This window comes from Lacrimispora sp. 210928-DFI.3.58 (genome assembly GCF_020554865.1).
GTDB lineage: Bacteria > Bacillota > Clostridia > Lachnospirales > Lachnospiraceae > Enterocloster.
Window position 1 is genome coordinate 115,343 of sequence record NZ_JAJCIC010000002.1, and the last position, 57,671, is coordinate 173,013.

Here is a 57,671-nt window from a genome sequence, read left to right on the forward strand (position 1 = left end):
TTCCTTCGTGCATACTGAGGGAGAGCATCATTTTAAATTCCTGATAACCCTTACAGTTCATCGTCTTGCAGAAACGGAAAACGCTGGTATCTCCCACGCCGCAGATCTCGGCAAGCTCTGTGATGGACTTGAACAGTACCTCTTTTGGACTCGCCAAAATGTAATCTGCTACCTTCTTTTCCGCCTTTGTAAATTGGTTATATTCCCCACGGATCTTTACTAAAAAATCCTCTGCCATTCGGTCCTTCCTCCTGTCATAGGATGAATTTCTCGCATCATCCCCACCTAATTATAGAGAAAAAAAATGCATTCCGCAAGTCTTCTTCTACCGGTACACCTTCTTCAATGTGAATCCTCTTCCTCTCACCTCATTGATCTGATTGATCACCATAAAGGCCTCCGGGTCCTCATCCAGCACCAGGCCGTTAAGCCTTGGCAGGTCTCTTTTGGATATGACTGCCAGGATCATCTCCTGCTCCCTGTGAAGATAACCAGTCTCCATATGGAGAAGAGAGGTCCCGCAGTCCAGCCTTTCCCCGATAAGCCTGTTGATCTCCTCATACCTTGTGGTAACGATCTTGACCTGTATCTTGGCATTTCCCGCCACAAGCACCTTATCCAGTACCATTGTATATACAATGATCAGGAGAATGCCGTACAGAATCGCATGGGAATCAGCCGCCAGCAGCTGAAGGGCCAGCACAATGCAGTCCATCAGGTAGATCGTCATGGAGACATTGATATTCCACTTCTTTTTCAGGATCAATGCCGGGATATCCATCCCGCCGGTGGAGGCCCCTGCCCTCATCACCACGCCAATGCCCGTTCCGATCAAAAGGCCGGCATACAGCACAGCCACCAGCCGTTCCTCCATTACAAAGCCCGCCGTGCCTGTTCCCTCCAAAAGCCCCAGCATAAGGGGATATATGACCGTACTTAGCACAGTGGTCACTGCAAACTGTTTTCCCAATATCCAGGCTCCCAGCAGGAACATCGTGATGTTAAACGCACTTACAAACACACTGATAGGGAGGCCTGTCATACGATTGATAAAAAGAGCAAGTCCTGTGGTGCCTCCTGTGATCAGTCCGTTAGGTACAATAAAAAGCACCACCGCTGCCGCATACATCAGATTTCCCACTATGATCTCCGTGAGCTGCACTGCCATCTTTCCCGCTGCTTTCTTATCCATCATTGCTTTTTCTTCCTTTCTTGCTTTATCAGAATAAAACGGGCAACAAAAAAACGGCAGAATCATCTGCCGTTCTGTTCTCTGTGATATTGTCTGCCGCCATGCTGCCGGTGAACCTTCTTTTCCCCCGGCTCAAACAGCCAATGGCTCCCGCTTCCAAAGCTTCTGCTTCCAATCATAGTAAATGCCTGCTATTCTGTAAACTGCTATTCGTTTACATGGTAGCACGTTTTGGGGGAGCTGTCAACCGGACAGGTTTTCCATATTTAGCGCTCTCCGTACACAATATCAGAAAAGCCCGGAAAACACTGGGCCTTCCGGGCAATCTTATGCTTGAACAAAATATCCGTTCAGATATTTAATTACTCAATGATAGATACAACTCTACCAGATCCTACTGTACGTCCGCCCTCACGGATAGCGAAACGAAGACCCTGCTCCATAGCTACTGGATGAATCAGCTCTACGGTCATCTCTACGTTATCGCCAGGCATACACATCTCGGTACCAGCTGGCAGCTCGCAAACGCCGGTAACGTCAGTTGTTCTGAAGTAGAACTGTGGACGATAGTTGTTGAAGAAAGGTGTATGACGGCCGCCCTCGTCCTTTGTCAGAACGTAAACCTGAGCGGTGAACTTGTGATGGCACTTAACAGAACCTGGCTTGCACAGGCACTGTCCACGCTCGATCTCTGTTCTCTGAACGCCACGCAGCAGAGCGCCGATGTTATCACCAGCCTGAGCCTCGTCAAGCAGCTTACGGAACATCTCGATACCAGTAACAACAGTCTTACGAACGTCCTCATGGATACCGATGATCTCAACTTCGTCATTCAGATGCAGAGTACCACGCTCTACTCTACCGGTAGCAACAGTACCACGACCAGTGATGGTGAATACATCCTCTACAGGCATAAGGAATGGCTTATCTGTCTCACGAACAGGATCCGGAACCCAGCTGTCAACAGCGTCCATAAGCTCAAGGATCTTATCGCCCCACTCGCTGGAAGGATCCTCCAGAGCCTTCAGAGCAGAACCCTGGATGATTGGTGTGTCATCGCCTGGGAACTCGTACTCGTTCAGCAGCTCACGGATCTCCATGTCAACCAGCTCAAGCAGCTCAGGATCGTCAACCATATCGCACTTGTTCATGAATACTACGATATAAGGAACGCCTACCTGACGGGACAGAAGGATGTGCTCTCTTGTCTGAGCCATAACACCATCGGTTGCAGCTACAACCAGGATAGCGCCGTCCATCTGAGCAGCACCAGTGATCATGTTCTTAACGTAGTCAGCATGTCCTGGGCAGTCAACGTGTGCATAGTGTCTGTTATCTGTCTCGTACTCTACGTGTGCGGTAGAAATAGTGATTCCACGCTCTCTCTCCTCTGGAGCCTTATCGATGTTCTCGAATGCTACAGCCTCGCCAGTACCCTTTCTCTCATGAAGAGTCTTGGTGATAGCAGCTGTCAGAGTTGTTTTACCATGGTCAACGTGTCCGATGGTACCAATGTTACAATGTGGTTTAGTTCTTTCAAACTTAGCTTTAGCCATTTTATAACGTCCTCCTTAATTTGCGCCCTGTATAATGGGCTATTATAGTTAATGTCAGGCTATCAATCATTATATTCTATTTTTCCTTGATTTACAAGCCTTTTGTGCATAAAAACATTGCCTATCTCTTATCTCTTATGCTCAGACAGAACCTTTTCCTGAACGTTCTTCGGTACCTGCTCATATCTCTCAAAGAACATGGAGTAGTTACCGCGTCCCTGTGTTCTGGAACGAAGGTCTGTAGAGTATCCGAACATCTCAGACAGCGGAACATAGGCCTTAACCATCTTACCGCCGCCAATGTCCTCCATACCCTCGATACGTCCACGGCGTGAGTTGATATCACCGATAACATCACCCATGTACTCCTCAGGCATGGTAACCTCTACCTTCATGATCGGCTCAAGCAGAACTGGATTGCCCTTGTGCATAGCATCCTTGAATGCCATGGATCCGGCAATGTGGAATGCCATCTCAGAAGAGTCAACCTCGTGGTAGGAACCGTCATATACGTCAGCCCATACACCCAGTACCGGGAAGCCGCCCAGAACACCAGTCTTTGCAGCTTCTTCAATACCCTCTCCAACTGCCGGGATGTACTCCTTCGGAATAGCACCGCCCACAACGGAAGAAGTGAACTTGAAGGTCTCTTCTGCATTTGCTTCCATAGGTGTGAAGTGAACCTTACAATGACCGTACTGTCCACGTCCGCCAGACTGTTTTGCGTACTTGCTGTCAACATCAACAGCCTTTGTAAATGTCTCTTTATAAGCAACCTGCGGAGCACCAACGTTAGCCTCTACGTTAAACTCACGCAGCAGACGGTCTACGATGATGTCCAGATGAAGCTCGCCCATACCGGAGATGATGGTCTGGCCTGTCTCCTCGTCTGTACGAACGCGGAAGGTCGGATCCTCCTCTGCCAGTTTTACAAGAGCATCGCCCATCTTGTCCTGGCTGGCCTTTGTCTTTGGCTCGATCGCGATATCGATAACCGGCTCCGGGAACTCCATGGACTCAAGGATAACTGGATTCTGCTCATCACAGATCGTATCACCGGTAGTTGTGTTCTTGAAACCAACTGCTGCAGCAATATCACCAGAGTAAACCTTGCTCAACTCCTGTCTCTTATTTGCGTGCATCTGAAGGATACGTCCTACACGCTCCTTCTTGCCCTTTGTTGCATTCAGTACGTAAGAACCGGAGTTCAACGTACCGGAATACACACGGAAATATGCCAGCTTACCAACGAATGGGTCAGTCATGATCTTGAATGCAAGAGCAGAGAATGGCTCTTCGTCAGAAGAATGACGCTCAACTTCGTTGCCCTCCATGTCAACACCCTTGATAGATGGGATGTCTGTAGGAGCAGGCATATACTCAAGGACTGCATCCAGAAGCTTCTGAACGCCCTTGTTGCGGTAAGCGGAACCGCAGCATACCGGAATAGCGGTACACTCACAGGTAGCCTTTCTCAAAGCTGCCTTTAATTGCTCAACAGAAGGCTCTTCACCTTCCAGATACATCATCATCAGATCATCATCCAGCTCGCAGATCTTCTCTACCAGCTCAGTGTGATACAGCTCTGCGTCATCCTTCATATCCTCCGGGATCTCGCAGATAGTGATGTCTTCGCCCTTATCATCGTTGTAGATGTAGGCTTCCATCTCGAACAGGTCGATGATTCCTTTGAATTCATCTTCCTTGCCGATGGGCAGCTGCAGGCAGATCGGGTTCTTGCCCAGTCTGGTCTTGATCTGCTCTACTGCGCCGTAGAAGTTCGCACCCAGGATGTCCATCTTGTTGATGAAGGCCATACGGGGAACGTTGTAGGTATCTGCCTGACGCCATACATTCTCTGACTGAGGCTCAACGCCGCCCTTTGCACAGAAAACGCCTACAGCGCCGTCAAGTACACGCAGGGAGCGCTCTACCTCTACTGTGAAGTCAACGTGTCCTGGAGTATCAATGATATTGATACGGTGCTCCAGAGCGCCATCCTTCTTCTTCGCATGATCCTGCAGAGTCCAGTGACAGGTTGTTGCAGCTGAAGTAATCGTGATACCTCTCTCCTGCTCCTGAGCCATCCAGTCCATGGTAGCAGTACCTTCGTGGGTATCACCAATCTTATAGTTAATACCAGTATAATACAGAATACGCTCTGTCAATGTGGTCTTACCAGCATCGATATGAGCCATGATTCCGATATTCCTGGTTCTCTCCAATGGATATTCTCTTCCAGCCAAGGGATTTTCCTCCTTAATCAATCGCAACTATCCAGGACTTACGTCCTTAACAATTGCAAACAAGCTATGCCGCTGTGTAATTAGAAGCGATAATGAGCAAATGCCTTGTTTGCCTCTGCCATCTTGTGCATATCTTCTTTCTTCTTTACAGATGCGCCGGTGTTGTTTGCAGCATCCATAATCTCGTTTGCCAGTCTCTCCTCCTGGGTCTTCTCGCCTCTCTTACGGGAGTAGAGGGTGATCCAGCGCAGAGCCAGGGCCTGTCTTCTCTCCGGCTTAACCTCGATGGGTACCTGATAGGTAGCGCCGCCGATACGTTTTGCCTTAACCTCCAGAACAGGCATGATGTTGTTCATTGCCTCTTCAAATACTTCGATAGCGTCTTTTCCGGTTGACTCAGCAACACGGTTGAAAGCGCCGTATACAATCTTCTGTGCAACACCCTTCTTGCCGTCTAACATAATGTTGTTGATCAGCTTTGTAACAACCTTGTTGTTGTAGATCGGGTCTGCCAGAACGTCTCTCTTCTGAGTATGTCCTTTACGTGGCACGTTACTTCCCTCCTTAATACTGCTTCAGACCATCTGCCGGCGCATCCGGCCTTCCGCTTTTCATTAATTCACCGGTACTCACATGTTTCCATAAAATGTGTTTCGTGCGCGGTATCTATATTTCCTGCAACCTACAGGTCAATATCACAATCCGGCACTAACATCGCGGGAACTGCAGCCTCTCAGCCTCTGCCCCGCAGTCACTTTACTGCTGTTAGTGGTACTATCATTTTTTGCGAAGTCTCGCTTCGCAGCTGCTTATTTCTTGTCTTTCGGTCTCTTAGCGCCGTACTTGGAACGAGCCTGCTTTCTGTTAGCAACACCTGCTGTATCCAGTGTACCTCTAACGATGTGGTATCTTGTACCTGGCAGGTCCTTCACTCTTCCTCCACGGATCAGAACAACGCTATGCTCCTGAAGGTTGTGACCCTCTCCTGGGATGTAGCTTGTTACTTCGATACCATTGGAAAGACGAACTCTGGCGATCTTTCTCAGTGCTGAGTTAGGCTTCTTAGGGGTAGCAGTCTTAACAGCTGTGCATACACCGCGCTTCTGTGGTGCAGATGCGTCTGTTGCCTTCTTCTGTAAAGAGTTGTAACCCTTCTGCAGAGCCGGAGCAGTAGACTTCTTCACGCTGGTCTGTCTTCCCTTTCTTACTAACTGGTTAAATGTTGGCATCCTTTTCACCTCCTGTGATATTGTCTGTGGTTGCTGTGATATTTCAGCTTTTGTGCACCAAAACATAAGTGTTTACGCACACCCACTTATTATATACATGGAAAAATGTTCTGTCAAGGTATTTTATCTGCATTTTCAAAAAGTCTTGAAACATATCAATTTTCTATATAAATCGAGTAGGAGGCGGTGATTAGCCGCCGTCCTCTCACACCACCGTGCGTACCGTTCGGTACACGGCGGTTTCAATAGTTGACGTGCATAGACTGATATGCTGTGGCTAAATCATAGAAGCCCCAGTGTATCAGTCTTTCTTTTGTTAACGCTCTTTGAACCACACCATTTCCTGCCATTCGCCAATAAGCCTTGCGGCTGTAGGCTGCTTCGCGGGCTGCCCATTCGGGCAGCCCCAGACCCAGCAGTTTCCGTCTGCGTGTCTTTGGCAGTTTCCACTGCTTCCAGATACACATACGAATCCGGCGGTACAGCCATCCATTCAGTGATTCGATGTTGTTCTTCATGTCTGCCATGCTAAAGTAGTTCAGCCATCCCCGCATATATACTTTTATGCGTTCCATGGTTTTCACTATACTTCCACACTTGCTCCGGGAAGTGAGCATCCGAAGTTTATCCTTGGCTTTCTTCCATGACTTGGCATGTACACGGATGCAGATGCCTTTGCCATTCTTCCCGAGGCAGAAACCAAGATACTTAAAATTTCGGATTGCAAACACACTGACCGTACGGCTTTTCTCCCGGTTCACCTTCAGTTTCAGTGTACCTTCGAGATATTTCGTGCTGGTCTCCAACAGTCTTTTCGAGGCTCGCTCACTCTTCGCAAGCAGTACGATGTCATCCGCATATCGGATGCACGGCACGCCCCTTCTCCTGAATTCCTGGTCAAACTCATTCAGATAGACATTGGCAAGCAGGGGAGAAAGATTTCCTCCCTGCGGTGAGCCTTTTTCTGTCTCAATGACAACACCGTTTTCCATCACTCCACTCTTCAGATACCGCTTTATCATCTGTATCACTCTTTCATCCTTTACATTCCTGCGCAGGATGTTGATGAGCAGCTCATGGTTCAGCGTGTCGAAGTACTTTGACAGGTCAAGAACAACTGCCCTTGTATATCCCTGTTCTGCATACTCTTTGATCTTCTGAATAGCATCCTTTGCGCTCCGTCCCGGTCGATAACCATAGCTTCCGTCCGAAAACAAAGGCTCATAGATGGGCATCAGCTGTTGTGCCATTGCCTGTTGGATGATGCGGTCTATAACGGTAGGAATACCCAGCTTGCGTACTCCGCCGTCTGGCTTCGGGATTTCCTTTCTTCGTACAGGTGACGGCGTGTAATGACCGCTTCTTATCTTCTGTACGAGTTCGTGGTTATGTTCCTTCAGCCACGGAAGTGCGTCCTCAACAGTCATTCCATCGGTTCCCGGCGCTCCTTTGTTTGCCTTTACTCTTTTGTAAGCACGGTTCAGGTTATCCTTTTCCAGTACCTTACCTAAGATGTCCGGCTCTGCACTGTCTCTTTCCTTCCATATCCGGTTGAACGAGCGGTTCGCTCTTACATACCCTTTACGTTCCGCGCTATCTCTTTGCAAGCAGCTTTCTGTGTTTTCTGCACCCATGTGCCCATTCCTCCTTTCCGGGTCGTACTAAAGACTCCTATTGATTTGGTCCTTCGTCTGTTACACCAACTGGCGTTCCAGCTTACTATGACCTCTGCTGACTCCTGCGCGTTCAACGCATCTTCACAGATGCGGTTACCTCTTTCAAAGCATTTCACACAGGTCTCCCCGGGTACCACACGTTTCTTTCTCTCCATCCATCTGTCACATTTATCCCCCGTGATTCCGTGCAGTTATTGGGCTTCGGCTTGCTTTGCAGTCTTACCCTCACGAAAGACCTTATATGTGATTTCTGTACGTCAGACCAGAGATTTGCCCGTGGTTAGTCTGTTCCCACATCCAGCTTCCTTCAGATTCCACCTCACGATGGACACCCTTGCTTTCGGCTATATCCTTCCCACTGCCGGGCGGACTCGGGACTTTCACCCGTTAGAAACGTGCGCCGCCGGGCGCACAAAAGAAACCGGATACCACATATCAATAAACGATACATGGTATCCGCCTTTCATTTTCTATATTCTATAACCATCAAAAACCGTCTATTTCAACTCCCCCGACTGCTCCTGTGCCCAGTGATCCACGATCACGCTGGGCGCATAGACGAACATCATATGCATGTCGCTGTCACCGGTATTATGCAGGGAATGCTTTTTCCAGGAGGGGACGAACACATAATCTCCTTCCTTTACCTCCTGCTTCTCCCCGTCGACCTCCATCACACCCTGTCCCTTTAAAATGGTATAGGACTCGACCGTCTCATGGTCGTGTTCCGGGATGCCTCCGCCGGGATAAATCACCACATAACCCTGGCAGAACTTCTCTCCCTGGATGGCGCCGTTCTGCCCCAGGATGACCCTGGTACGCCTTCCGGCTGGAAATTCCATTCCTTCAATATCAAAAATATTTACTTTTTCCATATGCTTTCCTCAACAATTTCAGTATTCTCAAGTTGTTTGACTGAATCCCGGATAATGATCTTTCCACAAAAATAGGTGGTGCTCCTTCCTGCACAGGTTGCGGCCCGCATCTGCTCGGCCAGCTTGTCAAATACCAGCTCGGCAGTATCCTGGAGGGAATGGCGCAGGGTAGTCAGCGGCGGATTCAGATATTTCACAAAGGGGATATCATCAAATCCCACCACGGAAATGTCCTCCGGGATCCGAAGGCCTGCTTCATGGACTCCCTGATAGATGCCAAAGGCCATATAATCATTAAACGCGAACATGGCCGTAGGCCGGCGCTCCTCCTCCAAAAGCCGGAGGGTCCTCTGGCAGGCGTCATCCTCTGATTTAATATTCCGGAGAATATATTCTTCCCTTTGATGGATGCCGTATTCCTCCAGTGCCTTCATTGCACCGCTTAAGCGCTCCTGATTGTATTGCCTGTCCTTGTCATTGATCATCAAAGCGATATCACGATGGCCGTTTTCCAGCAAATGATGGACCATCTGATATGCCGCATCTACATTGTCAATATTAATGCATGGAACATCGATATCAAATGTTCTGTTTACGACCACCATCGGGATCGCCCCCACAAAGGGCTTAACATGCTCCACGCTCTCGGTGGATGCGATGTACAAAATGCCATCCACAAACAAATGCTGCAGCGTCTCAAAATACTCCTGCTCTTTTTTGGCATCTCCCAGTGCATCGCACAGGATCATGGAATAGCCGGCATTCGTTGCACATGCCTCCATGCATTTTACAATTTCCGGATAATATGGGTTTGTTATATCCGGGATGATCAGGCCGATCAGCTTGCTCCCACCCTTTTTCAGGCTCCTTGCTGCCAGATTAGGCTTATAATTCAATGCACTCACCGCTTCCAGCACCTTTTTCTTGGTCTCTGGCTCTACAAATGCAACTCCGGATAATGCTCTGGAGACCGTACTGGGAGACACACCTGCAAACTTCGCTACATCCCGAATTCCTGCCATACACAACACTCCCTTAATGATATCTATTTAAAGATACCATCTTTTCGGAAATTTTGCCACACATTTTCAAACCAAATATCGTTTTTCGGGATAGGACGCACAGCGCGCCAGTGGGGCCGGCAGCTGCCGCTGTCCGCATCATAAGATATTTCCTGGAGAACAGAGGTATCCGTCTCTTTTGTGATGTTCCGGAATAATTCATTCAGACGTTCATCCGGGAGCCTTCCCTGGGGGTTATACACCAGATAGGATCCCCTGCTGATCCCCACTGTCCTGGAATAATCCAGCATTGCCGCCAAATATACATACTGGCTCAGCAAGAGCTGTCTGAGCTGATACAGCCTTCCCAGCTCTGCCGGATCCGCTATTTTGTGGTGATCCCGGAAATAGGCGGCTTGCTTTCTGTTTTCTTCAATTGCCCTTTCCAGCCCCTTCTCACTGCGGATGCAGGCTCCATATTGGGTCATCCTGTGCTGAAGCTTCCTGCGCTCCTCTGCTATCTCCAGGTTAAGGCCATCTGTTTTGCTCAGGGCTTCCTCTGCAAAGCGCATTTCCTCCTCAAGGGCTTCCTTACAAGCCTCCAAAAATGCTTCCCGTCCCAACGGTTCTTCCCTGTAGTTATGGACAATAAACTGTGCAGCCCGCATGCTTCCTACCTGGCCGGAATTCAATGCGCTTCCCCCTGGGCGGTAGATCCCGTGGGAACCATTGGCCTCGCCGACTGCAAACAGGTGTGAAAGACTGGTCTCCCACCATTTGTTGGCTGCAATGCCGCCATTATTATGCTGGGCGCTCACCTGAATTTCCAGATATTCCCTGGAAAGATCAATGTGATGGCTGGAATACACCTCAATTGCCTTGGGATTCATCTTCTCCAGACGTTTATACGGAGTTTCTAACAGCGCCTGGCAATTTTCAAGATAGACTTTTCCATCTCCTGTCAAATACGTAAAATCAACCGCCCCATTTTTCTGAAGCGCCGATGGATTATGCATATAATCCAGGAAAACCCTCCGGCCTGACAGCACCGTCTCCTGATAGACCAGCAGGTCAATGAGTGAAGATCCCTGTTCAAAGGCCTTTCTGGGGTCAAAGGGCCACTGATATCCCTTTAAAAATATGGCGTTTACAAGCTTCCCCGGTGAATCGAAATAGGGCTCTAAAAATTCTCTCTCATCCTCCCCGTTGGCATCGGTAGACACATAGCGCGGGATACACTGCTGAAATGTGCCGGATAAATTCCAGCGGAACTTCACGGATGCAATGCCAAACTGGGATTCTGTCAGGTTCTTCGCCTTCACGCCCTCCCTAAGCAGCACGCCGAGTCCGCCTGTCTGGCTGGGAGGATACACGCTGGCCTCATACATGCCGGCCTCTCCGCCGGTAGCCCAGATCACATTATCTGCACTGAAAACAGCATACCGCTGTGCCTCGTCCCTGCACTTCTTTTTATTCAGCGCCAGTATCCCGCAGGCTCTGCGGTCACTGCCATTTTCCTTTACTAACAGCCTGACGGCCTGATAGCCGTCATAGATAGGGATAGCCTCTTCTTTCACCGCCTTTTCCAGGCACTCTGTCATATATCTTGATGTCAGAGGTCCGGCCGAGGTTCCACGCATTACCGGATCATGATCCGTTTTGTAGCCAATGTACTCGCCGCAGGAATTGTGCGGGAAGGGCACTCCCATTTCTACCAGCCGGAAAAATGCCCTCAGGGATCCGGCCGCCTCGCAGAGCGCCAGATCTCCGTCCATACAGCCCCCGTCAAACAGCGTCCGGGCCATTTGGGACACGCTGTCAGGTTCCGGGCCGTCTGTCATCAGTTTATAGTACGTCTGCTTGTCCGAGCCTGTATTTCTGGAGGTCCCCATCATAAGTCCTTCTGTAACCAGGGCAATGTGGGACTGGCCAAGCTGCTTTAACGCCAGCGCGGCATTTAACCCTGATGCGCCTGTTCCAACAATAATCGTATTATACTCATAAAACGGAATATCGTTATAATCCATGGTCAACTCCAATATCATCCTTCTTTTTATAGCTGCTGGTACTTCAAGCCCGGCTTTTAGGCTCTTTCTTCTCTAAAGGCGCTTAATGTGAAAGCCGCCGTCAACATCAATGTAGCTCCCGGTCGTATATGGGAAATCTCCGGATGCAAATGCTCTTACAGCTCTTGCCACATCCTCCGGGGTTCCCCAGCGTGCGATGGGAAACAGGCCCTGCCCGATCAGCCCTGAATATTTCTCCTCTACCTTCTTTGTCATATCCGTGCGGATGACTCCGGGCCGTACCTCGTAAACCAGGATCCCCTCTCCTGCCAGCCTGTCTGCATAAAGCAGGGTCAGCATAGAGATTCCCGCTTTGGAGATGCAGTATTCGCCCCGGTTAACAGAGCTCACCTCTGCCGAGCAGGAGGAAATATTGATGATAATACCCTTTCTCCCATCAACCGGCTCCTGGGCGGTCATTTCCCTGGCAACCCTCTGTGTGATGAACATGTTGGCCTTTGTATTGGTATCCATCACATAGTCATAGCTTTCCTCTGTCATTGTCAGAAGGTCTGCGCGGAGCTTAGGCGCCACCCCTGCATTGTTTACCAGCACATCGATCCTTCCAAACTCCTTAAACGCTTCTGTCACCACTCGCTCCCTGTCGGAAGAGCTGCTGATATCCCCTGTCAGCCAAAGGTAATCCACACCGCTTTCCTTTAGCTGCCTGCTGCTTTCAGGATAATGCTCCTCTTCTCTGGTAGCCATGAGTGCAACTCGAAATCCGGCCCGGCCCAGCTCCTTTACGATCGCCAGCCCGATTCCCCGGCTCCCCCCTGTCACAAATGCAGTTTTCATATCCTACTCCTTTTTTGTTTCTTCCTATATGTATGTTTACATCGTAACTGTTCAGTACCCTCACAGCTACGAGCAAAAATCCAATTAAAAACGGCTCCAACCATGGGATTTTTGCCTTCTGGCCCAGGTTATCTTACGGTCAGCGCAGCAAGTGCGCAGACCTACCGAACAGTTACTTTACATCAGCAGATTTGGCAGAGTCATCGTCAGCGCCGGAATATACGTGATCAGCATCAGCGTAATGAACATGGGAAGATATAACGGGAGAATGGCTTTGGAAACCTCCTCGATCTTCATATGTCCAATGGCGCAGCCTGTGAACAATGCGGTGCCAACTGGCGGTGTGCAGAGGCCAATGCCCAGATTCAGCATCATGATAACGCCAAACTGGATCGGGCTCATGCCAAAGCTCTGTACAACGGGAAGCAGGATAGGCGCCATGATCAGAACCAGCGGGGCCAGGTCCATAAAGCAGCCCAGCACCAGCAGGATGATATTGATCAAAAGAAGCACAATATACTTGTTATCGCTGATTCCCAAAAGCATATGGGTAGCCAGTGTGGGAACATTCAAATAGGTCATCATCCAGCCAAAGGCACCTGCAGCGGCGATCAGCCCATATACCATGGACAGCGTTTTCACTGTGTTGCCCAGTATCACCGGAATAACAGAAACCTTTAACTCCCGGTAGATGAAAAAGCCGACAATCGCACAGTAAATGCAGGCGACTGCTGCGGATTCTGTGGCGGTAAAGAAACCCGCCGAAACACCGCCGATTATGATAACCATGGCCAGCATGGCAAAAAAGGTATCCTTTGTCACAAGGAGCGCTTCCTTAAAGGGAACCTTTTCTCCCTTGGGATAGTTTCTCTTTTTCGAGATCACGTAGCAGCAGATCATAAGGGATATTCCCAGCAAAACCCCCGGAACATAGCCTGCGCAAAACAGGCTTCCCACGGAAACGCCGCCTGCTACCATAGAATACAGCACCATGTTATGGCTGGGCGGGATGATCAGTCCCTGGCAGGAGCTTGCCACTGTAACTGCAATGGAAAAATCCTTGTCATATCCCGCATCCTCCATCATGGGGATTTCCAGGACGCCCAGAGAGGAAACATCTGCGATGGCAGAGCCTGAGATCCCGCCGAACAGCATGGAAGCCAGAACATTTACATGGGCCAGGCCGCCGGTGATCTGTCCTACACATACATTTGCAAATTTAAGCAGGCGGCTGGAGATCCCTCCTGCTGCCATCAGCTCTCCCATCAGGATAAAGAAGGGAATTGCCAAAAGGGAAAATGAATTCAGCTGTTTACACATCTGCTGTACCAGGGTCATGGCCGGAATCTGCATATATATCATGGTTGCAGCCGTTGACAGCACCATTGCAAAGGTGATCGGCACCTTTATGATCACGCAGATGACAAAGGTCGAAAGAAGAATTGCGATCGCGATACTCTCACTCATTTGTCCTCCTCCTTTCCTTCCCCGCTCTTTTTTCCGTAGGAATCCTCCGTTTTTTTGTACTTTTTGAGACCCAGCAGATCAAGGATAACAAAATAAATAATGCAGGCCCCGCTGACCGGGATCATAATATACATCAATGTTGACGGAAGCTTTGTAACCGGAAGCGTTGAATTGCTGGTAGAAATACATATCCGCACTCCGTAGAGTAAAAAGATTACGCCCACTGACAGCTCCATAAGCTGGATCACACGGTCCACCACTTTTTTCAAGGCTGCCGGGAACCAGGAATAGAACATTTCCACCGCAATATGAAGATTCCGTTCTACACCAATGGCGATCCCCGCAAATGCCATCCAAATGGTCAAAAGCAGTGCAACCTCCTGATTCCAGCGGATATTGGAACGGAATATATTTCTTGCCACCACCTGCATACACACAATGAGGATCACAAACAGCAATACCCATCTGGCATAACCGTACAAAAGCCGGTATACCCAGTTAAAAGCTACAATCAGCCCTTTTTTTATTCCCTTCAACATAACTCTGTCTCCTATCTGATAGCTGCTGTTCACAGAGCGGCTGCAAACAGCCATTCCGTGGACAGCAGCAGCTGATTACTATAAAAGTCCCGCCGCCGGGCGCATAGAGGTTTACTATGAAAATCCCGCCGCCGCAAGGCGGCACTAAATTCAGGTATGCCAAGTGCGCCCGCCAGATTTTCATGGCGCGGTGGCGCGTCCGCCAGCCGGGCGCATGGAGGTTTAGTTACCAGCCTCTACGATCCGATTGATCAGATCGGTATATTTGCCATCCTCATAGCTGTACCAGATCGGCTCGCAGGCCTCGCGGAATTTTGCAAGCTCATCCTCTGTCAGCTCAGTGATCGTAACCTTTCCGGACTCGATCAGCTTTTCCTCATTGACCTTCTCTGCCTCTGCCCAGAGATCCTTCTGCAGCTCCCAGGATTCCAGTGCGGTATCGTCAATGATCTTTAAATCCTCCTCGCTGATCTTCTCACGTGTCTTTTCGCTCATGACCAGGATATCGGCTGATCTGGTGTGGTGATCCTTTACAAAATAAGGCGCAACCTCATAGTGTGTGGTATCCAGATAGTTTACGATGGAGTTTTCTGCCGCATCGCACACGCCCGTCTGCAGTGCGGAATACACCTCAGAATATGCGGTTGCCACGGAATCTGCACCAAGGGCCTCCACCATGGACATCATCAGCTCAGACTCCTGCACTCTCACCAGCATTCCCTTCATATCCTCCGGGGAATGGATCTCTTTCTTTGTGTTATAGAAGCATCTGGTTCCCGCATCATAATAGGTCAATCCATAAAGGCCTTTCTCCTTCATCTGCTCGCCCCGCAGGATGCTCATGCCAACCTCTCCGCCATGGGCTGCCCAGAAATGATCCAGATCCTTATAAATATACGGCATCATCAATGCATTGTACTCACCCACGAAGTTTGTCATGGTGGAGAGGTCTGCCTTGATGATATCCATGCCGCCGTACTGCGCCTGCTCTAAGCAGGAAACCGCGTCACCCAGCTCTCCGTTGTGGTGTACCTCGATAAAGATCCTTCCTTCTGTCCTCTTGTTCACCTCATCTGCAAACCACTCAACAGCCTTTGAAGTTGCATTGGTATCCGGCTGGTTGTTGGCAAGCTTTAAGGTAATGGTATCTGCATTCTTCTGCGGCGCAGCCGTCTCCTCTGCTTGGGTCTCCTCTGTCTGGGCCTCCTCTGCCTTTGTCTCTGCTGCTGCAGGTGCTGCGGTGGCCTCCTCTGTCTTGCCGGAAGAGCCGCATGCTGTCATTGCCCCTGCTGTCATTGCTGCTGCCAGGGTTACTGCTAAAATTTTTTTGAGCTTCATATTTTTCCTCCTTTTATTTCCTGTCTGTCCGCCTCATGACGAAATTCAGACAATGATTTCCCTTACCGCCGCCAACAGGCGGCATAAATGCTTCCTATCTGACAGAGTATCCTCCATCCACCGGTATCATCACTCCTGTAATATAATCAGAAGCAGCCGATGCCAGAAAAACGGCTACGCCCTCAAAATCCTCCGGCCTTCCCCATCTTCCGATAGGAAGACGCTCATCCATCGGCCTCCTCTTTTCCGGGTCACTCCAGATAGACTCTGTCAGCCCTGTCTGAATATAGCCCGGTGCAATTGCGTTGACACAGATACCGTATGGAGAAAATTCATTGGACAATGCCTTTGTCAGCCCCATGATCCCGTGCTTGGAGCAGGTATAGCCTGCCACATTCATCCCTCCAAAGGTGGTAAACAGGGATGCCGTATTGATGATCTTTCCTTTGCAGCCCCGCTCCCTGAAATGCCGGGCCGCCTTCTGTGACAGCAGCATGGCCGAACGAAGGTTGACTGCAAGCACACGGTCAAATACCTCTGCCGGATACTCAAAAGCTGATGAGCGGTACTGCATGCCTGCATTATTAAATAGGATGTCTACCGTACCGGCCTCCTTCATGATCTGCTCCCAAATCTGTTCGACCGCCTCAATGCTTCCCAGGTCTGCATGATAGCAGCGGATCTTTCCTCCCGCTTCCTGCACCTTGTTCTGTGTATCCGACAGATCAGCCAGATCCACCGCCACAATTTCCGCGCCAGCCTTCACCAGCCCCATAACCAATCCCTGCCCGATTCCAGTAGCGCAGCCCGTTACCACGGCACGCTTACCGGACAGTGAAAATAAGTCGTTCATCTTCCCTCCCCTTTCCGCTAACAAACTCTTTGCTTTGTAAAAATAATTTCCTTCTTTTCTTCAAGAAACCGTTTTCATGAATTTGTAGTTTTAGTATATATCATGAAAACGGTTTCGTCAAGCATTTCTTTCCATTTTTAAAGATTACTTTTTAAGACTTTTTAAGGATCAAAGCTTACCAAACAACGCAAAATAAGCCGGAATATGCAGACTTATTTTATATGCATGTTCCGGCTTTATGTCTTATATAAAGTCAACTATTAAAATCGTATCCAGCTTTAAAATACGTTCATCCCTTACGATGATCTCCGGATTATCCAGTCTGATCTTTTTCATGTACTGCCGCAGGATCCGGCCTGGATCATTCAAATGATAGAACGAAAAAATCTTGCCCGCCGCATCATCTCTGATACGGCGGGCCTTTATCATAATTACCCTATTTCATTATTCCTCTGTCTCAGCGTCTGCCTCGGAAGCTTCATCCTCTTCTTCCTCTATATCCGCCATATCATCCAGAGCCAGCACTTCCTCTGCCACATTGTCCTCTGTCAGGTTCAGTGTCTCGTCCTCCTCACCGGAGAGCAGGATATCATCGTCCTCAGACAGCATGATGTCATCTGTCTCTTCGATCTCGGTATCCAGCTTTACATTTCTGTAGCGCTTCATACCTGTTCCGGCAGGGATCGGCTTACCGATGATAACATTTTCCTTCAGGCCGATCAGGTGGTCCACCTTACCGTTGATGGCGGCCTCGGTCAGAACCTTGGTGGTCTCCTGGAAGGATGCTGCTGACAGGAAGGAATCGGTTGCCAGGGATGCCTTTGTGATACCCAGCATTACCTGACGTCCCTCAGCAGGCTTCTTGCCCTCTGCGATCAGGGCTTCGTTCATCTCGTTGTAGTCAAGAACATCCATGGATACGCCTGGCAGTACATCGCTGTCGCCGCTCTCCTCGATCTTGATCTTCTTTAACATCTGGTGAACGATCATCTCAATATGCTTATCATTGATCTCAACGCCCTGGAGACGGTATACACGCTGTACTTCCTGGATCATGTAATCCTGAACAGCACGGACGCCCTTGATCTTTAAGATATCATGGGGGTTTACACTTCCCTCTGTCAGCTCATCGCCGGCCTCCAGTACCTGGCCGTCAAGAACCTTGATCCTGGATCCGTAAGGAATCAGGTAGGTCTTTGCATTGCCCGTCTCATTGTCTGTAACGGTGATCTCGCGCTTTTTCTTTGTATCCTTGATGCTTACCACGCCGCCGAACTCAGTGATGATCGCAAGTCCCTTTGGCTTACGCGCCTCAAACAGCTCCTCTACACGTGGAAGACCCTGTGTGATATCGCCGCCGGCAACGCCGCCGGTATGGAAGGTACGCATGGTAAGCTGTGTGCCGGGCTCACCGATGGACTGTGCGGCAATGATACCAACTGCCTCACCAACCTGTACAGGCTGGCCAGTTGCCATGTTTGCGCCGTAGCACTTTGCGCATACGCCGATGTGTGACTTACAGCTAAGGACGGTACGGATCTTCACGGACTTGCGTCCTGTCTTGTTCAGCACCTTCATCACTGCTGCTGCACGCTTTGGCGTACACATATGGTTGGCCTTCACCACAACCTCTCCTGTATCAGGATCCGTAATGGTCTCAGCAATATAACGTCCTGTGATCCTCTCCTGAAGATCCTCGATCACTTCATTTCCATCCATGAAGCCCTTGATCTCCATGTATGGGATCTCCTTGCCCTCACAGCAGTCAACCTCGCGGATGATCAGATCCTGGGAAACGTCTACCAGACGTCTTGTCAGGTATCCGGAGTCCGCCGTACGCAGAGCCGTATCGGACAGACCCTTACGTGCACCGTGAGCGGAGATGAAGTACTCCAGTACGTCAAGACCTTCACGGAAATTGGACTTAATAGGAAGCTCGATGGTGTGACCCGTTGTATCAGCCATCAGTCCACGCATGCCGGCCAGCTGCTTGATCTGCTTATCAGAACCACGGGCTCCGGAGTCAGCCATCATGTAGATGTTGTTGTACTTATCCAGGCCGGTCAGCAGGTCATGGGTCAGCTGATCATCGGTGGTCTTCCATGTCTCGATAACCTCTTTGTAGCGCTCCTCCTCGGTGATCAGGCCTCGGCGGTAGTTCTTCGCAATGCGGTCTACAGTTGCCTGTGCCTCCTCGATCAGCCTTGGCTTGCTTGCAGGCACGGTCATATCGGAAATGGATACGGTCATGGCTGCCCTTGTGGAATATTTATATCCGATCGCCTTGATGTCATCCAGGGTAACTGCTGTCTGGGTAGCTCCGTGTACATTGATGACCTTTTCAAGGATCTGCTTTAACTGCTTCTTTGCTACGTGGAAGTCAACCTCCAGCTTCAGCTCATTCTCAGGAATACTCCTGTCTACAAAGCCCAGATCCTGAGGAATGATCTCGTTGAAGATAAAACGGCCGATGGTGGACTCAATGATACCGGTCTTCACGGTGCCGTCCGCCATCTTCTTGTGTACTCTCACCTTTACGCGGGAGTGAAGAGTTGCCTCCTGGTTCTCATAGGCAAGGATGGCTTCATTTACACTCTTGAAGATCATACCCTCGCCCTTTGCGCCCGGACGCTCCTGGGTCAGATAGTAGATACCCAGAACCATATCCTGGGACGGAACAGCCACAGGGCCGCCGTCAGAAGGCTTCAACAGGTTGTTGGGGCTGAGGAGCAGGAAACGGCACTCTGCCTGAGCCTCTACGGACAGGGGCAGATGCACTGCCATCTGGTCTCCGTCGAAGTCAGCGTTGAATGCGGTACACACAAGGGGATGGAGCTTGATGGCCTTACCTTCCACAAGGATGGGCTCAAATGCCTGGATTCCCAGTCTGTGCAGCGTAGGAGCACGGTTCAGCATCACGGGATGCTCCTTGATCACATCCTCCAGCACATCCCATACCTCAGACTGGAGACGCTCTACCATCTTCTTTGCATTTTTGATATTGTGAGCAGTTCCGTTGGAGACAAGCTCCTTCATCACAAAGGGCTTGAACAGCTCAATCGCCATTTCCTTCGGGAGACCGCACTGGTAGATCTTAAGCTCAGGGCCAACCACGATAACCGAACGGCCGGAGTAGTCAACACGCTTACCTAACAGGTTCTGGCGGAAACGTCCCTGCTTACCCTTTAACATATCGGAAAGGGACTTCAGCGCCCGGTTTCCTGGGCCTGTTACAGGCCTGCCGCGGCGTCCGTTATCGATCAGGGCATCCACAGCCTCCTGGAGCATACGCTTCTCATTGCGGACAATGATATCAGGTGCGCCCAGCTCTAACAGTCTTGCCAGACGGTTATTTCTGTTGATGATCCTTCTATATAAGTCATTTAAGTCGGAGGTTGCAAAACGTCCGCCGTCCAGCTGTACCATAGGACGGATATCCGGCGGGATGACCGGGATCACATCCATGATCATCCACTCAGGACGGTTGCCGGAGCTTAAAAATGCCTCCACAACCTCTAACCGCTTGATGATCCTTGCACGCTTCTGGCCGGTTGCGTCAGCCAGCTGCTTTCTCAGATCAGCGGAATCCTTTTCCAGGTCAATGGCCTTTAAAAGCTCCTGGATCGCCTCGGCGCCCATTCCCACGCGGAAGCCGCCTGTGCCGCCGTACTTCTCTACCTCTTCCCTGTACTCCTTTTCAGAGAGCACCTGCTTGTACTGTAAGCTGGTGGAGCCTGCATCCAGTACGATATAGGAAGCAAAGTACAGCACCTTCTCCAGGGTCCTTGGTGAAATGTCCAGGATCAGACCCATACGGCTGGGAATACCCTTAAAATACCAGATATGGGATACGGGAGCAGCCAGCTTAATGTGGCCCATACGCTCTCTGCGGACACTTGCCTTTGTTACCTCTACGCCGCACCGGTCGCAGATAACACCTTTGTAACGAATCTTTTTGTATTTACCGCAATGACACTCCCAGTCCTTGCTCGGTCCGAAAATCCTCTCGCAGAAAAGTCCGTCCTTTTCCGGCTTTAAGGTCCTGTAGTTGATGGTTTCAGGCTTTTTCACCTCGCCATGGGACCACTCCAGGATCTTATCAGGGGAGGCCAGGCCAATCTTAATGGCATCAAATGTCATTGGATGATAAGTTTCATTAGTCTCTGGCATGAGCTTTTACTCCCTTCTACTCTTCGTCTTCACCGTCTACAGAATCATCTAAGAACAGATCCTCATCTGAATCATCCGAATCCTCTGTATCATCAGTGTACTCATCATTTATTATGTCTTCACTTTCTACCGAAACAAGCTCGTTGTTCTTGAACTCCTGCTCCTGGTAGCCATAGTTGGAATAATTCTCATCTGAATGATAGCGGCGGTCACCCTCCAGCATTGCCCGCAGCTCCGTATCGCCGTAGTCAATGTTCTCGGTCATCTCAACCTCTGTGCCGTCATCACGGAGCACCTGTACATCCAGGCCTAAGGACTGCATTTCCTTTAACAGCACCTTGAAGGATTCCGGTACGCCCGGCTCCGGGATGTTCTCACCCTTGATGATAGCCTCGTATGTCTTCACACGGCCTACCACATCATCGGACTTCACCGTCATGATCTCCTGCAGGGTATAGGATGCGCCATATGCCTCCAGTGCCCAAACCTCCATCTCTCCGAAACGCTGGCCGCCGAACTGAGCCTTACCGCCCAGAGGCTGCTGTGTAACAAGGGAGTATGGGCCGGTAGAACGTGCATGGATCTTATCGTCTACCAGGTGGTGCAGCTTCAGGTAATGCATGTGGCCAATGGTAACGGCACCGTCAAAATACTCTCCGGTACGTCCGTCGCGCAGGCGGACCTTTCCGTCACGGCTGATGGGCACGCCCTTCCACAGCTCTCTGTGCTCCAGATGGGAGCCCAGGTAATCCATTACCTCAGGCTTTACCTTATCCTTATATTTCTCTTCAAACTCCTCCCAGGAGGTGTTTACATAATCATTTGCCATCTCCAGGGTATCCTGGATGTCATTCTCGTTTGCACCGTCAAAGATCGGAGTGGAAACGTTGAAGCCCAACGCCTTTGCTGCAAGGCTTAAGTGGATCTCCAGCACCTGTCCGATGTTCATACGGGAAGGCACGCCCAGAGGATTCAGCACAATGTCCAGCGGACGGCCGTTTGGCAGGAACGGCATATCCTCTACAGGAAGCACGCGGGAAACAACACCCTTGTTTCCGTGACGTCCGGCCATCTTATCACCCACAGAGATCTTACGCTTCTGGGCAATGTAAATGCGGACAGTCTCGTTCACGCCAGGTGAGAGCTCATCGCCGTTCTCCCTTGTAAATACTTTGGCATCCACAATGATGCCGTAGGCGCCGTGAGGCACCTTTAAGGAGGTATCTCTTACCTCTCTTGCCTTCTCACCGAAGATCGCTCTCAGGAGGCGTTCCTCAGCAGTCAGCTCTGTCTCTCCCTTCGGAGTTACCTTGCCTACCAGGATGTCTCCCGCACGTACCTCTGCACCGATACGGATGATACCGCGCTCGTCCAGATCCTTTAATGCGTCCTCGCCTACGCCCGGAACATCACGGGTGATCTCCTCCGGTCCCAGCTTGGTGTCACGGGCCTCTGCCTCATACTCCTCAATGTGAACAGAGGTGTATACATCCTCCTGCACAAGGCGCTCGGAAAGAAGGACCGCATCCTCGTAGTTGTAGCCCTCCCAGGTCATGAATCCGATCAGCGGATTCTTGCCCAGAGCGATCTCGCCCTTGGATGTGGATGGTCCGTCAGCGATCACCTCGCCTGCCTCCACATGGTCGTTCTTATATACGATCGGCTTCTGGTTGTAGCAGTTGCTCTGGTTGCTTCTCTTAAACTTTGTCAGACGGTATACATCGCGGTTGCCGTCAGAGTCTCTCTTGATAATGATCTCATTGGAAGCAGAGCGCTCTACCACGCCTGCATTTTTTGCCACTACGCACACGCCGGAGTCAACGGCGGCCTTTGCCTCAATACCGGTTCCTACTACAGGAGCCTCTGTGGAGAGAAGCGGCACGGCCTGACGCTGCATGTTGGATCCCATCAGGGCACGGTTTGCATCGTCGTTCTGAAGGAATGGGATCATAGCCGTAGCCACGGAGAACACCATCTTAGGAGAAACGTCCATCAGGTCAATGGTGCGCTTCTGGAACTCGGATGTCTCTGTGCGGAAACGTCCTGATACATTGTTGTGTACAAAATGTCCGTTCTCGTCCAGAGGTTCATTTGCCTGTGCTACCACGAAGTTGTCCTCTTCGTCTGCTGTCAGGTATACGACCTCATCTGTAACCCGCGGGTTAGCCGGATCAGTGGTCTTATCTACTACGCGGTAGGGAGCCTCGATAAAGCCGTAGGGGTTCACCCTTGCATAGGTTGCCAGTGAGTTGATCAGACCGATGTTGGGACCCTCAGGAGTCTCGATGGGGCACATACGTCCGTAATGGGTGTAGTGTACGTCTCGCACCTCGAATCCGGCACGGTCTCTTGACAGACCGCCTGGACCTAATGCAGAGAGACGCCTCTTATGTGTCAGCTCTGCCAGAGGATTGTTCTGATCCATGAACTGGGACAGCTGGGAGCTTCCGAAGAACTCCTTTACAGCTGCTGTTACCGGTTTGATATTGATGAGGGACTGGGGCGTAATACCGTCCATATCCTGGGTTGTCATACGCTCTCTTACCACACGCTCCATACGTGACAGACCGATGCGGTACTGGTTCTGAAGGAGTTCGCCCACGGCGCGGATACGGCGGTTGCCCAGATGGTCGATATCGTCTGAGGTTCCCACTTCCTCCTCCAGATGCATATTATAGTTAATGGAAGCAAGGATATCTTCCTTTGTAATGTGCTTCGGGATCAGGTCATGGACATTCCTGCGCACAGCCTCCTTGAGCGCTTCCTCATCCTCCCCAGCTTCTTCCAGGATAGAAGCAAGTACGGGGTAATATACTAACTCCGTAACACCCACTTCCTTCGGATCAAAGGAGACATAAGCGTCAAGCTCTACCATCATATTAGAGAGGACCTTCTGCTTTCTGTTTGGGCCTTCCACCCATACATAAGGAACAGCCGCATTCTGGATCTTCATAGCAGAATCCTTGGTAAGCTTTGTGCCGGCCTCTGCCAGGATCTCACCTGTGCTGGTATCCACCACATCCTCTGCCAGCACCTGACCGTTTAAGCGGTATTTAAAGGAAAGCTTCTTATTAAATTTATAGCGTCCTACCTTTGCCAGATCATATCTCCTGGGGTCAAAGAACATGCTGTTAAGCAGGCTCTCGGCACTGTCCACAGACAGCGGCTCACCCGGACGGATCTTCTTATATAACTCCAGCAGGCCGTCCTGATAGTTGTCAGAGGTATCCTTGCCAAAGCTTGCAAGAAGCTTTGGCTCCTCGCCGAACAGGTCTAAGATCTCTGCATTCGTGCCAAAGCCCAGGGCGCGGATCAAAACGGTCACAGGCACCTTACGTGTCCTGTCCACACGCACATAGAAGACATCGTTGGAATCTGTCTCATATTCCAGCCATGCACCGCGGTTGGGGATAACCGTACAGGTATAGAGCTCCTTACCCACCTTGTCATGTCCAATGCCGTAATAGATACCAGGGGAACGTACCAGCTGGCTGACAATAACACGCTCTGCGCCGTTGATCACAAAGGAGCCTGTATCTGTCATCAAAGGCAGATCGCCCATGAATATCTCATGTTCGTTCATCTCATCTTTATCTTTATTGTACAGTCTCACCTTTACCTTAAGTGGTGCAGCGTAAGTTGCATCCCGTTCTTTACACTCTTCGATGGTATACTTAATATCATCCTTGCATAATGTAAAGTCAACAAATTCCAGACTCAGATGTCCTGCAAAGTCTGCAATCGGAGAGATATCATCAAATGCCTCTTTCAGTCCTTCGTTCAAGAACCATTGGTAGGAGTCTTTTTGAATCTCGATCAAGTTTGGCATCCCAAGAACTTCTTTCTGTCTTGAGTAGCTCATTCTTACGCTTTTCCCGGCTGGTACCGGACGTATTCTGCTTTTCTCCATTGACGTTTCACCCCTGTTTTCTAAATCATCACTGTCGTTCTCAAATCTTGTCGGCAGGAAGGCGCAAAAAGCCCACCTTGCCACAATAGTGCACACTCCATAATATCATAGGAATGTCAAGGTGTCAAGAATTTTTTCTTGCATTTTATGCGTATAAATGATATACTATTATAGAATGTCTCCTGGTACTGCGGGGTTATAACCTGTTTTCAGACTGCCTGGATCCGGGCCAAAACCTCTATCTTTTACAAAGGAGAACCATACTATATTTACAGTATTGGAGGTAGCCATATGGCACAGACCATTTTTAACGCCCTGCTTGTAATCCTGGTGATTGCAGCTATCATCCTGGCAGTTCTTTATTTCCTGGGCAATAAGCTCCAGAAGCGCCAGGTAGAACAGCAGCAGATGCTGGATGCAACAGCACAGACTGTTTCTATCCTCGTCATTGACAAAAAGAAAATGAAGATCACTCAGGCCGGACTTCCTAAAATAGTGACTGAGCAGACTCCAAAGTACATGCGTTGGGCAAAGGTTCCCATTGTAAAGGCAAAGATCGGCCCCAAGGTCATGACTCTGATCGCTGACGCCAAGGTATTTGAGACCCTTCCTGTGAAGACGGAGGCGAAGGTTATTATCAGCGGCATCTACATCACCCAGATCAAGAGCGTCCGCGGCGGCTCCGTTCCGGCAGCTCCAAAGAAAAAGGGATTTTTTGCAAGATTTAAAAAGAACAGCTAAGAACATATCAAAAACTGCTGCAGCATAACTGGTTTTCCGTTATTTGCTGCAGCAGTTTTTTTTGCGCGTCCTGTCTTTGGAAAGCCGGGCGCCTCCGGGTATCATGTGCACTTTAGCCCTGAGTGTGTTATACGGACTGCACTCCTACCCGGATGCTGCAGTCTGATAAATGCTCATAATTAATGTCCAGGGAGTACTCTACATCCACCGTAAGCCTGTCAGGCTGCTCATTGATCCTGATATCCCTGGCCTGGATGCCTACTACCATATCGCCCATGGGGGTATTGTAGCAGGAAAGATTTTTCTTATCCTTCTCAAACTGCATATGGGTATTGGCAATCCCTTTTTTTATAATGTCCATGCTGTCAGGTGAAATCTTAATGATATTTTTCACCGTACCTGTAAAGCCCTCCAGCACCTCCTCATAGAGGATATAGTGCTTGCCGTTCTTCTGGTAATAATCCCCCCGCACCATCATCTCTATGTCCATATCATCCTCATCCATCATCTGGATTCCGCTTATGGTTATCAATACATCCTTTGTCATCTGCCAGCCTTTCTCCTATATATACCGCTTCATAGCATGCTGGATCAGCATATCTACCAATGTGCTCTTGCTGATGCCTCTCGCCTCCCACAGCATGGGATACATGCTGATGGCGGTGAAGCCCGGCATGGTATTGATCTCGTTAAAAATCACCTCGCCGCCCTCTGTGACAAAGAAGTCTACTCTGGCCAGGCCGTAGCCGTCCACTGCCTTAAAGACCGAAATGGCTGCCTGGCGCACCCGCTCTGCGGCATCGCCGGGAAGCTCGGGATCTGTAACCGTCCGTGACTCCTCGTTAAAATATTTCGCCTCAAAATCATAGAAATCTGCTGCTGCCAGTATCTCGCCCACACCGGAGGCCTTTACCTCCTCTGTGCCGCCTCCGAACACGGCGCACTCGATCTCGCGGCCCACAATGGCCTCCTCTACCAGGATCTTTCTGTCATGGCATGCTGCCTCCCTTAAGGCGTGCTCCAGCTCTGCCCTGTTTTCCGCCTTGTTCACGCCTTTGGAGGAGCCTGCATTGGACGGCTTGACAAATACGGGATAAGCAAAACGCCCTTCGATCCTTAAAGTCACCTGCTCCATCGCCTTAAGCTCTTCCCGGTAAACAGGCTCATAGGCTGCCTGGCGGATGCCAAGCCGGTCTACGATGATCTTTGTATAAAGCTTATCCATGGAAATAGCGGATGCCAGTACGCCGCAGCCAACGTAGGGGATCCTCGCCAGCTCAAACAGCCCCTGGATAGTGCCGTCCTCCCCATAGAGACCGTGGAGCACCGGAAATGCCGCATCGATCTGCACCTCTGTCACATTGCCATCCTCTAACAGGAGCACTGCCTTTCGTGTAGCGTCCGGCGAAAGGACCGCAGATACCTTCCCAGCTTTCCAGGCCCCGCTCCGTATGTCCTCCACGGAATCCGTCTTGATCCAGCGGCCTTCTTCAGTGATTCCTATCAAAAGCACCTCGTATTTCTCTCTGTTTATCTGATCGATCACATTGGCTGCCGACATACAGGAAACAATATGCTCTGATGACTGACCGCCGAATATGACAGCAATTTTCTTTCTGTTCATGACTAATCTCCTTCATTTTCACGGCAGTGTGATACCGTGATTTTTGCTGTTTATAGTATATCATATGTGGCAATAATTACAAACAGAAAATGAATCATCCCTTTGGACATGCAGAAAGATTAGCGGCATAAGGAGGTCCCAAAAAATCATGAAATATAAAATCAGTCTTTGCATATCCGTACTTTGCTTTTTTACTGCCTTTCTTCTCATCCTCGCTGCCAGGACAAGCAGCCAAGAGGCGCTGGCCCGGCGTATTTCCCCGGATATCCTGCGGTTCCACGTTCTGGCTGACAGCAACCGCCGGGAAGACCAGGAGAGAAAGCTTGAGGTGCGTGGACTCATTCTAGACTATATGGAAAAACAGCTTCCGGAAAATATCGGAAAAAAAGAACTCATAAAATGGCTGGAAAATAACCGGACCAGCATAGAGTCCATGGCAGAGGACTGGCTTTCCGATCACGGCTCTGAAAAAGAAGTGCGGTTCGAGCTTGCCAGGGATTATTTTCCCACAAAGGCCTACGGCGATATGGTATTCCCCTGCGGCGTGTACGATACTGCCCGTATTGTAATAGGAAGCGGACGGGGCAGGAACTGGTGGTGTGTCCTCTACCCCTCCCTCTGCTTTACCGACTCCCTTCATGCCATCGTCCCTGAATCCTCCAAAGATACGCTTAAAAACCTGCTCACTGAGGAGGACTATAACGCCCTTTTAGGGCCTGGGGCTTATTTGAAAGGGGCAGAAGGGACTGCCGGCAGATCGGGAACAGACCAAGCAGAAGGAACTGCTGCCGAAAACAGGGCACAGGAAAAGCCGAAGATCCGTGCCCGGCTCCGGCTCCTTGACATTCTGTGCGGTATATCAAACGGCTGATGTCTTCCCGAAGGCTTCTCCTGACAGTCACAAGGCCTTCCTCTGCCCGTCCAGCATTTCCTGCAGGGCCTCATCGCTGACATCGATCCATACATCCTCCTCCTCCGCATTCAGGCCCAGGTATTGGGCCAGGGTGCGGGGATCATCGCTGTTGTTCCATCGGCTGATATACCGGTCGATCTCCTCAAAGGGGATCTCCCCTGCAAGATATCTCTCTTTAAACGTTGCCTGCTCCATCTCTATCTTCTCCCCCGTCCATTTCCCGGTCCCTCCTGCTCCTGGACCTTGATATTGTGAGAAACCGTGATCTCCTGGTTATCAATATGCTCTCTGGCCGCCTTCTTGGCCTCTGCAATATTGCGGCTCTTGATGGCGCCTAAAATATGCTCATGCTCCACCAGCAGGATCTGGCGTTTGTCCTCATCCTTGATATATTCCAAACGGTAGCGGTACATCTGCTCCCTTAAGTTATTCAGCATCTGGATCAGCTTGTCATTTCCCGTGCCCTGGTAGATCACATAGTGGAACTGCTCGTCTGTCTCAGCGATCACCATGGCATCGCCCTTCTCGATGGCCTGGCGGAAGCTCCTCTGGACTCCTGCCAGATGCTCCATATTTTCCTCTGTCATTCTCTGGCAGGCCAGCTCGATCGCCAGCTCCTCCAGGGAACGGCGCACCTCCAGCACATCGCGCAGGCTCTTCTCTGAGATCTTTGCCACCTCTGCTCCCTTGCGGGGGATCATGAGCACCAGGCCCTCCAGCTCCAGCTTGCGGATCGCCTCGCGGATAGGCGTCCTGCTGACCCCAAGCTTTTCTGCCAGCTGGATCTCCATCAGACGCTCTCCCGGAGCCAGCTCTCCCTTTAAGATCGCCTGGCGCAGCGTGTTGAACACCACATCCCGAAGCGGGAGATATTCATTCATGTTCACCTTAAAATTGTTCTCCATTGTAATTAACCCCTTTTTCTCTTCTATATTTATGCCTTCATGTTAAAGAAATTTGTCAGATATACCTGCTTTGCCAGACCGGAGGCTTCTCCGAACCGCAGGGACTCATAAGCCCTCTGGGCTGCAGCAGGGCTGGTAAACAAGCCAAATACGGTGGGACCGCTTCCGCTCATCATCGCATTTACCGCCCCCTCTTCCATCATGACCTGCTCGATCTGACCGATCACCGGATATTTTCCTGCTGTCACCAGCTCCAGCACATTTCCAAATTTGCCGGCCACCTTCCGCAGGTCTCCCTGCCTTATGGCCTCCACCATCCCGTCAATATCCGGGTGGTCCTCCTTCCTCAGTTCCATCGCATCCAGGCATTCGTACACCATCTTTGTGGAAACACTGATCCCCGGCTTCGCGATCAGCACCTGACACTGAGGCATCGGCGGAAGGGGCGTCAGCTTTTCTCCAATGCCCTCTGAGAGAGCTGTGCCCCGCAGAATGCAGTATGGCACATCTGCTCCCAGCTTTACTCCCCGCTCCATCAGCTCCTCTCTGGAAAGTCCCAGGCCGAACATCTTATTTACTCCGAAAAGTACGGATGCTGCATCCGTACTGCCCCCTGCCATACCGGCGGCTACAGGGATGAACTTCCTCAAATGGATGGACAGCCCCTCATGGATATCAAACTCCTCCATCAGAAGCTTCGCTGCTTTATATGCAAGGTTCTGCTCATTATCCGGCAGATAAAACAGATTGGACTGAATGGCAATCCCCGGCTCTTCCTTTCTGTAGAGCTCTATGCGGTCATGGAGCCCTACTGTCTGCATGATCATCTTCACATCGTGATAACCATTTTCACGGCGTCCCAGCACGTCCAGACCTAAATTAATCTTGCCATATGCTTTCAAACGTAAATGCGAAATCATCCCTATTTCCCTTCTATGTACATTGTTTGTATTTGTGTTTTTATAATACATAATATTGTATACAATATTATCGCGCTTTTTTCAAGTAGAAAATGCAAAAAAACCGGCATTTTTTCTGCCGGTTTGCTGAAAATGGGATTTTTTCTATTTTTTATTGATTTTTCAGGCTCTGGATCGCTTCCTCGATCTCGCTGTTTTCCTCTTCGAAAAGCGGACTCATCTCCCGCTCCTCTCTCATCTCCTCCTTCGGCATATACTTCTTAAAGATGGCCGTGAAGAAATAGGAGTTCACAAATGCAATGAGAGGCATTCCGAACAGTATCAGGAGAAGCGCCATCTGTGGGAAGTAAAACATGGCAAAATAACCTGCAACCGCAATTCCAAGATCAATGGCAATGATTCCAATGGTCTGGAGCAAATGCCGGACGGACATGAAAAACGCATTAAAAAGGGTTCTCTTAACCGTATTGTAAAACCGGGACTGCAGGGGGAATACATAGGTGGCAATAAACAGGTAAAGCAGAAGCATACCGCCAAACACTGCGCTTAACACCATTCTGGCCGTTCCCTTTACTACCATCTGACCTGATAAGAAGAACCAGAAATCAAAGCCCAGCAGCGCCCCTGCCACAAGAAGGATAAGCCAGATGACTGTTGCCTGCTTAAAATTCGTCTTAAAGGAGTGGAAAAAGCTCTTGATGGTAGAGCCATCCTCATCCCGCACCAGCTTCAATGTCACATAGTATACGGCTGTGGTGGATGCACCGATCGTAAATATAGGAATGGAACAAATGATCCACAGAATATTTAACAGGATCAGATCTCCCAGCTTTCCGATAAACCTCCATACTGGATTGTCATAATTAAATAAGCCCTGAAGCATACGGTATCCTCTTCTTTCTTCTACAAAAATATTGCACTGTTGATTATTTTATCATATTAAGCCGAAAAAGCAAAGGGATGATGCCAATTCATTGATTTTTTTATGGATTTGGGTATCTGACCAGGTGGAAATGTGCTATACTTAAGAGGCGTCCTGACCTTTGACAGGATACAACCATCATAAAGACAAGGAAATGATCTCATGGATATAAAGACAAGCCTTAAAAAGGAAGCTTCTGCAGAGAAAGCAAAACTGAAAAACATGTCCTGGCAGGACCGCATCTGGTACATTTGGGAATATTACAAATTCCATATTCTGGCGCTGCTCATCGCTCTCGGCCTGGTTATCACGTTCTTCAACGTCCTGTACCGCCAGACCTTCACTACCCGCTTAAGTATCGCCATTGTCAACGACCGCTCAGGAGGAATGAACTCCATGGATACCTTTGAGACCAGCCTCCGCACAGAACTGGGCTATGGCAAGAAGGACCTTATGGAGATCAATGAGGGCCTCTACGCCGCTTTTGACGATGCCGCCATGTCACAGTACGCCTATGCCAGCCTGGCAAAAATATCTGCTCTGGTGGCAAGCAACAGTCTGGATATCATGATCGCAGACACCGGTGTGATCGAGCATTATGGTTCCATGTCCGGTTTTATTGACCTAAAAGAATTTCTGCCGGAGGAATTATACCAAAAGGTGGAGGAGTATCTTCTCTATGCTCCGGATGAACAGGGCGTTTCCAAACCCGTTGCCCTTTCCCTGAAGGATACCTCCTTTGCCGAACAGACAGGCGTCATGGTAGAGCCAGCCTACCTGGCAGTGATCAAATCGGCTCCGCATACAGAAGATACCCTTCGCACGATCGAATATCTGTTCCGGTGACAACAGCAAGTCCCAGGCCTTCCGCCACTTTGCGGGAGGCCTGATTATTTTTGTGGATCATGGCACAGAGCCGTACTCCCAGCACCTCCCTGCTGTAATCCGCCACTGCTGTCACTGCCTCCCCTGCATATCCCTGATTTCTGAAGGGACGAAAAATATGGTATCCCAGCTCCAGCCAGGGTCTCTCCTCTGTCCCCCGGCACCAGTCCCGCAGAAGTGCCTCCATCTGTTCGGGCAGATTGGGATTGGATACCCCGGCGATCCCTAAAAGCGTTCCCGTTTTCTTATGCATCAGACCCCAGGTTCCATATTCATAAAACCGGTACTGGTGCCTGATATAGTGTTCCAAAAGTGTCTCCGAACGGAACACCATCTCACTCTCCCCATACTCCTCCTCCGGGATCACTGTTGCATCTTTCTTTTCCAGCTCCCGTATCAGAAGACGTCTGGTCTCACCGATCATCCACGGAAGCCCCAGATGCCTCCTTAAGACAAGCTCTGCCAGCTCATCGGTGGCAGCCTCCACAGAGGGGACCACGTAAAAGATCCCTTCCATAAAACGGCTGTCCGCCTCCGGCCTTTCCACACCAACAACAGCCCTCCCGGCAGCTTTTGCTGCCAGAAGGGCCTCTGGTTCATCTGATATCAAAACAATATGGTCTTCCCCCTCCAGGGTGATCCTCCGTTCCAGCTTCATACATGAACCCCGCCTGCCAACGGCATTTCCAGAACCTTATCAGCACTTCTCCGGCTCCGGATACTCCTCGCCAAAGGTATCCACTGTCATGGACTTAATCTTCTGCTCCTTTAATGGGCGGTCGCTGTAGTCTGTCTGAACCTCTGCGATCTTGTTCACAATATCCATTCCCTCCGTTACCTTGCCGAATGCAGCATATGCCCCGTCCAGATGGGGAGAGGTCTTGTGCATGATAAAGAACTGGGAACCAGCTGAGTTAGGGGCCATGGCCCTTGCCATAGAGAGAACGCCCTCTGTGTGCTTTAAGTCGTTCTTAAAGCCGTTCTGGGAAAATTCGCCCTTGATGGAGTATCCCGGACCGCCCATACCATTGCCATTGGGGCAGCCGCCCTGGATCATAAAGCCGCGGATCACCCTGTGGAAGATCCTGCCGTCATAAAAGCCCTTCTTTACCAGGCTGATAAAGTTATTTACCGTATTGGGTGCGATCTCAGGATATAACTCTGCCTTCATCACATCTCCATTTTCCATTGTAATGGTTACTACTGGATTTGCCATAATATTGATCTCCTTTACATTCGTGTCCTTTTCATTACTGTTCACAGCCGGGCTTTGAACAGTAATTCTTTTTCAACTATAGCAAATTCTATGTGCTTTGTCCAGCATTCATATTTTGTTCACAAAATTACGAAACCTCGCAAACATGGGGATCTTTTCTCATATTGTAACCTATTATGATACTCCATTAAATTATTTATACAATTTAATGGGGTGCTTAATTATTGCATAAAATAACAATTCTTTTGTGCCTCGAAGGATACTTACTTCTGCCGATAATCTCGATGACGTCAAAGAACCAGGAACATACTGGTATGACACGGGAAACGTGCCATCCAATGCGCCTTTTTCCAATGCGGCGATAGTTGAGGTTTTTGGATCAAACTCCGGCACCTGGGGAAAAATTCAGCGAGCCACCCGGTTTGGCGCTGCAGGAAAATCCGCAATGCGGACTCTAGTTAATTCGTCATGGTTGGAATGGTGTGAATATATTACAACCGCTCAATCGGACGGGCATATTTGACTTGGACCTACTGGTGCTACGGCCCTTGAAAGTGCAAATGGTAGCACACACTATAGGCTTCAGCTAAATATTAATGGAAATGTCGTATTATATAAAAGCACTGATAATGGAAAAACCTGGCCGGATTCAAAAACAATTGCCACTTTTTCATAACATAGTTCAGGCATTCAATTTTATATAGCCAATTGTTATTTAATCATAGAACATAATAAGGCTCCCAAAATTCTCTGAAAGCCTTATCTAAACCTCTATTTCTTTTCCTTTGCCTCCTTCCTCCAGCTTATCCAGTCATCCCCACCATACAGATACTTTCCATTTACCTTTAACTGCTTCAGTTTATTTTGGATAGCCTCATAGGTTTCCTGGTCTTTGTTCCTATATGCTTCAATCCACTTCTCTTTATATTCTTTTGTGATTGCGCTTTTAATGCTTCCGGGAATTTTGGATTCTTTCATGCCATTCTCCTTCTTTGTCTGATAGAGGCGGCTTACAATGGCATTATACTCCTCGTAGCTTTTTTTATCGCTGGAATCCGTTTTCTTTACTGCTTCCACCAGATCAGAGGAGCTGTACGGCGTTTTCAGCTCAATCTCCGGGGCCTCTGCCTCTCCCTCGGCTGCCATAACACCCTCGTACAGATCATCCGGGTTTGTCTGTTCCTCTGCCTCCCAGTCGATATCCTCATCTCCGGCAAGCTGTTTTATACGCATATCCACAGCAGAGCTGACAAGCTCCCCGGAATACCCTTCTGCGATAAGCTGCTGAACCAGCGCTTTATACTCCCCATCGTCAGCTGCCTCCACCGCCTGGGCCGCTGCGTCAATCCTGGGATCCACTGAATCCTTTGTGATCAGTTCCGCCTTAACCATATTCTTAATTTTCTTGGAAATCGTGTCATTGTTAACCTTAGCCTTGTTTAAATCTGCCTTGATCCGGCCCTCCAGTTCCTGGTTGCCTGACCTTCGGGCCTCGATCATCATTCCGGCATACAGGTTCAGATTGTCTGTATTCCCCATATTATATTTCTGCTTCAGCCAGCCATAATCTGCTTCAGCGCTCCCTTTGTAGTTGATCACTGTATCAAGCAGCGCCTCTGCATCCCGTTCAATGTTCTTCACTGGCATACCGGTTATATTGGAAGCTTGCCTTGCAGCATATAAGATAACATACTGTGGTGTATACTTACTTTCTCCTCTCTTTGCCTTTGCAATCTCTCTGATAGCATAACCTATATCCTGGAATCCGGCCATATCAGATCGCACTGGTGTATCTCCCATGAGAGTAGCATAGATATCCTTTGCCCATGGAACATTGCCAATAAAGGTAATGGATTCGCTCACATTGCCCCAGAAGTTCTCCCAATACTTCTCTCCAAACGTTTTATCTCTGTCATTATCGCGCATCGCATCCATAACAGAAGCTGCCAGCGCTGTAGCCGCCGCCGTCAACACATATACCGATCCAGCTCTTACCGCCCTCTTTTTTGCCCCAAGCACTCCCAGCCTTACCTCTGCTCCAGCCCGGTACAGCATATCATAGCTTTTCAACGGTTCCGCCATAAAGCTTGTTGCAAGCTTTGTAAGGCCGTTTTGGCTTCTCATGATCTGGGTTCTGTGAAGAGTTGAATCTACAACCTGGGTTTTGTCTACAATCTCACTAAATCGGCGGCCAACTTCTTTATAAAACTCTTCGCTTTCTCTTTCCAGATCCGGGTGCTTGTCCATACACTCATATTCGCAAGCTCTCCACAGACGGTTCCAGGCCGCTTTATCTCCCATCTCTGCGCCGATCATAGTTGCATTTGTGATACGGTTTTTTAGACTGTCTGTGCCGAACATAATGTCTTTCATCTGCCGGCTGGTATCCATACGGTAAAATCCCCAGTCCTTCCACTGGGCAATGGGTGCATATTTGCAGATTAAATCCCACTGGCCTTTTTGTGTCCTGGTCATAGCGCCGCGGACCAGATACTTCCCATCAATTTCCATGGCAGCGCGCAGGTATGCGGTCGGCTGTTGGATTGCAACACGCAGGTTCCCGCCTACAGCAGACGCCTTCCAATTCGATAGCAGCCTATCTCCCAGGCTCTTTTCTTCATGCACACTGCCATTGATATCCTTTACCAGCTTATCAATATACTCATTTCCTTTCTTTCCAAAGGCGCGCTCAATTTCCTGCTTTATGCTCCATACATCCGCTCCCTCTCCCTTATTAATGTAGTTCTGAACCTTATTGAGGTCAGAAAGGGGCATAAGGTATGCATTGTATGTACTCATCTGGTCTGACTGTCGGCTGAATACATCCATGATATCCTCAATGATAATAGGATTATGGGCATTTTGAACGGTACTCTTTGTAATTCCTAGATTCTGGATCGTCTTGCTCTGGTTTTTCAAGTCACCCTGTACCGTTGTGATATAGTTCTTGTTGGTAACAATGGGAAAATAATTCGATGCCGTAAACTTCTTATACCCATACATCTGCACCGTCACATCATTGCCCCATGCAGCACAGTTGATCCCCATAAACCGCTGAAGGCCATCGGCAAATGCCTTCTGCTCTGGCGTCAACACATCTATGATGTTCTGTACCTCTGCCTCTGACACCCGGATTGGGGCATATTCCTTAATAACCTGCGACAATGCAAGCTTTCCGCCTTCAATCCGCGTCCGGCTGACACGCGGAGCCTGGCTGATCCCGCCCTGCCTGTCGTAGATATGTCCCCTGGCCTGGCCGCGCTTATTTAGCTCATACAGAGACATAATCTGGGCGATTGTCAGCTTGATCTTCCGGTCTCCTGACAGTTCAAACTCTTTCTCTTCCGCACCTTTTCCCGTCCACTTTCTAAGCTCTTTATCTGTAATCTTGGTCTCTTCTTTCAGAGCGTTCACATAATCCTGCGCGTCTTTCAGCATCCTGGTCTTTTTGTCCAGGCCCGTGCGCAGAGAATCGTACAAGGATTTCATATTATCACCCATCAAGCCAAACATAGTCTGCGGATCCAGCATGTCATAATTAAAAAGCTGATCTGCCGGCCCCAGAAGATCCCCCGCATATTCTGTCCTATTCTTACGGTTAAGCAGATCGCTTACAATACCATGGGCCATTTTCTCTAAGCTTTCTGAACGTTCATTGCTTTTTAGAGTATTCATCTCCTCAATGGTCTTTTTCATGGAAGTTACAATATTGCGCAGATCCTCCATCTCATGCGCGCTTAAATCTTCCAACCGTTTGATATCATCTGCTTTACTGCGCAAGTCCTTGATCCGGGCCAGCATATCAGGATCACCATCACAGTACACCATCTCTCCAGTGTCCTTATCCTGCCACGCCCCGCTCTCTGCTATGGACTGATAAAATGTTTCCAGCTCATTCCAGGCTTTTGTGCGGGCTGTTGGCTGATTATACTGGTTCAAATAGTCACTGCTGTAATCAATACTGTGCAGAAATTCCAGAACCGTATTCTTCACACCATCCGGCACATGATGGGTTTTGTCAGGCTTAATCAGCCATCTCTGCATAGCCTGTACATCCTTTGTAATCTGCTGCTTATCGCGGCTCCGCTGCTGCCGTTCCGCAGCCCGTCTGGCGCTCTCAACATACTTCTTAGGATTCATTACATTTCTGATTTGTGCCTGCTCCTGGTTCAAAGCCAGGATCTCCTGCTTCAGGCGTTTCATTTCCTTCTGATCCGCCCCGATTCCCCTGGCTGCCTCCTGCTCATATTTGATTTTCAGCGCATCCCGCCTGGTTATAATGTCCTGTTTGACATCATTTACACGTTCTCTGTATTTCTGCTTCAGAGATGTTTTATATTCTCCCATTTTCTTTGCATATTCATCGCGCAGTTGCTCGGCCTTTTGTTCAGCCTTGCTCTCTAAGGCAGACTTACTTTTTACATAATCATCTTTCAACCGCTGTATTTCCGCTTGTTTTTTGTCAGCGAAAGTTGGCGGTTCATTCCGTATAGCAAAGTAGGATTCTAGAATCTCCTGGCCGACAATGAAAGACATTTCATCGATATCCGCTCCATAGATATTTGTTACCTGCTCCTGCATCTGGTCAAGCGCATAGCCTACCGCTATTAGCTGATCCGCCGGATGCGTAATACTTGACGGGAACAGCTCTGGGTGCTGCGAAGACAGTTCCTGATACAGGCTGTCAATAGAACTTCCCTCATTCCCCAACCGTATTCTCCCAAAATACTTTTTTCGGAAGGCATTATAGCCGCCTAGGGATCCCAGATCCGCCTTGTCCTGCTCTGATATCTTGATCTTAGTCTCCCTGATCTGCTTTCGGATATCCTTATATTGTTCTGCCAGCTCTATATCCCTGGCCAGGGGCTTTTTCAGAATGCCCTTTGCTATGCTTGAAGCCGCTTCTAAAAGCTCCTGTCCATCCACCTGATCTGTACTCCGGATATACTCATAGAGCTTTGTCAGGTTCTGGGCCAGGGTCTTATCAGAGTAAGCGCTCCCGTATTTTTCAAGCAGTCCTTTGGCAACCTTTTTGATATCCTGCTGCCGCATCTCCGCTTTTGATGTGACCTCAAACTGTTTTTTCGTAAGCTCAAGCCGGTTCTGCAGAAGTTCGTTGGCTTTTTTAAGGGCCTTATTTTCATCTTCCAGGAATGCCCTGCTTACCCTGTTTGAGAGTTCTTCCACATCCTCCAGCTGGAACTTCACACCATCATTTTTTATGTTCTCTTCCTTGACACCCAACAATTTCTCAAATATACTATAGACAGATGGGAGATCGCGAGTGTCGCTCCGTGAACTGCTCTGCAGGAAGGACGGGGTCTTGATCGGCGCAGTGTCTCCCACTTTTATTGTATGTACTTCATGCAGATACATCCGGTTATCCTGCGCAATCTTAACAACAGCCAGTTCATAGTATTCACCAGCATACTTCCCTTGATCAATCTTTATTTTAGCCCCTATAACCGCAGAGTCGTACTTTCTTCCTTTCCAGTTTTCATTATAATTCAAAACCCGTCCCTTCTGCAGTACATCCGGCACTGCCGCAAAAGAGATTGCTTTCAGGCGCCCTATTCCATGCCCTATATCAGACTTTACACTTTCCCTGTCCAGATATATATCTCCAACTACATCATTATGAACCTTTCCACCCACAGATTCATAAAACTCCGTCACCTGGGAAACCAAATCCTTGTCACCTTTTGGAAATTCTGAACCCGTAAGCTCTGCTGCCGGATCCATCTTCTGAACCATTTTATAATTCTGTTCAATATGGTTTTCTGTCACCTGGCCAGGATTCTCCAGAATATTCTTTTCCTTCCCCTGCCATTCTACCTCCATGCCTGACTTATACCGCGCCCCGGCGTCTTCCGCTGCCAGAATCCAGACATCCCTGGCATCCTCAAAATATTGCAGATCCTCCTCCAGGCCTTTCGCCGCCGAACGGGTACTGCCAACCTTTATCATCTCCTTTATTGCATCTACAATATCCGTCAGGAAATCAATGATTTTCTCTGCCAGGCCTTTATCCTTTTCCATAACCCTTCCAATAAATTCCGGGTCATTCAGGAACTTCTGCGTGGCATCCGCTGTGATCTCCTCCATGATCTCCTCTCTCGTCAGCTCCTGGCCTTCCTGGGAGTATCTTGCCTCATATGACTCAACCAGACTGTCATACGATACATTCTGTGCTTTCATCTCCGCCTCTATGGCAATATCGCTGAACATTTTATAACCCTTCGGTGAATATTCCTTTATGAAATGGGTGATTTCATGTGTCACTGCCCCATTAAAGTCACTGGCATTTACTGACAAGGTAATCTGGCCATTTTTATAGGAAGCTTCTGCTCCTTCTACATCCAGGCTTTCCACAAGATTGATGGTAAGACCTGTTTTCTTTCCAATATATTCCCCTATCCTCCGTTGGGCGTTAGTCGCATTCTCTGATATTGTACCCAATCCGCCTGTTTTTGGCGCTCCCTGGATCATATTGGTGGGCTGCCCGGTTTTCAGGTCAACTTTGTAGGCATCATTAAAATCTTGTGCTCCTGCCTTGTAGGCGGCCTTAAACTGCTCCTCTGTCAGCACCGACATAATAGCCGCATGCTCTGCTATCCCCATATCTATCTGATGATAACCAGCATCATAGGCCCGCCCAAATGCACGGTTGTACACAGGAATTTCTACAGATCCGTCATAGGATTCTGTCAGCACCTCGCCGCCGCGCTTCCCATAAGCCGGGACATATGCAGCAGCATTCTCCCCTTCCTCTGCCGTCAGGGCCTCCTGCCCCTTGCTCACGGCCTCTGCCTCCTGCGCCTTCCGGCTTTCCAGTATCGGAACCCGGATTTCATTTTCCCGGTTCTGGCTTTCCTGTTCTCCGTTCGCAATCATATCATATGCCCGGTCATAGGCAGCCTGTTTCTTCTCTGGCACAGTTGTTTCTTCTGCTGTTTCAGGCTCATTATCGGCCCCTGCTTCCTGCTTTTCTTCCTCCCCTGTAAACTTCTCTGCCTGTCTCAATTCAGAGGCTTCCTGAGCCGTATGCGTTGGCAGCTCCTCTCCCTTTTTCGCCTGCTCTGCCATATCCTTAAGCCACTGCTCCATCCTGATGTCATAATCAGCCTTATCACGGTTGCTTATAAACTCTCCCCGTTTCTGACGCCCAGCATAGTCCTCTGCAAGCCGCTGGAGATTAACTGCCTCATCATAATACTCCTCTGCTGAATAATGCTCCCTATTAGTATCAATTCCCTGGGCATAATCACGATAATCTTCATTAAGAGTTTTTCCATACTGGTTTAATGCAATATTACCAACTGCCTGACTCCCAGCCCCCATGAGTCCACCCGATAACGCACCTCCCGCACCAGCCAGGCCAACATTCTGCAAGAATTCCAAAAAGGCGGCCTTCTTTGCCTCTGTCTGATTCATTCCCTGATCCAGACAGTTCTTGTATGTCGTGCTGTACCGAGACAATTCCTGCATAATAAGTTTATCAGAAATCTCGTTCGCAACCTCTGTAAATACTTCCTCGGATCCTTCTGTAAGCGCCTGTTTCCCCATATTTTTAAGAAACATTCTTACACCCTTGCCCGGCGCTGTCTTTAGCCCTTCCAAACCTTCCAGTGAGAATTTCTCAAAAAATGCCTCCGCTGCTGCATTTGCAGCTCCAAGCATAACTGCCTGCTGGGTGTTACCTCCCCGCTGGAGTGCATCCCTAGTTCCCGACAGGCCAGCCCCGCCAGCAGCAATTGCCAGTCCGCCTACTCCAAACGGAAGACGCCCTATATTTTCTCCCATGGACAGACCTGTGCCTACCAGGAAATCCCGGACATTATCATTGGGAATAATACTCTTTAATGCCTCATTGTCTGTTATTCCTGTGCGTATTCCCTCCGTCATGACGGATCCACCAAAACGGGGATCATTTGGATCCATCTCCTCATAATCCCCTGTAATTCCCTTAATTGCCTGCTCATACAGTAATGCAGGATAGGCTCCACTTCCTGCGACAGCAATACCTGCATCCAATACAGTCCCCACTACCGGATGCTCCTTTGCAAAGGCCGCAGTATTGGTACTTGCTGTATCCGTTGCCCTGCGGTTTAATTCCCTCCCCAAGGAATCCACAAAATCTGACGCCGCCTTTGCCCCATATCTTCCATTCAGATAATAATAGAGTTCCTTTTCACGGTCAGTCATATATGTAAAATTCTTCTGCGCTGCCCGTAACACCTCACGTTTATCTTTATTTAAATAATCAATCAGGCCATAGTTGGCATTAAACACATTATCGCTTTGCTTTCCCTTCTGGATAATCTGGTCATACGCCTCCGTACCGCTTTCTCTATCAGCCCGCTGAATATCCGTCCAAAGTTTCTCCTGTCTCTGCTGCCTGGCTGTTTCCTGCTCCTGGCGTTTGGCCAGTTTCCATTTCTCTGTCCAAGGAAGGTAGGAAGAGGATTTGCCAACGAGCTCCGTTGTAGCCGCATTTTTGTTTGCCGCCAAATCCTCCCTTTCCGTCCGCCTAAAGTCTGTCAATTGCCGGCCCTGCTGGATCTGCTGCTCCCTTTGTTTTTCCTGCTGGGCCTGTCTGCGCATCTTTTCTGCATACGCACGCGCATATTGCGATTCACGAGCTATTTTTTCATCATATGCCGCTACCAGAGGGTTTTTATTTGCCGTTGTACCGCCAGCATTCTCTATACTGGTTTGCCTCTTCTTTTTTTCATAAGCATCTACTAATATATTCGCCATAGCCTCTCCTTTTAGTATACTGACTTACTTTTTCTTCCAATTTCCACATTGCCGCCAGCCGCTTTTAAGACTTTCTCTCTTTCTTCTCTTTCAGAAACTCCGGCATCACGAAGTGCAGAAAGAACGGCGCCCGAATCATACAGATATTCATTATTGTCATCCGTCATAGCCAGCATTTCTTTTGCCATTGCTACAAGGTCAGCATACTTATATCCCCCATACTTATCCGAAGACGTCCCGCTCTTCCCGCTTCCGCTCCCGCCGCCGCTACGCGCCATGGAGGATGCCATTTTCTGCTGCTGTAGCGCATACTGCAATGCGTCCTGCTCCTTCTGATAATCAAACTGTGCCTGCCACTGCTGCTGTGCCAAGGCGTCCTGGGTCTTCTGGTATGCGTATTCCTCTGCCCATTGCTGCTGTGCCAGATCGCTCTGGTATTCCCCGAAATCCTGATTATAGGAACTGTCATATCTGCCGGAATAATAATCCAGATCCCGGTAATAATCCCCCACAGTATCCCTATAGCGTCCATAATCGATGCTGTCCTGTTCATTCACCATTCCAAGACGGTTATACAGCTCCTGTCCCTCCTGGAGATACTGGGCATATACCCTGTCATAGATATCCAGCGTCTTATCCCCGAGCTGGCTCAGATAATTGTCATACGCCTGCTGTCCTGCCGCCTGGGCATAGGTAGAGCCGTATCCGCCCGTCAGCTGTGCCGCCTGTCCCATCGTATCCCGCATGGCCTTCTGCCCCTGCTGGACATAGCTGTCCCGGTAATTTTTATACAGATCGCTGTCATACACGTCATCCGTATTAAATTCCTTTCGGTTCAGGATGTCGCTTATCAGCCCGTCTATGATCCCATCATATTTGCTGCTATATTCTGCCGGCTTACTGTCCTCCAGGTCTTCCAGCTTGCTTCCATAAGCCTGCGTCTTACTGGATGGTGAAAAGCGTGAATATTTATAGCCTGTAATATACTCTGACGCCGGGCTGGCTGCCTTAGAGCCGGAAACAGGTGTTATGGTCACATTCTGGCCATTTGCCACATTTGCAGGAGACGCTGCCTGCTGGCCTGCGGAAGACGCTCCTTGTGCCTGGAGCTGCTTTAACAGCTGCGTATTCTGGCTGTCCGTCCCGCTGTAATTCCCTATACCGTACTGGCTTGCCAGATTCTTCCTGGCAGAATAGGAGCTGTCCTGCCCCTGGCTCTTTAAATAATCAACAATGCTTCCTACTGCCATTTTTATTCCCCTTTCTTTTCTGCCTTATCCTCCAGCTGTTTCCCGCTGTTCAGGATATTATTGATGGACACAAGCATAGTTGCCTGCTGTATCCCCTCTACTTTCAGCTGGTTCATCATCATAAGCGCCATATTAATATCCTTTTCTTCAAATACAATCTTCATTTTCAGCCTCCTCTATCTCCTGTATTTTCCGTTCCAATCCATCTAACAGCTTCTGCTGCTCCCTGATCGCCCCCGCATACAATACGCTGTTCGTGCTGTATGGCACCGACATGTACTCCCCCTCATGATTCACAAGAGGGAGTTCCGTGCCAGCCTGCTCCTGCAGTTCATCAATATCCTGGGCAATAAAGCCCATAGACCTATTCCCAGAATCCTTAAATGCAAACGTCACAGGTTTCAGTCCCAGTACAATGGCAAGGGCCGTTTCATCTGGTATCTCTTCCACATGGTCCTTAAGCCTCCTGTCTGACCTTTCAAACAGCGTTTCGCAGGAAACATCGTATGACGCATACAGATAACGGCAGTTCAACTGTCCCTCGACATCCGCATCCCCGGCGATTCTCATATAATTAGAATACAGGAGTCCATTCACTGTCACCTGGCCGGAATATGTAATTGCTTTTGTTATCACTTCCCCTGAAGCAGATACAATAAACTGGTCATTGATATTAATGGAGCCGCCGCTTATTGTTCCGGAAAATACTGCCGTCCCATCCTTGTATAGCTTAAAATTATCCGTATCAATAACCAGATACCCTGTCTTAAAGGTAATGGCCTCTGCTGTGGCCGATATTTCAGAGCACAATTCCGCTGCGCTGACCTTTAAGGCGATCTCTCCATTCATTACCTTTATGCTGCTCTCTAAATTCTCCTGTACATTCTCAAACCGGGATATCATCCCCTGCATCGTCAGCTCCAGCTGTGCAATGGATGTGTCTGTCTCCTGGTATTGCAGCAGGGCATCCAGAGAAAAATTGTCTTCCGGGGTAATATTGGCAAGGCTATAACGCAGCTGGTCATTCAGCATCTGAATATAGCTGTATACCTTCTTTATATCCTGCCTGCTGCCTCCTATGGCTGGCATGTTAAAGCTTGACATTCCCCTTCCCTCCCATCCTTTTCAATGCAGCTGAAATCCGTTCAATGCGCATCTGGTTGTGCTGTATTGCCGCTGCGTACAGCGCTCCATAACTGTCATAGGATAATTCCAGATACCTTCCCCGGCGCCTGACCAAGGGAAGATTATCCAGCCGTTCCTGCCCCTTATATACCTCCTGAGCAATATACCCAACCGCGCTCCTGCCGCTTCCCTTAAAAGAAAAGCTCACTGGCCGGAATGCTGCTAACGCCTCTGCCGCCTTTTCCGGCTCTATCCTTTCAATATCCTGTTTAAGCCTCCTGTCCGAGGTCTGGTACACCTTCCTGCAGTTCAATGTATCTGACACATATGCCTCACTGCAGGTCATGTTCCCGGTAACATTATTCACATAATCACTGTCGTTATATATTTCCAGCTCATTTGCGTATACCCCATTATTTGGATTCAGCGTTGCTGTCCGAAGCGTCCCGTCTATATAACAAGCGCCAGCCGGAGTAACCACAAATTTATTCTGGATGTTAATGGCTCCTCCATTTATGGTCCCAGAAAAATCTGCATTCCCATTCTTATCAAGGGCCATATTATTCGCCTGTATGATAATTTGCCCTGTCTTCAATGAAATAAATTCTCCATACAGCTCCATCCTGGTCAGCATTGTATCAACAACGCCGCCCTTCTCTACCAGAAGGCTTATCTTTTCCTGCGACTGGCTCAAGGCAGTCCGCATATTCTCCGTCTCACTCTCAAAGGAGATCCTAAATTCGTCCGTATTAAACGTTATCTCCCGCGTTATTCCCTGCCGCTCTGCCAGGACATCCAGTGTGCCTTTCCCTATATTGTCCTCCAGGCTTAGATTTTCTATCGTATATTTCAGCTCTTCGCAGAACCGATACAGCTTCGACATGACCGTCTTGATATCCGTCTCTTCCTTATCCAATACCAGCGGCTTAAATACTGCCATTCATATCACTTCCATAACCAATATATTTGCTCATTGCGATCAGGGCAGCCGGACCCTTCCCCTCCAGGCGGTAACGGTAACGCTGGCAGCGTTCCGGCACTACTGTAAGAGCCTGCGTCCTATATCCTCTTGCCTTAAACGTATTCACTTTTTGAAATTCCTTTTGCCCATCGCACTTTATAAATATGTCCACTTCACTTCCCGGTTCCAGCAGGAGGTTAAACAGTATCCTCTTTAAATGCTTATATTCAACAGATCCCTCCAGCATATCCCCGCTTTCCAGGATCCACTCAATAAGCTCCTCCCGGTTCCCTGCAATTGTGAACAGCTTCCCTTCCGTGTTAATGCAATACAGCTGCCCTTCCCCATATGCCAGGAAAGCCGCCTGCAGTTCATCCTCCTTGTGCCATACTCCCTTTTCCAGGTCATATACATACAGGCCCCATGTTCCTGTGCTGTCCTGCAGGGAAGCATAATACTTTCCGTTATACTGCCCGGCCAGGCCTGCTGTAAACCGGAGCCCTGTCAATGCATCAGAAACAGACTCCGGGTATGCCCCGTCATAACTGCATATACAGCTTCTTGACACATACAGCAGTGTCTCATTTACCACACAGGCAGTCCTTTCACAGCCCCTGGCGATCCCCCTGGAAGGCGAGAGAGTATTTATCTGGAAATTACTAGGTTTATCCCCATAGACCTTATGGATGGTGTCCTCCTTAAAGAAATGCACATACCCCATATGCGACAAACAACCTGTAAAATCGCCATCACTTCCCACTGTCACCGCATAGGAGTCCGTGCTGATCCCTTCAAAGGCATTCCAATTAGTGGCATCCCCCAGCTTACAGCAATATATTTCATGATTCGCGCTGGAACAGCCCCAGATGCGGTTGCTGTTTTCACACACATAATCCATATCCGGCACCTTCCGCTTCACTTCCAGCCCGGATCCCTGGGTAAAACTGCCCGACAGGTCCCCAATGACTACGATATAATCCGCAGCTATCTCCTGGATAACCGTTGTCTTGTTAAACTCTTCATTGGAGCAGCCGCTTATCTCAACGCCATCATACTGTGAAAAGCCTGCCCCTATCCCCGTACAGCTTATCTTGACCATGGTGCTTCCTGTAGTCAGCGGGGCAAACGTTGCGGAGCTATTCTGCTTCCAAGAAGCTTCCATCTGGGTAACTGTATTGTCCACCGTGTTATACATCACCTTGTCCGGGAAAATAATGACATAAGCCCCCATTCCCACCATCTTCTTATCCGTGTCTGACAAAGTGATTCCCTCTACCTCATTGCCCTTATAGTACAGCTTTGTGCCATCTGCATATAGCAAACCATTTTTATAAAAAAGCCCGTGAGGGGCCGCAAGCTCCTTTATTACCGCTCCCCTCTTTTCCCTTGTGCTGATTGCCGGGAAACGGTCAGATGACATATTTCTCATGTCCGAAAATTCGTTCTCCCCAATCACCAATCCCTTATTCAGCCCAGCAAAGGAACCGATCTGGCGCACATCCGCCTTCGGGGCCATGGACAACATTGGCAGCCTCGCCATATCAACCACCCTAAAACCTTGTAAAAAGGCTCCCTTTCTTTGGAATATGGTTTCTGCGGAACCATGCTGTATATGCTTCAAACGCAGAATTAAACATAATCACATCATTGTTGTAGCGTTCTGTCTCCTGGTTGCTGAAATCAATTTTTGACAAAAGATAATTGATATAGACATCCTGGAAACGGTCTGGGATAGTGAGCTCCCGCTCCGCATCCTCCTCATACATCAAAGGCTCAAACGTGATATCAAGCCCCTCTGCCCGGTTAATTACCTCCTCCACTACCTGCCCCTCAATCTCATTCAGCCATCCGACCATAATATCTGTATCATACTGCTGCCCGCGCAGCCGGATAATCCGCTCAACCATTTCACCCAATGTCATACCTCATACCTCCGATTTCAAGAAAAGCCCAGGGTATTCCCGGGCTAAACCTCATGATATCTTATACAATTCCATGCCAGGCCGTCTGCAGAAGGAATCCTAACAGCTCCCAGATCTTATCCTTTATCTTCCCCATACAGATTTCCTTCCCCATGTCAACAGAATAATTTTTCGGATCTACACAAGAACTAGATTCCACAATTACAAATCCATTGCGCAGCACACAGCGTACTACTGTAGTCCGGTCACCCATGGTCTGCGTATCAATGCAGGAGATAAAATCATCTACCATTTTAGGGCCGATGCTGACACCAGATGGGAGGGCCTTGTTATCATCCACGGACAGATAAGCAGCATCAAATATATGCTTCGGTGACCAACTGACATATCCATCTGGATACTTAACCAAATATCCTGTATCTTCTGGATTTTCATTATCTGGGATTTTCCATCCACGGTAATCATTATAAGCGCCTCTTGTCATAGGCTCTGCCTCAATCAGTTTGCATCCAATATATTTTTCCATTGTTCCCCTTTCTTCGGTTTTCCCGGTGCGACTACAGATTAATCGTTCCTGCCGCCCTGACCCTGCGGCCGGGAGATAGCCGGATCACCGCCTTCCTCCGCTGGCTTATCTCCATTTTCATAATCACCTTTGTCAATTTTGTCTTTCAGGACAGCAATATACTGGATCAGCCATTCGGGCACATCCGCTCCCATCCTCCCGGCATTTTCAATAATAGAAAGAAGTTCATTGAGCAAATACCAAACAGCTACCAGCAGTCCAAAAAATGCACTTGTAGGCACTGATACACCCAATTTGCCAGATACTGCAAATATGACGTAATCCAACACCATTGCTGCCGCGATCACACACATATACCCGACCTTTTTAATAATACCCTTAGCGCCTTTTTTGCTGCTCCATCCGTAATTTGAATCGCCCGGATGATCCAATGCCTCTGCCTTGCTGGCAAGCATCCCTGTAACATAATCAATCGCCATCATTCCCAGTAACACACACAGCACCGGGAACAGTATCCCCAGCCTGTCACTTAGCCAGGCAGTAACCGCTGCTACAGCTCCCTGCAGCAGATATGCATATTCTTTCTTCATTTTCTCATCACTCCTATGGGTTCTGTTCCATCCACAACGCAGTCTTTGTCCGCCAGAGTTTTGGCACATCCTCCAGCACCATAGAGCCCTCTTTAATCTGCATTCCATAGAATCTTGCCATTACTCCGCTTCTCCTTCCGTTTGTTCTGCCATCAGACTTGTTATTTCCCCCAGATCATTCAAAGCACCAGTATGTATCTCCAGCACTTCATCTACCGCCTCCATATGCTCTGTAAGCTTTTCCACCTCTGTTTTTTCACGGAGCCTGTAAGTTGTCCGCACAGAACCATCTGAGGCCATCACAGAGGTTTCTGACACCAGTACAAGATCCGCATAGTTTCCTGTCACCATACCAGAACTGTTCTTGACCTGCACCTCCTCAAGATTTTCCGGAGTGAATTTTTTCCATATTTCAACCATCCCATCCCGATCCTGTGCCGATACCTGGATAGCAGACAAGCTTGCAGCCTGCTCCATTTCTATACTTGTACCATCCTTTAAAATCAGTGCAGCTTTTTCCATCGTCCTTCCTCCTTTTACTCTACGTCATCCGGATCCTGTACTTCCCAGATCTCCCAGGCGCCTTTTCTGTCATCCCTCTCGTGCCAGCAGGCTCCCTCTAACGATCCATTCGGAGTATTGTCCAGGAAATACCAGTCTCCACTTCCGTCATCCGGATCACAGATTGTACCATTCCAACGATGCCAGCCTGTCATCATATAGCCATCACGGTTAAACAGATAATAATGCTTGTTGATCACATGCCATGCATTTACGGGATAACTGCCGTCTGCCCGGCAGTACCAATATCCGTAACCATCCTTTACCCAGCCATACGGCCCCGCTGTCCAAGTTTTCATAAATTCTTGCGGAGTACTATACAATTTCTTAATCCCCGCCGTTGTACTTCCCCAATCCGGCAGCTGGAAATGAGGTTTATCCACAATGCTTGTCCAGTTTCCGCCCCATTCCAATCCCAAAGAAACTCCAATGGCACCGACACGTTCAAAGAACTGCCCTGACTCATTGTAAGTGCCTTTCCCATCATTTCTGAAAAAGTCAAACGCTGTTCCCCATTGATGAAAAGAGCTGTAACTGCTTCCCCTTGCATTCGTCACAATTGCACCTGGAGCAGTCCTGCCCTGGGCATACAGTGCGTCCTGCTCTTCCACTGTCCGCAATGTTTCCCCTATTTTGATAACCAAGCCTTCTTTCTGGCACTCTTCTACTAACCGTGCGGCCAGAATCTGCAGGCGGGGATGACACAAACTTATATCTCTCATTTTTACGCCTCTTTTCTATGAATAGGTCTATATTTTTAATACGCTAAATAACAATTCAAAAGGCTGGATCTTTTTAAATGAGGTCACTGGCAAAGAAAAAGTGTACTTTCCAGATGATTTTAATGAAATCTTAGTTAGTGTAGTTTTAAGTGCCAATAGTACCATCCGCTATTCAATTCTTTTTCCGAAAGATGAACTTTCCGCTGACGAGGAGCGAAATTTTAGGTCTGGTTCGTATGCAAGCGCTCAATCATACGCCCAAGTTGTCGTAATGGCAACCAGTAGCTATATATATTTAAGCAATTATATAAATACTGGCTCCAATGCTACTACAGACTCAAAAATAAGAGTGTATTATCGATAGTAATGGCAAGTTCTTCATCTGAGTAGATTACTTAATGCCGAATAATACAGCGCTCCCTGCACCTGTGTTTGCCAATCTGACAGATGTATCGTTTATATATATAGAAAACGCTAATTTATTTGTGCCACCGTCGTCCCATCTGGCCTGGATGTTAGAGGTTTTAAATATAGATATCGGAACTTCTGTAGTTGCAAGAATCTGACCAATATTTGCCTCTTCTGTCCCTGAACAGCTGCATAATGCTACCCTCGTATAATTGGTAAGAGTGTCTTTGAGCGTATACGGATTACTGTTGCCCGTTGCTAATCCTATCAGTGTCCACTCTTCTGAAGAATTGTTATTTAATGCAACAACAGCCTCTGCAAGATTAGCGGCTGAATTCGGCAGTTGGGATGTATCACCGATCATATCCGCTAATGTCTTCCCAAAAGCCGCATCAAGAAAATATTTCCCCGCTTCCGTAGTCAGGCCATTATTAATTAATAATGCCCTCATCTCTCCCAGCGTCACCAACCCCATGAGGGCTGCCTTCACTTTTGACAGAAGTTCTGGAAGTTTTATTCCTGTCTTCAATCCTGTAATAGCTGTTCTTGCATCCGGGACCTCTGCGGCTTCCGCAGAATAGTCATCCCACGCTGGGGCCGCCACAGCATTCAATAAAGACTGAACATCACTCTTTGCACCAGCTTCTCCTAAAACTCCACTTATGTCAACAGCCGATACACTAACAGCCTTTCCATCAAAGCTTGATTTCTCCGCCTCCTCTTTTGCCTTTTCGTAATAGAATTTTGCGCAGTCTGTATCCTCTCCTTCGCGGACGCCTGTGCCACCCCTGGCATATGATTCAGCAAGCTTATTGGAATGATCCGCTGACTCAGCTGAAGAAGCTGCATTACTGGCATTCTTTTCAGCATTCGTTGCAGCTTTTTCTGCATCATCCAATGTTTTTCTAGCTAATGTAATGGCTGATTCTGCCAGTTCCTGCCAATAAGCCTCATTATTCAGCCTTTTTCTTTCGTTTTCTCTCCTCTCTTCTTCTGCTCTGTTACGCTCATCTTCGTTTTGATCCAGAGCATTGATTTTTTCATCAATCCTTTGTTCCAATTGCTCCATCTCTGTAAGATTTTTTTCGCTTGTCTCCCCTGAAGCAGTCTTCTCTACGTATAGAGCTCCTTTATTTGTTGCCCATTTGATAGTTCCATTTTCATCATATCCTCGAATGGATACCCATACTGTCCCTGCAATTGAAACACAGGATCTGGGGATTTCCCAGATCAAAAGTATGTATTCTTCCTGTACTTCTTTTTCAACCATACAGGTATCCATTACATCATTCCCATACTCTAAATCCAGTCTAAAACTCAGGTGGGAGATATCAATACCTCTTGCCATAACACGGTCAATGCGAATATACCTCACCTCGGAATTATTATCATATGTTGTTCCTATCTGCCGCTCTGATACCGGGATGATAAGATTCCTTCCTCTGACCATTATCATGTCTCTTTCCTCCTCCCTGCGCCCTTTGTCAATTTTCCTTTATTTCCTGCTCCTTAAGCTTCTCCATGACCTGGATCGCATAATCGTTCTGGGCTGCGGAGTTTTTCAACACCTCAACTACCGCCTCCGGCATATCGACCACAACTCCCCGCTTGATAAGGTAACTCTTCCCGTTGACCCCTACAAACACATCCGCCCGGTCCAGTTCATTCCTGCCCTTCGGAATCATGAAGCTTACCATTTTCTCCCTCTGCACACCTGATGCTCCCGCATTCTCCATCTGTACACCCGATGCCTCCGTATTCTTTTCCTCGTTCTTCATCTTTACCTCCCCTAGTTCTCCACATGATCATTAAAGCTGGATGCTGTCTCAATCCGGACCATATACTGCTGGGACAAGATTTCTGTCACCTTCAATGCCTTCCATCCTACCGTTGCTCTCTGGTTCAGCGGATCCGCCGTGCCGGAAGATCCCAGCTGCTTAATGATCGTTTCCAGTCCTCCGCCTTCAACCTTTGTTGTCGCATAAGCATTGGCAGCAATAATCAATGTCGAATACACATCGATTCCGGACGCGCCAGCCTTTGCAAAGATCTTCGCCTCGGTTGTCTCCGCAAACCTTACGCCCTCAATCTCGCCAATTTCTCCCTGGTAGATCCTCTCCGGGTTCTTATATTTCACAACCTCCACGAATTTATCATCTTCCGTCAGGTCAAAGGAGCAATCCGGGTTAATGATCCCGTAATAATACCCGTTAATCCGCTTTGCGTTCTGCTTTTTCAGGAATCTTACCGCCATCTTGACCGCTCTCACTGTAAGCTTCATGTCAGCAGTAATGGCTGACCTGCTTGTTACCTGGCCCTCTGCATACTGCACATTTGTACCGCTGTTCATCACTTCCCTGGAAATGGTATCAAGAGTTCTCCCCGCCTGGTCTCCAATCAGCTCACTCGCCTCAACAATATTGTTGTCAATGGCCGTTAAGATCAGCATATCCGATAATGCAATAAAACCGCCGTACTGCTGCACCGTTGCCTCAATCTTTGTTACATTCATTGCCTGCCCGTCCGGAGTCACGCCCTCTGTTAATGGGGTAGTTGCTTTCGGCAGCTCATCATATTTGCGGAACTCAATCGTTTTTCCGCCATTCCTGGGAATATCCCTGGTCTGCGCCCACTGGTCATGAATAAGCAACGGCTTTGCATTCTCAATCAGGTTACGGTCATAGAAGGTTTTCATCTCAACCGTCATGCCATCTGCTGTTGTAACGTTAGCTGGAGCCCCTTCAAATAACCTCAAATTCAATAATATTAATTTTTTCACTCTTACTCCTCTCCGGTCAAAGGGTGACAACCTCTCCCCTCTTAACCCTGTCAACTAATTTCCTAAATTCCTCTTTCGATAATTCCATGACATTAATTTTTGCGCTGTTTGCCGCCCCTGTCCCTACGCCGTTTTCGGCCGGGCGTCCCTGGCCGGAACGGATATTGTCGGCCACTTTCTTTTTCGTGTCCTGTGCCGTCTGGGCCGCTATGCCTCTGGCAAGCTCCTCAAAGTGGCATGCCCTGTATGCTGCCTCCACCTCCAGTCCTGCCCCCAGCAAGCGCACAAACTGGGGATTGTTAAGCTCTATCTCCATGTCAAACTGGGGATACCTCTGGCGGCACGCCTCTGCCTCCCGGTCCCATCTGGCATAGGTCTCTTCCCTTTGGCGGTTCTGCTCTGCCCTCCTGGCGGCCTCCACCAGCTGCTTATGCTCTGACTCATACTTCTGCATCTTCTTGTACTGGTCTACAGACATATTTTCCTTCAAGGCAGCCTCTTCCCAGAAAGAATTATCCTTGTCCAGGGCGTCCATGATGGCCTGGACGTCTGTCCCCTCCACGCCATACTTAGAAGACAACATATTCAGCAATGGGTCATAGGAATCCAGTTGTTTCCTTAACTGCTCATTTTCCTTGTACCTGCGGTTTACTACCTTCTGCACGTCCTGGCTGTACAGATCCTTGAAATCCTCCTTAAAACGGCTGTACTGTGCTTTCCTTTCCTCCTCTGTCGGTTCAGCGGAGCCCTTCTGTGTTCCAGCTTCTGGTTCTCCTTCACCGCCAGCCGTTCCCTGCTGGGGCTGCGGGGCCGTTCCCTGTGATGCGGCGCTTCCCGGAGCGCTCTGCCCTCCTGGCAGCCCTCCCGCCATTCCTGCAGCAGACACTGCGCTTCCTGCTCCGCCTTCACCTTCAAAAAGCCTAAGATTTAACCATATTCTTTTCATATTCCGCTTTCCTTTCTGCACGGTCTCTCCCGAGTGTCTTACTACACGGTCTTTCCCGAGTGTCATGTTGCACGGTCTCTCCCGAGTGTCTTATTACACGGTCTCTCCCGAGTGTCTTATCCCATGTTAGCACATCCGCAGCGCTAAATCTCCCACCCCAGAAATACATAGGACGGGTAGGCCTTCGCCAGGAGTTCAAAGCCTGTCCGGACAGTTTTGGCTGTGGTTTTGATCTCCTCTTTGTACGCGCCCTTCGGTATCACCTTAATATCGATCAGCCCAGGTTTCACTACCATTTCATGGATTCCCAGCTTCCCCTCCTCTGCCATATCCAATACTCTCTGGACTGCCGTCTGCCCCAGCATGGAAGCAGCCGCGCATACGATATCATGCCCCTCCGGCAGCTGATGATCCGCCCCATATCCTGCATGGCCCTCTATACGCAAGTGGTAATACCCCGGAACCTCTGTCATCCTCACCTGTGTCATTACTTCACCTCCGTAGCCGTAGCCGTGCGTTCACGTGCCTTGCCAGCCGTACTATTATCCTGGTTAATGACATTCCCCAGGCTATTTGTTGAAATTTGGTTGCTCGGGTCTACATTGACTCCTGTCATTCCCATACCAGTAGCATCTCCAACCATCTCCTGTACTGCGGCCAGCAGATCCGGCCTCTGCGAGAAGTCTGTCACCATAGCCGCCAGCTGCATTACCAGCTGCCCCATCTGCTGCAGCTTCTGGTACATGGTCCCATTCTCGCTTATCTTTTTCATGACCTCATCCTTGCGGTCAAAATCCATCATATCTACCACTACTGCAGCCTGATCTGCAATCTGCGGGTTAAACAGACCCATCCCAAACAGCTCCTTTGCCAGCTCATTGTTGGCTATACGGCTGTAAGGGCTGGCCTTCTGCGCTGATACCTTCACGTCAAATACGGGACGCCTGCTGAAAATTTCCTCCTGGCCGCCCGGTAGCCCTGCCTGCTGGGGACTTAACATGCTGTTGTCAATTTCAATGTAACCAGCATTCCCATTTGGCTGTACAATGCGGAAGCACCGGGGCAGGGTGTAAAACTGCCTGATACACTCTATCACCAGCGTTACAACCTCCGCATGGGCAGCATAGGAACCCTTAATCATATCCCTGCTCAATTTTGATCCCGCCTCCTGCAAGGCTGCAATCGCGGATGCTGCCGTGACTCCCGATGAAGTAGCGCCCTGGGAAAAATCTCTATTGCCGGAGGTTTCCTTGATCTCCTCTATCTTCTCCTTGCGTATCTCCGTCACATAAGCTGACAATTGCGGGGGCGATATCTGCTTTAAGGTTCTGTCATCCAGGTTGCCTGTCACATGGACAATATCCCTTTTCAGATCGGCAAATTCCTCCTCATTGATCCCAACTCCATCCGTAGCAAAATAGCGCGGCTTGTTGAGGGATGCGCATTTCAGGATCACCTGATCCAGCTTATCAACATATTCCTGGGGATTTATCATCACATCCAGGTAGCCGAAGCCTGCCGGAGTACCTTTGTCGGGAAACATGATATCAAACACGAATGGATATTTCCCATGGTCATACCAGCCGCTCTCCCGCTGCTTCCCATCATTTTCCGTTGCATATAACACACAGCCAGGGATAAACTTGCAGTAATGCAGGACCGTCCGTATTCCGCCATTCTGCAGCCTTATCTTTTTCTTGTAATACCAGTCGATCACCTGCACCTTTTGCGAAGTGTCAATATTCTCCTCATATATGTACTCTGACTTTATAATCTCGCCAGTCCTCTTTGCCAGTCCTTTTGCCTGCGGATACAGCTCCTCCAGTTCCTTGCAGTCCATAAGCTCTGTCGTAAAAATATCCTTTGATTTCTGTATGTCCGTTATCCCCGGCTCCCAGAATATATTCATGATATCCTGGCATTTTACTTCGATATCTCCCAGACCATTTTCCTTTGAAGGATCCCAAAACACTCCATAAATGGCCGTCCCTGTCTTAGGCTTATCCCAGGAACCAGCGCTGTAGGCCTGGTCATAATGGTTCTGCTCCAGAATAACCGGGACAACCTCTGAAAGGATCTTTGCTGTCTCCTCATCCGACTCCTCCCGCGGAAGAATAGCCGGGCAAGGATAGTTGTCCTGGAAATCTGCATGTTTATTGATTAAGCTGTTAAAGAGCCAGCTGCTGGCAGGCTTCGGGTCATTCTCATTGCTGGAGTCACTTGCAAATCTCTCCCAGTGATGATTCTTCCACCACTCCTCTGCATTCACTACTCTTTTCTCCAGCGCTGACTTTCCCTGCTTATACCGCAGCAGGCGTTCCAGCGCCCCCTCAATCTCTTTTGTCCCGATTGCCTGATCTTTCTCATCCCCGTTTACCATTGCTCTGTCTTCCACTCTGACCTCCTAAATCCGTATAAATTGATACGTCCCCTGCCTCTCCTTCTTGTACAGATCCAGAGGATCATTCAGCGGCACAGGTTTTTTCATATTCTCCCTCCGCGCGATCTGGTGCTGCATCAAATAATATCTGCACTCATCATATACATGATCCTCTTGTGTCGTATCAATATCCTCAACATTTTTTTCGTCATATACCAGGGGAGGGATTGTCCGTATAAAAGCCTTGCACGTATTAAATACATAAAACATGGGCCTGCCTTCTGCATTGAAGGCCATACGGTAATGGTACTGCATTTTTCCTGCTATCCTGTGGTTGTCCCCCGGGCTCCAATACACTCCCTCCCGCGCCATGATGTCTGCAATGGAATCCCCTCTGCTGACATCAAAGATGGAGGGATCCGCTACCCCTGCTATCCTTCTGCCCTTCAGGTTTTCATCTGTCGACTCAATCTCACGGATCATACGGGCCTGCCCAGCCGGATCCACTTCAATGCCTTTATTGGCTTCGCCTTCCTTACAGCCATACAGCTCCCTTATGCGGTATACACATCCGTTGTAATCTACTGCATACCACCCGACAGAGAACGGTTTCGCATAACCAAAATCGTAACTTCTGCCAATGATCCATCCCTCCGGTATGCGGAAGGGCTCAATAACATGGGTCCATTGCTGGGTCTGGTATTCCGCCGGATCATTTCTCCATTCTGTGAACACCTGCCCGGAAAAAGAATCCCAGTCACCATAGAGCAGGGCCTTTCTCTCCGCCTCTGGCATCATTGCGAGATTCGCAATATATTCCGGGTTATTTTCCATGAGGGCCTGGTTATCAAATACGCTGCTCTGGATAAAAATACGGCTCCTTTTCATCCGTATGCTTTTCCCATCCGGCCCCTTTATTTCTACTTCCTGCTCAATCGTTGTTCCCGGCTCTGCAATACTGATAAAACGTGCCTTGACCCATGCATGGCCCGGCCCCCCTGGATTAGCCGTAGCCCTTATGTATGTCCGCAGTCCCGGCCCGGATGAACGTGTACGGGAAAACAGATACTCATACTCCTCCTGTGCAAAATGCGTAAGCTCATCAAAACCGACAAAATCAAAATGCCGCCCCTGGTATCTAAGTTTATCCTTCTTGTGCTGCATTGAGCCAAAATATATAATTGCCCCGCTTGGGAATTTCCATTCGTGCCGGCTTTCGTTATACCTGGCTTTGGGGTAGGCCGCCCCATACAGCTCATGGCTTCTGCTTATCAAGTCCGCCAGTTCTGGGTATGTTTTCCTGAATATGATCGCGCGGTAATGGGGTATCCCTACCTGCCTTAACGCCTCCACAAGCAGGTAATCTGATTTCCCTCCTCCTGCCGCCCCGCCATACAGCGCTTCAAATTCCGTCCTTGACATCATTACCTGCTGCCTTGGCTGCGGACACCATATAACACGCTCTGATCCAGCTGCATCCCTTATCTTTTTATTTTCCCTTCTCTTCACCATTCACTTCTTTTTGCAGCTCCTCTACCTGTGTCTGTGTCAGGACAATAATGCCTCCGCCCTCATCATCATTCCCATTATGTACCACCTTTTCCTTCCAGATCTCCGGCCTGCGGTTTTTCAGCCAGAATATAATGGCCTTAATATCCGGTTCCACATACTCTGTCTCCTCTGCATATTCGATCCTCTC

Annotated in this window: 48 protein-coding genes (2 of these 48 running past the window's edge); 3 read left to right on the plus strand and 45 right to left on the minus strand. The window is 49.0% G+C overall.

From position 1 onward, the window contains the following. The 17 genes from LIZ87_RS01830 to rpoB all read right to left on the minus strand — a co-directional run. Positions 1 to 238, minus strand: partial view of a MurR/RpiR family transcriptional regulator gene (locus LIZ87_RS01830; protein WP_178315294.1) — the 5' portion only. 617 nt of this gene lie to the left of the window's left edge; 238 of the gene's 855 nt are visible here — the first part of the coding sequence; its start codon is at positions 236 to 238; the stop codon falls past the left edge of the window. An 87-nt stretch (positions 239 to 325) separates the two neighbouring features. Beyond that, the gene (locus tag LIZ87_RS01835; RefSeq protein WP_442912178.1) at positions 326 to 1,192 is read right to left on the minus strand and encodes a YitT family protein; all 867 of its coding nucleotides are present in this window, start codon (positions 1,190 to 1,192) and stop codon (positions 326 to 328) included. 362 nt (positions 1,193 to 1,554) lie between these two features. After that, positions 1,555 to 2,748: an elongation factor Tu gene (gene tuf, locus LIZ87_RS01840; RefSeq protein WP_178315290.1), complete on the minus strand. Its 1,194-nt coding sequence runs from the start codon at positions 2,746 to 2,748 to the stop codon at positions 1,555 to 1,557. A gap of 128 nt (positions 2,749 to 2,876) precedes the next feature. Further along, positions 2,877 to 4,994 (minus strand): elongation factor G, encoded by a 2,118-nt coding sequence (gene fusA, locus LIZ87_RS01845; protein ID WP_178315288.1) that lies wholly within the window; start codon positions 4,992 to 4,994, stop codon positions 2,877 to 2,879. An 80-nt stretch (positions 4,995 to 5,074) separates the two neighbouring features. Beyond that, positions 5,075 to 5,545: a 30S ribosomal protein S7 gene (gene rpsG, locus LIZ87_RS01850; protein ID WP_176255006.1), complete on the minus strand. Its 471-nt coding sequence runs from the start codon at positions 5,543 to 5,545 to the stop codon at positions 5,075 to 5,077. Between the two features lie 258 nt (positions 5,546 to 5,803). After that, positions 5,804 to 6,223, minus strand: coding sequence for a 30S ribosomal protein S12 (rpsL, locus tag LIZ87_RS01855; RefSeq protein WP_227145038.1), 420 nt, complete (start codon positions 6,221 to 6,223; stop codon positions 5,804 to 5,806). A 242-nt stretch (positions 6,224 to 6,465) separates the two neighbouring features. Then, a complete protein-coding gene (gene ltrA / locus LIZ87_RS01860; RefSeq protein WP_227145040.1) occupies positions 6,466 to 7,857 on the minus strand; it encodes a group II intron reverse transcriptase/maturase in 1,392 nt (463 codons plus the stop codon). Positions 7,858 to 8,396: 539 nt separating this feature from the next. After that, positions 8,397 to 8,774 (minus strand): cupin domain-containing protein, encoded by a 378-nt coding sequence (locus LIZ87_RS01865; protein ID WP_178315284.1) that lies wholly within the window; start codon positions 8,772 to 8,774, stop codon positions 8,397 to 8,399. Further along, the gene (locus LIZ87_RS01870; protein WP_227145042.1) at positions 8,762 to 9,796 is read right to left on the minus strand and encodes a LacI family DNA-binding transcriptional regulator; all 1,035 of its coding nucleotides are present in this window, start codon (positions 9,794 to 9,796) and stop codon (positions 8,762 to 8,764) included. The genes LIZ87_RS01865 and LIZ87_RS01870 overlap by 13 nt, the downstream gene beginning before the upstream one ends. A 23-nt stretch (positions 9,797 to 9,819) precedes the next feature. Then, positions 9,820 to 11,802: an FAD-dependent oxidoreductase gene (locus LIZ87_RS01875; protein ID WP_227145169.1), complete on the minus strand. Its 1,983-nt coding sequence runs from the start codon at positions 11,800 to 11,802 to the stop codon at positions 9,820 to 9,822. Positions 11,803 to 11,874: 72 nt separating this feature from the next. Beyond that, complete coding sequence (locus tag LIZ87_RS01880; protein ID WP_227145044.1) at positions 11,875 to 12,639, minus strand: 3-ketoacyl-ACP reductase; 765 nt, start codon at positions 12,637 to 12,639, stop codon at positions 11,875 to 11,877. 177 nt (positions 12,640 to 12,816) lie between these two features. Beyond that, positions 12,817 to 14,106 carry a TRAP transporter large permease gene (locus tag LIZ87_RS01885; protein ID WP_227145046.1) on the minus strand — a complete coding sequence of 430 codons (1,290 nt, stop codon included), beginning with the start codon at positions 14,104 to 14,106 and terminating at the stop codon, positions 12,817 to 12,819. Beyond that, entirely contained in the window at positions 14,103 to 14,645 is a 543-nt protein-coding gene (locus LIZ87_RS01890; RefSeq protein WP_178316364.1) for a TRAP transporter small permease, read from the minus strand. Before LIZ87_RS01890 ends, LIZ87_RS01885 begins: the two co-directional genes overlap by 4 nt. 222 nt (positions 14,646 to 14,867) lie before the next feature. Beyond that, positions 14,868 to 15,983 carry a TRAP transporter substrate-binding protein gene (locus tag LIZ87_RS01895; RefSeq protein WP_227145048.1) on the minus strand — a complete coding sequence of 372 codons (1,116 nt, stop codon included), beginning with the start codon at positions 15,981 to 15,983 and terminating at the stop codon, positions 14,868 to 14,870. 94 nt (positions 15,984 to 16,077) lie between these two features. Further along, on the minus strand, positions 16,078 to 16,836 hold the full coding sequence (locus LIZ87_RS01900) for an SDR family oxidoreductase (RefSeq protein ID WP_178316712.1): 759 nt from the start codon (positions 16,834 to 16,836) through the stop codon (positions 16,078 to 16,080). A gap of 444 nt (positions 16,837 to 17,280) precedes the next feature. Beyond that, a complete protein-coding gene (gene rpoC / locus LIZ87_RS01905; protein WP_227145050.1) occupies positions 17,281 to 21,006 on the minus strand; it encodes a DNA-directed RNA polymerase subunit beta' in 3,726 nt (1,241 codons plus the stop codon). A gap of 16 nt (positions 21,007 to 21,022) precedes the next feature. Next, entirely contained in the window at positions 21,023 to 24,916 is a 3,894-nt protein-coding gene (gene rpoB / locus LIZ87_RS01910; RefSeq protein ID WP_178316024.1) for a DNA-directed RNA polymerase subunit beta, read from the minus strand. A gap of 291 nt (positions 24,917 to 25,207) precedes the next feature. On the opposite strand from rpoB, the gene LIZ87_RS01915 reads away from it, so the two are divergent. After that, entirely contained in the window at positions 25,208 to 25,657 is a 450-nt protein-coding gene (locus LIZ87_RS01915) for a hypothetical protein (protein ID WP_178316025.1), read from the plus strand. Between the two features lie 127 nt (positions 25,658 to 25,784). On the opposite strand, the gene LIZ87_RS01920 is transcribed toward LIZ87_RS01915, so the two are convergent. After that, the gene (locus tag LIZ87_RS01920) at positions 25,785 to 26,204 is read right to left on the minus strand and encodes a DUF1934 domain-containing protein (protein WP_178316026.1); all 420 of its coding nucleotides are present in this window, start codon (positions 26,202 to 26,204) and stop codon (positions 25,785 to 25,787) included. Between the two features lie 15 nt (positions 26,205 to 26,219). Next, positions 26,220 to 27,281, minus strand: a complete 1,062-nt coding sequence (locus LIZ87_RS01925) for a D-alanine--D-alanine ligase family protein (protein WP_227145052.1) — start codon at positions 27,279 to 27,281, stop codon at positions 26,220 to 26,222. A gap of 148 nt (positions 27,282 to 27,429) precedes the next feature. On the opposite strand from LIZ87_RS01925, the gene LIZ87_RS01930 reads away from it, so the two are divergent. Next, positions 27,430 to 28,152 (plus strand): stage II sporulation protein R, encoded by a 723-nt coding sequence (locus LIZ87_RS01930; protein ID WP_178317428.1) that lies wholly within the window; start codon positions 27,430 to 27,432, stop codon positions 28,150 to 28,152. A 27-nt stretch (positions 28,153 to 28,179) separates the two neighbouring features. On the opposite strand, the gene LIZ87_RS01935 is transcribed toward LIZ87_RS01930, so the two are convergent. From LIZ87_RS01935 to LIZ87_RS01950, 4 genes are all read right to left on the minus strand, one after another. Further along, positions 28,180 to 28,389, minus strand: a complete 210-nt coding sequence (locus LIZ87_RS01935) for a hypothetical protein (RefSeq protein ID WP_178317429.1) — start codon at positions 28,387 to 28,389, stop codon at positions 28,180 to 28,182. Between the two features lie 2 nt (positions 28,390 to 28,391). Next, positions 28,392 to 29,099: a GntR family transcriptional regulator gene (locus LIZ87_RS01940; RefSeq protein WP_178317430.1), complete on the minus strand. Its 708-nt coding sequence runs from the start codon at positions 29,097 to 29,099 to the stop codon at positions 28,392 to 28,394. A 29-nt stretch (positions 29,100 to 29,128) separates the two neighbouring features. Further along, complete coding sequence (gene ispE / locus LIZ87_RS01945) at positions 29,129 to 30,019, minus strand: 4-(cytidine 5'-diphospho)-2-C-methyl-D-erythritol kinase (protein WP_178317431.1); 891 nt, start codon at positions 30,017 to 30,019, stop codon at positions 29,129 to 29,131. Between the two features lie 151 nt (positions 30,020 to 30,170). Continuing rightward, positions 30,171 to 30,902 carry a YesL family protein gene (locus LIZ87_RS01950; RefSeq protein WP_178317432.1) on the minus strand — a complete coding sequence of 244 codons (732 nt, stop codon included), beginning with the start codon at positions 30,900 to 30,902 and terminating at the stop codon, positions 30,171 to 30,173. Between the two features lie 201 nt (positions 30,903 to 31,103). On the opposite strand from LIZ87_RS01950, the gene LIZ87_RS01955 reads away from it, so the two are divergent. Then, the gene (locus tag LIZ87_RS01955) at positions 31,104 to 31,787 is read left to right on the plus strand and encodes a hypothetical protein (RefSeq protein WP_178317433.1); all 684 of its coding nucleotides are present in this window, start codon (positions 31,104 to 31,106) and stop codon (positions 31,785 to 31,787) included. Here the strand turns inward: LIZ87_RS01955 and LIZ87_RS01960 are convergent. The 22 genes from LIZ87_RS01960 to LIZ87_RS02060 all read right to left on the minus strand — a co-directional run. Then, positions 31,729 to 32,484 carry a GNAT family N-acetyltransferase gene (locus LIZ87_RS01960; RefSeq protein ID WP_178317434.1) on the minus strand — a complete coding sequence of 252 codons (756 nt, stop codon included), beginning with the start codon at positions 32,482 to 32,484 and terminating at the stop codon, positions 31,729 to 31,731. The two genes, LIZ87_RS01955 and LIZ87_RS01960, sit on opposite strands and share 59 nt — an antisense overlap. A 39-nt stretch (positions 32,485 to 32,523) precedes the next feature. Further along, complete coding sequence (locus LIZ87_RS01965) at positions 32,524 to 33,042, minus strand: peptidylprolyl isomerase (RefSeq protein ID WP_178317435.1); 519 nt, start codon at positions 33,040 to 33,042, stop codon at positions 32,524 to 32,526. Between the two features lie 771 nt (positions 33,043 to 33,813). Continuing rightward, entirely contained in the window at positions 33,814 to 41,802 is a 7,989-nt protein-coding gene (locus LIZ87_RS01970) for a hypothetical protein (RefSeq protein ID WP_227145054.1), read from the minus strand. 11 nt (positions 41,803 to 41,813) lie between these two features. Further along, positions 41,814 to 43,052, minus strand: a complete 1,239-nt coding sequence (locus LIZ87_RS01975) for a hypothetical protein (protein WP_178313448.1) — start codon at positions 43,050 to 43,052, stop codon at positions 41,814 to 41,816. Between the two features lie 2 nt (positions 43,053 to 43,054). Further along, positions 43,055 to 43,216: a hypothetical protein gene (locus LIZ87_RS01980; protein ID WP_178313450.1), complete on the minus strand. Its 162-nt coding sequence runs from the start codon at positions 43,214 to 43,216 to the stop codon at positions 43,055 to 43,057. Then, the gene (locus tag LIZ87_RS01985) at positions 43,200 to 44,156 is read right to left on the minus strand and encodes a tail fiber domain-containing protein (protein WP_178313452.1); all 957 of its coding nucleotides are present in this window, start codon (positions 44,154 to 44,156) and stop codon (positions 43,200 to 43,202) included. Before LIZ87_RS01985 ends, LIZ87_RS01980 begins: the two co-directional genes overlap by 17 nt. Next, complete coding sequence (locus tag LIZ87_RS01990; RefSeq protein ID WP_227145057.1) at positions 44,143 to 45,117, minus strand: tail fiber domain-containing protein; 975 nt, start codon at positions 45,115 to 45,117, stop codon at positions 44,143 to 44,145. The genes LIZ87_RS01985 and LIZ87_RS01990 overlap by 14 nt, the downstream gene beginning before the upstream one ends. After that, positions 45,104 to 46,678 carry a hypothetical protein gene (locus LIZ87_RS01995; protein WP_227145059.1) on the minus strand — a complete coding sequence of 525 codons (1,575 nt, stop codon included), beginning with the start codon at positions 46,676 to 46,678 and terminating at the stop codon, positions 45,104 to 45,106. The genes LIZ87_RS01990 and LIZ87_RS01995 overlap by 14 nt, the downstream gene beginning before the upstream one ends. 10 nt (positions 46,679 to 46,688) lie before the next feature. Next, positions 46,689 to 47,060, minus strand: coding sequence for a hypothetical protein (locus tag LIZ87_RS02000; protein ID WP_178315031.1), 372 nt, complete (start codon positions 47,058 to 47,060; stop codon positions 46,689 to 46,691). A 61-nt stretch (positions 47,061 to 47,121) separates the two neighbouring features. Then, the gene (locus LIZ87_RS02005) at positions 47,122 to 47,586 is read right to left on the minus strand and encodes a Gp49 family protein (RefSeq protein WP_178315029.1); all 465 of its coding nucleotides are present in this window, start codon (positions 47,584 to 47,586) and stop codon (positions 47,122 to 47,124) included. Positions 47,587 to 47,624: 38 nt separating this feature from the next. Further along, positions 47,625 to 48,176, minus strand: coding sequence for a phage holin family protein (locus LIZ87_RS02010; RefSeq protein ID WP_227145061.1), 552 nt, complete (start codon positions 48,174 to 48,176; stop codon positions 47,625 to 47,627). A gap of 13 nt (positions 48,177 to 48,189) precedes the next feature. Then, positions 48,190 to 48,297 carry a CD1375 family protein gene (locus tag LIZ87_RS22330; RefSeq protein WP_264467852.1) on the minus strand — a complete coding sequence of 36 codons (108 nt, stop codon included), beginning with the start codon at positions 48,295 to 48,297 and terminating at the stop codon, positions 48,190 to 48,192. Further along, positions 48,297 to 48,698: a hypothetical protein gene (locus LIZ87_RS02015; protein WP_227145063.1), complete on the minus strand. Its 402-nt coding sequence runs from the start codon at positions 48,696 to 48,698 to the stop codon at positions 48,297 to 48,299. Before LIZ87_RS02015 ends, LIZ87_RS22330 begins: the two co-directional genes overlap by 1 nt. 14 nt (positions 48,699 to 48,712) lie before the next feature. Further along, the gene (locus tag LIZ87_RS02020; RefSeq protein WP_227145065.1) at positions 48,713 to 49,459 is read right to left on the minus strand and encodes a M15 family metallopeptidase; all 747 of its coding nucleotides are present in this window, start codon (positions 49,457 to 49,459) and stop codon (positions 48,713 to 48,715) included. A 391-nt stretch (positions 49,460 to 49,850) separates the two neighbouring features. After that, on the minus strand, positions 49,851 to 51,323 hold the full coding sequence (locus tag LIZ87_RS02025; protein WP_227145067.1) for a hypothetical protein: 1,473 nt from the start codon (positions 51,321 to 51,323) through the stop codon (positions 49,851 to 49,853). A gap of 28 nt (positions 51,324 to 51,351) precedes the next feature. Beyond that, a complete protein-coding gene (locus LIZ87_RS02030) occupies positions 51,352 to 51,645 on the minus strand; it encodes a hypothetical protein (RefSeq protein ID WP_227145069.1) in 294 nt (97 codons plus the stop codon). An 11-nt stretch (positions 51,646 to 51,656) separates the two neighbouring features. Next, positions 51,657 to 52,622, minus strand: coding sequence for a N4-gp56 family major capsid protein (locus LIZ87_RS02035; RefSeq protein WP_264467853.1), 966 nt, complete (start codon positions 52,620 to 52,622; stop codon positions 51,657 to 51,659). A gap of 40 nt (positions 52,623 to 52,662) precedes the next feature. Continuing rightward, the gene (locus tag LIZ87_RS02040) at positions 52,663 to 53,592 is read right to left on the minus strand and encodes a hypothetical protein (protein WP_178315998.1); all 930 of its coding nucleotides are present in this window, start codon (positions 53,590 to 53,592) and stop codon (positions 52,663 to 52,665) included. Between the two features lie 143 nt (positions 53,593 to 53,735). Continuing rightward, a complete protein-coding gene (locus LIZ87_RS02045) occupies positions 53,736 to 54,080 on the minus strand; it encodes a ribosomal-processing cysteine protease Prp (RefSeq protein ID WP_178315997.1) in 345 nt (114 codons plus the stop codon). Further along, positions 54,080 to 55,987 carry a portal protein gene (locus LIZ87_RS02050; RefSeq protein ID WP_227145071.1) on the minus strand — a complete coding sequence of 636 codons (1,908 nt, stop codon included), beginning with the start codon at positions 55,985 to 55,987 and terminating at the stop codon, positions 54,080 to 54,082. The genes LIZ87_RS02045 and LIZ87_RS02050 overlap by 1 nt, the downstream gene beginning before the upstream one ends. Positions 55,988 to 55,996: 9 nt before the next feature. Beyond that, positions 55,997 to 57,484 (minus strand): phage terminase large subunit, encoded by a 1,488-nt coding sequence (locus LIZ87_RS02055; protein ID WP_178315996.1) that lies wholly within the window; start codon positions 57,482 to 57,484, stop codon positions 55,997 to 55,999. Continuing rightward, on the minus strand, positions 57,462 to 57,671 hold the end of the coding sequence (locus LIZ87_RS02060; protein ID WP_178315995.1) for a helix-turn-helix domain-containing protein. Its footprint extends 312 nt past the window's final position; 210 of the gene's 522 nt are visible here — the last part of the coding sequence; the start codon falls outside the window, past its right edge — the gene reads right to left on this strand; it ends in the stop codon at positions 57,462 to 57,464. The genes LIZ87_RS02055 and LIZ87_RS02060 overlap by 23 nt, the downstream gene beginning before the upstream one ends.

Coding starts and splice junctions, on each gene's coding strand:
- LIZ87_RS01835 (WP_442912178.1), bottom strand. CDS start 1,192: ATGGATAAGAAAGCAGCGGGAAAGATGGCAGTGCAGCTCACGGAGATC.
- tuf (WP_178315290.1), bottom strand. CDS start 2,748: ATGGCTAAAGCTAAGTTTGAAAGAACTAAACCACATTGTAACATTGGT.
- rpsL (WP_227145038.1), bottom strand. CDS start 6,223: ATGCCAACATTTAACCAGTTAGTAAGAAAGGGAAGACAGACCAGCGTG.
- ltrA (WP_227145040.1), bottom strand. CDS start 7,857: ATGGGTGCAGAAAACACAGAAAGCTGCTTGCAAAGAGATAGCGCGGAA.
- LIZ87_RS01865 (WP_178315284.1), bottom strand. CDS start 8,774: ATGGAAAAAGTAAATATTTTTGATATTGAAGGAATGGAATTTCCAGCC.
- LIZ87_RS01870 (WP_227145042.1), bottom strand. CDS start 9,796: ATGGCAGGAATTCGGGATGTAGCGAAGTTTGCAGGTGTGTCTCCCAGT.
- LIZ87_RS01875 (WP_227145169.1), bottom strand. CDS start 11,802: ATGGATTATAACGATATTCCGTTTTATGAGTATAATACGATTATTGTT.
- LIZ87_RS01880 (WP_227145044.1), bottom strand. CDS start 12,639: ATGAAAACTGCATTTGTGACAGGGGGGAGCCGGGGAATCGGGCTGGCG.
- LIZ87_RS01885 (WP_227145046.1), bottom strand. CDS start 14,106: ATGAGTGAGAGTATCGCGATCGCAATTCTTCTTTCGACCTTTGTCATC.
- LIZ87_RS01890 (WP_178316364.1), bottom strand. CDS start 14,645: ATGTTGAAGGGAATAAAAAAAGGGCTGATTGTAGCTTTTAACTGGGTA.
- LIZ87_RS01895 (WP_227145048.1), bottom strand. CDS start 15,983: ATGAAGCTCAAAAAAATTTTAGCAGTAACCCTGGCAGCAGCAATGACA.
- LIZ87_RS01900 (WP_178316712.1), bottom strand. CDS start 16,836: ATGAACGACTTATTTTCACTGTCCGGTAAGCGTGCCGTGGTAACGGGC.
- rpoC (WP_227145050.1), bottom strand. CDS start 21,006: ATGCCAGAGACTAATGAAACTTATCATCCAATGACATTTGATGCCATT.
- rpoB (WP_178316024.1), bottom strand. CDS start 24,916: ATGGAGAAAAGCAGAATACGTCCGGTACCAGCCGGGAAAAGCGTAAGA.
- LIZ87_RS01915 (WP_178316025.1), top strand. CDS start 25,208: ATGGCACAGACCATTTTTAACGCCCTGCTTGTAATCCTGGTGATTGCA.
- LIZ87_RS01920 (WP_178316026.1), bottom strand. CDS start 26,204: ATGACAAAGGATGTATTGATAACCATAAGCGGAATCCAGATGATGGAT.
- LIZ87_RS01925 (WP_227145052.1), bottom strand. CDS start 27,281: ATGAACAGAAAGAAAATTGCTGTCATATTCGGCGGTCAGTCATCAGAG.
- LIZ87_RS01930 (WP_178317428.1), top strand. CDS start 27,430: ATGAAATATAAAATCAGTCTTTGCATATCCGTACTTTGCTTTTTTACT.
- LIZ87_RS01935 (WP_178317429.1), bottom strand. CDS start 28,389: ATGGAGCAGGCAACGTTTAAAGAGAGATATCTTGCAGGGGAGATCCCC.
- LIZ87_RS01940 (WP_178317430.1), bottom strand. CDS start 29,099: ATGGAGAACAATTTTAAGGTGAACATGAATGAATATCTCCCGCTTCGG.
- ispE (WP_178317431.1), bottom strand. CDS start 30,019: ATGATTTCGCATTTACGTTTGAAAGCATATGGCAAGATTAATTTAGGT.
- LIZ87_RS01950 (WP_178317432.1), bottom strand. CDS start 30,902: ATGCTTCAGGGCTTATTTAATTATGACAATCCAGTATGGAGGTTTATC.
- LIZ87_RS01955 (WP_178317433.1), top strand. CDS start 31,104: ATGGATATAAAGACAAGCCTTAAAAAGGAAGCTTCTGCAGAGAAAGCA.
- LIZ87_RS01960 (WP_178317434.1), bottom strand. CDS start 32,484: ATGAAGCTGGAACGGAGGATCACCCTGGAGGGGGAAGACCATATTGTT.
- LIZ87_RS01965 (WP_178317435.1), bottom strand. CDS start 33,042: ATGGCAAATCCAGTAGTAACCATTACAATGGAAAATGGAGATGTGATG.
- LIZ87_RS01970 (WP_227145054.1), bottom strand. CDS start 41,802: ATGGCGAATATATTAGTAGATGCTTATGAAAAAAAGAAGAGGCAAACC.
- LIZ87_RS01975 (WP_178313448.1), bottom strand. CDS start 43,052: ATGGCAGTAGGAAGCATTGTTGATTATTTAAAGAGCCAGGGGCAGGAC.
- LIZ87_RS01980 (WP_178313450.1), bottom strand. CDS start 43,216: ATGAAGATTGTATTTGAAGAAAAGGATATTAATATGGCGCTTATGATG.
- LIZ87_RS01985 (WP_178313452.1), bottom strand. CDS start 44,156: ATGTCAAGCTTTAACATGCCAGCCATAGGAGGCAGCAGGCAGGATATA.
- LIZ87_RS01990 (WP_227145057.1), bottom strand. CDS start 45,117: ATGGCAGTATTTAAGCCGCTGGTATTGGATAAGGAAGAGACGGATATC.
- LIZ87_RS01995 (WP_227145059.1), bottom strand. CDS start 46,678: ATGGCGAGGCTGCCAATGTTGTCCATGGCCCCGAAGGCGGATGTGCGC.
- LIZ87_RS02000 (WP_178315031.1), bottom strand. CDS start 47,060: ATGACATTGGGTGAAATGGTTGAGCGGATTATCCGGCTGCGCGGGCAG.
- LIZ87_RS02005 (WP_178315029.1), bottom strand. CDS start 47,586: ATGGAAAAATATATTGGATGCAAACTGATTGAGGCAGAGCCTATGACA.
- LIZ87_RS02010 (WP_227145061.1), bottom strand. CDS start 48,176: ATGAAGAAAGAATATGCATATCTGCTGCAGGGAGCTGTAGCAGCGGTT.
- LIZ87_RS22330 (WP_264467852.1), bottom strand. CDS start 48,297: ATGGCAAGATTCTATGGAATGCAGATTAAAGAGGGCTCTATGGTGCTG.
- LIZ87_RS02015 (WP_227145063.1), bottom strand. CDS start 48,698: ATGGAAAAAGCTGCACTGATTTTAAAGGATGGTACAAGTATAGAAATG.
- LIZ87_RS02020 (WP_227145065.1), bottom strand. CDS start 49,459: ATGAGAGATATAAGTTTGTGTCATCCCCGCCTGCAGATTCTGGCCGCA.
- LIZ87_RS02025 (WP_227145067.1), bottom strand. CDS start 51,323: ATGATAATGGTCAGAGGAAGGAATCTTATCATCCCGGTATCAGAGCGG.
- LIZ87_RS02030 (WP_227145069.1), bottom strand. CDS start 51,645: ATGAAGAACGAGGAAAAGAATACGGAGGCATCGGGTGTACAGATGGAG.
- LIZ87_RS02040 (WP_178315998.1), bottom strand. CDS start 53,592: ATGAAAAGAATATGGTTAAATCTTAGGCTTTTTGAAGGTGAAGGCGGA.
- LIZ87_RS02045 (WP_178315997.1), bottom strand. CDS start 54,080: ATGACACAGGTGAGGATGACAGAGGTTCCGGGGTATTACCACTTGCGT.
- LIZ87_RS02055 (WP_178315996.1), bottom strand. CDS start 57,484: ATGGTGAAGAGAAGGGAAAATAAAAAGATAAGGGATGCAGCTGGATCA.